The organism is Lapidilactobacillus dextrinicus DSM 20335 (assembly GCF_001436095.1).
GTDB lineage: Bacteria > Bacillota > Bacilli > Lactobacillales > Lactobacillaceae > Lapidilactobacillus > Lapidilactobacillus dextrinicus.
Window position 1 is genome coordinate 1 of the sequence record NZ_AYYK01000011.1, and the last position, 57671, is coordinate 57671.

At 38.2% G+C, this 57671-nt stretch carries 55 protein-coding genes (1 of these 55 running past the window's edge); 28 read left to right on the forward strand and 27 right to left on the reverse strand.

Translation table 11 applies throughout. The features are described from left to right. A partial coding sequence (locus tag FC84_RS06065; protein ID WP_157051857.1) for a DDE-type integrase/transposase/recombinase occupies nt 1-456 on the forward strand: 456 nt, incomplete at its 5' end. A gap of 99 nt (nt 457-555) precedes the next feature. Here FC84_RS06065 and FC84_RS06070 read toward each other — a convergent pair. From FC84_RS06070 to yjbM, 17 genes are all read right to left on the reverse strand, one after another. Beyond that, nucleotides 556-2055, reverse strand: a complete 1500-nt coding sequence (locus FC84_RS06070) for a sialate O-acetylesterase (protein ID WP_057756855.1) — start codon at nt 2053-2055, stop codon at nt 556-558. Beyond that, entirely contained in the window at nt 2048-2377 is a 330-nt protein-coding gene (locus tag FC84_RS06075) for a PTS lactose/cellobiose transporter subunit IIA (protein ID WP_057756857.1), read from the reverse strand. Before FC84_RS06075 ends, FC84_RS06070 begins: the two co-directional genes overlap by 8 nt. A gap of 18 nt (nt 2378-2395) precedes the next feature. Further along, complete coding sequence (locus FC84_RS06080) at nt 2396-3760, reverse strand: PTS sugar transporter subunit IIC (protein ID WP_057756859.1); 1365 nt, start codon at nt 3758-3760, stop codon at nt 2396-2398. Between the two features lie 2 nt (nt 3761-3762). Continuing rightward, on the reverse strand, nt 3763-4071 hold the full coding sequence (locus FC84_RS06085) for a PTS sugar transporter subunit IIB (protein ID WP_057756861.1): 309 nt from the start codon (nt 4069-4071) through the stop codon (nt 3763-3765). A gap of 144 nt (nt 4072-4215) precedes the next feature. Next, a complete protein-coding gene (locus tag FC84_RS06090) occupies nt 4216-4911 on the reverse strand; it encodes a GntR family transcriptional regulator (RefSeq protein WP_225733101.1) in 696 nt (231 codons plus the stop codon). Nucleotides 4912-5102: 191 nt separating this feature from the next. Continuing rightward, on the reverse strand, nt 5103-5996 hold the full coding sequence (locus tag FC84_RS06095; protein WP_057756865.1) for an NAD(P)-dependent oxidoreductase: 894 nt from the start codon (nt 5994-5996) through the stop codon (nt 5103-5105). A gap of 121 nt (nt 5997-6117) precedes the next feature. Beyond that, nucleotides 6118-6882: a response regulator transcription factor gene (locus FC84_RS06100; protein ID WP_057756867.1), complete on the reverse strand. Its 765-nt coding sequence runs from the start codon at nt 6880-6882 to the stop codon at nt 6118-6120. Between the two features lie 54 nt (nt 6883-6936). After that, nucleotides 6937-7638 carry a phosphate signaling complex protein PhoU gene (gene phoU / locus FC84_RS06105; RefSeq protein ID WP_057756869.1) on the reverse strand — a complete coding sequence of 234 codons (702 nt, stop codon included), beginning with the start codon at nt 7636-7638 and terminating at the stop codon, nt 6937-6939. A gap of 6 nt (nt 7639-7644) precedes the next feature. Further along, nucleotides 7645-8406, reverse strand: a complete 762-nt coding sequence (pstB, locus tag FC84_RS06110) for a phosphate ABC transporter ATP-binding protein PstB (protein WP_057756870.1) — start codon at nt 8404-8406, stop codon at nt 7645-7647. A 5-nt stretch (nt 8407-8411) separates the two neighbouring features. Beyond that, entirely contained in the window at nt 8412-9203 is a 792-nt protein-coding gene (locus FC84_RS06115; protein ID WP_225733102.1) for a phosphate ABC transporter ATP-binding protein, read from the reverse strand. 10 nt (nt 9204-9213) lie between these two features. Then, nucleotides 9214-10089, reverse strand: a complete 876-nt coding sequence (gene pstA / locus FC84_RS06120) for a phosphate ABC transporter permease PstA (protein ID WP_057756873.1) — start codon at nt 10087-10089, stop codon at nt 9214-9216. After that, nucleotides 10086-10988, reverse strand: coding sequence for a phosphate ABC transporter permease subunit PstC (pstC, locus tag FC84_RS06125; RefSeq protein ID WP_057756875.1), 903 nt, complete (start codon nt 10986-10988; stop codon nt 10086-10088). The genes pstA and pstC overlap by 4 nt, the downstream gene beginning before the upstream one ends. Nucleotides 10989-10993: 5 nt before the next feature. Then, a complete protein-coding gene (locus tag FC84_RS06130) occupies nt 10994-11878 on the reverse strand; it encodes a phosphate ABC transporter substrate-binding protein (protein WP_057756877.1) in 885 nt (294 codons plus the stop codon). A 183-nt stretch (nt 11879-12061) separates the two neighbouring features. Continuing rightward, complete coding sequence (gene mgtE / locus FC84_RS06135) at nt 12062-13429, reverse strand: magnesium transporter (protein WP_057756879.1); 1368 nt, start codon at nt 13427-13429, stop codon at nt 12062-12064. Between the two features lie 67 nt (nt 13430-13496). Next, on the reverse strand, nt 13497-14402 hold the full coding sequence (locus tag FC84_RS06140) for an RluA family pseudouridine synthase (protein WP_057756881.1): 906 nt from the start codon (nt 14400-14402) through the stop codon (nt 13497-13499). Continuing rightward, nucleotides 14392-15219 carry an NAD kinase gene (locus FC84_RS06145; protein ID WP_057756883.1) on the reverse strand — a complete coding sequence of 276 codons (828 nt, stop codon included), beginning with the start codon at nt 15217-15219 and terminating at the stop codon, nt 14392-14394. Before FC84_RS06145 ends, FC84_RS06140 begins: the two co-directional genes overlap by 11 nt. After that, nucleotides 15219-15935 carry a GTP diphosphokinase gene (yjbM, locus tag FC84_RS06150; RefSeq protein ID WP_057756884.1) on the reverse strand — a complete coding sequence of 239 codons (717 nt, stop codon included), beginning with the start codon at nt 15933-15935 and terminating at the stop codon, nt 15219-15221. Before yjbM ends, FC84_RS06145 begins: the two co-directional genes overlap by 1 nt. 173 nt (nt 15936-16108) lie before the next feature. On the opposite strand from yjbM, the gene FC84_RS06155 reads away from it, so the two are divergent. From FC84_RS06155 to FC84_RS06195, 9 genes are all read left to right on the forward strand, one after another. Next, complete coding sequence (locus FC84_RS06155; RefSeq protein ID WP_057756886.1) at nt 16109-16684, forward strand: CYTH domain-containing protein; 576 nt, start codon at nt 16109-16111, stop codon at nt 16682-16684. A gap of 174 nt (nt 16685-16858) precedes the next feature. Next, the gene (locus tag FC84_RS06160; protein WP_057756888.1) at nt 16859-17506 is read left to right on the forward strand and encodes a DsbA family protein; all 648 of its coding nucleotides are present in this window, start codon (nt 16859-16861) and stop codon (nt 17504-17506) included. Between the two features lie 304 nt (nt 17507-17810). Further along, nucleotides 17811-18785: a DUF1002 domain-containing protein gene (locus FC84_RS06165; protein WP_083479563.1), complete on the forward strand. Its 975-nt coding sequence runs from the start codon at nt 17811-17813 to the stop codon at nt 18783-18785. Nucleotides 18786-18929: 144 nt separating this feature from the next. Further along, nucleotides 18930-19154, forward strand: coding sequence for a hypothetical protein (locus tag FC84_RS06170; RefSeq protein ID WP_057756889.1), 225 nt, complete (start codon nt 18930-18932; stop codon nt 19152-19154). A gap of 26 nt (nt 19155-19180) precedes the next feature. Continuing rightward, nucleotides 19181-19846: a Crp/Fnr family transcriptional regulator gene (locus FC84_RS06175; RefSeq protein ID WP_057756891.1), complete on the forward strand. Its 666-nt coding sequence runs from the start codon at nt 19181-19183 to the stop codon at nt 19844-19846. A 289-nt stretch (nt 19847-20135) separates the two neighbouring features. Beyond that, nucleotides 20136-21863, forward strand: a complete 1728-nt coding sequence (locus FC84_RS06180; protein WP_057756893.1) for an ABC transporter ATP-binding protein — start codon at nt 20136-20138, stop codon at nt 21861-21863. After that, nucleotides 21863-23719 (forward strand): ABC transporter ATP-binding protein, encoded by a 1857-nt coding sequence (locus tag FC84_RS06185; protein WP_057756894.1) that lies wholly within the window; start codon nt 21863-21865, stop codon nt 23717-23719. The genes FC84_RS06180 and FC84_RS06185 overlap by 1 nt, the downstream gene beginning before the upstream one ends. 257 nt (nt 23720-23976) lie before the next feature. Then, complete coding sequence (locus tag FC84_RS06190; RefSeq protein ID WP_057756896.1) at nt 23977-24915, forward strand: 2-dehydropantoate 2-reductase; 939 nt, start codon at nt 23977-23979, stop codon at nt 24913-24915. A gap of 12 nt (nt 24916-24927) precedes the next feature. Next, a complete protein-coding gene (locus tag FC84_RS06195; RefSeq protein WP_057756898.1) occupies nt 24928-26004 on the forward strand; it encodes a PTS sugar transporter subunit IIC in 1077 nt (358 codons plus the stop codon). Between the two features lie 110 nt (nt 26005-26114). Here the strand turns inward: FC84_RS06195 and FC84_RS06200 are convergent, their stop codons facing one another. Continuing rightward, on the reverse strand, nt 26115-26825 hold the full coding sequence (locus tag FC84_RS06200) for a ribonuclease H family protein (protein WP_057756900.1): 711 nt from the start codon (nt 26823-26825) through the stop codon (nt 26115-26117). A gap of 113 nt (nt 26826-26938) precedes the next feature. Between FC84_RS06200 and FC84_RS06205 the strand changes: the two genes are divergently transcribed. The 4 genes from FC84_RS06205 (at nt 26939) to cls (ending at nt 30791) form a co-directional block, all read left to right on the forward strand. After that, the gene (locus FC84_RS06205) at nt 26939-27853 is read left to right on the forward strand and encodes an alpha/beta hydrolase (RefSeq protein ID WP_225733066.1); all 915 of its coding nucleotides are present in this window, start codon (nt 26939-26941) and stop codon (nt 27851-27853) included. 135 nt (nt 27854-27988) lie between these two features. Then, nucleotides 27989-28492, forward strand: a complete 504-nt coding sequence (locus tag FC84_RS06210; RefSeq protein WP_057756902.1) for a GNAT family N-acetyltransferase — start codon at nt 27989-27991, stop codon at nt 28490-28492. A 71-nt stretch (nt 28493-28563) separates the two neighbouring features. Continuing rightward, nucleotides 28564-29262, forward strand: coding sequence for a zinc metallopeptidase (locus tag FC84_RS06215; protein ID WP_057756903.1), 699 nt, complete (start codon nt 28564-28566; stop codon nt 29260-29262). 59 nt (nt 29263-29321) lie between these two features. Next, complete coding sequence (gene cls, locus FC84_RS06220) at nt 29322-30791, forward strand: cardiolipin synthase (RefSeq protein WP_057756905.1); 1470 nt, start codon at nt 29322-29324, stop codon at nt 30789-30791. Nucleotides 30792-30842: 51 nt separating this feature from the next. Here cls and FC84_RS06225 read toward each other — a convergent pair whose 3' ends face one another. Further along, entirely contained in the window at nt 30843-31307 is a 465-nt protein-coding gene (locus FC84_RS06225) for a hypothetical protein (protein ID WP_057756907.1), read from the reverse strand. 427 nt (nt 31308-31734) lie between these two features. On the opposite strand from FC84_RS06225, the gene FC84_RS06230 reads away from it, so the two are divergent. The 3 genes from FC84_RS06230 (at nt 31735) to FC84_RS06240 (ending at nt 34882) form a co-directional block, all read left to right on the forward strand. After that, the gene (locus tag FC84_RS06230) at nt 31735-33576 is read left to right on the forward strand and encodes a heavy metal translocating P-type ATPase (protein WP_057756908.1); all 1842 of its coding nucleotides are present in this window, start codon (nt 31735-31737) and stop codon (nt 33574-33576) included. A gap of 133 nt (nt 33577-33709) precedes the next feature. Next, nucleotides 33710-34210 (forward strand): methylated-DNA--[protein]-cysteine S-methyltransferase, encoded by a 501-nt coding sequence (locus FC84_RS06235; protein ID WP_057756910.1) that lies wholly within the window; start codon nt 33710-33712, stop codon nt 34208-34210. A 21-nt stretch (nt 34211-34231) separates the two neighbouring features. Then, nucleotides 34232-34882, forward strand: coding sequence for a DNA-3-methyladenine glycosylase (locus tag FC84_RS06240; protein ID WP_057756912.1), 651 nt, complete (start codon nt 34232-34234; stop codon nt 34880-34882). Nucleotides 34883-34890: 8 nt separating this feature from the next. Here the strand turns inward: FC84_RS06240 and FC84_RS06245 are convergent, their stop codons facing one another. Next, complete coding sequence (locus FC84_RS06245; RefSeq protein WP_057756914.1) at nt 34891-35757, reverse strand: hypothetical protein; 867 nt, start codon at nt 35755-35757, stop codon at nt 34891-34893. Between the two features lie 215 nt (nt 35758-35972). Between FC84_RS06245 and FC84_RS06250 the strand changes: the two genes are divergently transcribed. From FC84_RS06250 to FC84_RS06280, 7 genes are all read left to right on the forward strand, one after another. After that, complete coding sequence (locus tag FC84_RS06250) at nt 35973-37406, forward strand: C69 family dipeptidase (RefSeq protein ID WP_057756916.1); 1434 nt, start codon at nt 35973-35975, stop codon at nt 37404-37406. A gap of 135 nt (nt 37407-37541) precedes the next feature. Further along, nucleotides 37542-38576: an alcohol dehydrogenase catalytic domain-containing protein gene (locus FC84_RS06255; RefSeq protein WP_057756918.1), complete on the forward strand. Its 1035-nt coding sequence runs from the start codon at nt 37542-37544 to the stop codon at nt 38574-38576. 445 nt (nt 38577-39021) lie between these two features. Then, a complete protein-coding gene (locus FC84_RS06260) occupies nt 39022-40221 on the forward strand; it encodes a quaternary amine ABC transporter ATP-binding protein (RefSeq protein WP_057756920.1) in 1200 nt (399 codons plus the stop codon). Continuing rightward, a complete protein-coding gene (locus tag FC84_RS06265; protein WP_057756922.1) occupies nt 40214-41059 on the forward strand; it encodes an ABC transporter permease in 846 nt (281 codons plus the stop codon). Before FC84_RS06260 ends, FC84_RS06265 begins: the two co-directional genes overlap by 8 nt. A gap of 12 nt (nt 41060-41071) precedes the next feature. Beyond that, nucleotides 41072-41980: a glycine betaine ABC transporter substrate-binding protein gene (locus FC84_RS06270; RefSeq protein ID WP_057756923.1), complete on the forward strand. Its 909-nt coding sequence runs from the start codon at nt 41072-41074 to the stop codon at nt 41978-41980. Nucleotides 41981-42187: 207 nt separating this feature from the next. Further along, a complete protein-coding gene (locus FC84_RS06275) occupies nt 42188-42649 on the forward strand; it encodes a MarR family winged helix-turn-helix transcriptional regulator (protein ID WP_057756925.1) in 462 nt (153 codons plus the stop codon). Further along, nucleotides 42624-44015 (forward strand): DHA2 family efflux MFS transporter permease subunit, encoded by a 1392-nt coding sequence (locus tag FC84_RS06280; protein ID WP_057756927.1) that lies wholly within the window; start codon nt 42624-42626, stop codon nt 44013-44015. The genes FC84_RS06275 and FC84_RS06280 overlap by 26 nt, the downstream gene beginning before the upstream one ends. 169 nt (nt 44016-44184) lie before the next feature. On the opposite strand, the gene yaaA is transcribed toward FC84_RS06280, so the two are convergent. Next, nucleotides 44185-44934 carry a peroxide stress protein YaaA gene (gene yaaA, locus FC84_RS06285; RefSeq protein ID WP_057756929.1) on the reverse strand — a complete coding sequence of 250 codons (750 nt, stop codon included), beginning with the start codon at nt 44932-44934 and terminating at the stop codon, nt 44185-44187. A 208-nt stretch (nt 44935-45142) separates the two neighbouring features. Between yaaA and FC84_RS06290 the strand changes: the two genes are divergently transcribed. Both FC84_RS06290 and FC84_RS06295 read left to right on the forward strand, forming a co-directional pair. After that, the gene (locus FC84_RS06290) at nt 45143-46672 is read left to right on the forward strand and encodes an ABC transporter permease/substrate-binding protein (protein ID WP_151425867.1); all 1530 of its coding nucleotides are present in this window, start codon (nt 45143-45145) and stop codon (nt 46670-46672) included. A gap of 1 nt (nt 46673) precedes the next feature. Then, nucleotides 46674-47639: an ABC transporter ATP-binding protein gene (locus FC84_RS06295; RefSeq protein ID WP_057756933.1), complete on the forward strand. Its 966-nt coding sequence runs from the start codon at nt 46674-46676 to the stop codon at nt 47637-47639. Nucleotides 47640-47723: 84 nt separating this feature from the next. On the opposite strand, the gene FC84_RS06300 is transcribed toward FC84_RS06295, so the two are convergent. The 4 genes from FC84_RS06300 to add form a co-directional block, all read right to left on the reverse strand. Further along, nucleotides 47724-48941: a carboxylate--amine ligase gene (locus FC84_RS06300; protein WP_057756935.1), complete on the reverse strand. Its 1218-nt coding sequence runs from the start codon at nt 48939-48941 to the stop codon at nt 47724-47726. Between the two features lie 113 nt (nt 48942-49054). Beyond that, nucleotides 49055-49561, reverse strand: coding sequence for a universal stress protein (locus tag FC84_RS06305; RefSeq protein WP_057756937.1), 507 nt, complete (start codon nt 49559-49561; stop codon nt 49055-49057). A gap of 72 nt (nt 49562-49633) precedes the next feature. After that, nucleotides 49634-50896 carry a carboxylate--amine ligase gene (locus FC84_RS06310; RefSeq protein ID WP_057756939.1) on the reverse strand — a complete coding sequence of 421 codons (1263 nt, stop codon included), beginning with the start codon at nt 50894-50896 and terminating at the stop codon, nt 49634-49636. 93 nt (nt 50897-50989) lie between these two features. Next, nucleotides 50990-52009 carry an adenosine deaminase gene (gene add, locus FC84_RS06315; RefSeq protein WP_057756941.1) on the reverse strand — a complete coding sequence of 340 codons (1020 nt, stop codon included), beginning with the start codon at nt 52007-52009 and terminating at the stop codon, nt 50990-50992. A gap of 254 nt (nt 52010-52263) precedes the next feature. Here add and FC84_RS06320 point away from each other — a divergent pair, with 254 nt between their 5' ends. Both FC84_RS06320 and FC84_RS06325 read left to right on the forward strand, forming a co-directional pair. Further along, nucleotides 52264-53565 carry a pyrimidine-nucleoside phosphorylase gene (locus tag FC84_RS06320; RefSeq protein ID WP_057756943.1) on the forward strand — a complete coding sequence of 434 codons (1302 nt, stop codon included), beginning with the start codon at nt 52264-52266 and terminating at the stop codon, nt 53563-53565. A gap of 9 nt (nt 53566-53574) precedes the next feature. Continuing rightward, a complete protein-coding gene (locus FC84_RS06325) occupies nt 53575-54912 on the forward strand; it encodes a metallophosphoesterase family protein (protein ID WP_057756945.1) in 1338 nt (445 codons plus the stop codon). 326 nt (nt 54913-55238) lie between these two features. Here FC84_RS06325 and FC84_RS06330 read toward each other — a convergent pair whose 3' ends face one another. Both FC84_RS06330 and FC84_RS06335 read right to left on the reverse strand, forming a co-directional pair. Then, complete coding sequence (locus tag FC84_RS06330) at nt 55239-56246, reverse strand: LacI family DNA-binding transcriptional regulator (RefSeq protein WP_057756947.1); 1008 nt, start codon at nt 56244-56246, stop codon at nt 55239-55241. Between the two features lie 17 nt (nt 56247-56263). Continuing rightward, nucleotides 56264-57671, reverse strand: the 3' portion of a protein-coding gene (locus FC84_RS06335) for a glycoside hydrolase family 3 N-terminal domain-containing protein (RefSeq protein WP_057756949.1). 875 nt of this gene lie beyond the right edge of the window; only the last 1408 of its 2283 coding nucleotides appear in the window; its start codon lies beyond the right edge, outside the window; the stop codon is at nt 56264-56266.

Below are 57671 nucleotides of genomic sequence, written 5' to 3' on the forward strand. Positions count from 1 at the left end.
GATATCACTTATCTTCCCTTTGGGAAGACAATGTTGTATTTATCAACAATAATGGATACTTTTAATTCGGAAATCATTGCCTATCAAATTTCGGATCATCCGGACACAAAGTTAGTTTTGAATACATTAGAGCAATTAGACAATTTATCGGGAAACACAATTTTGCATAGTGATCAAGGCTCAACTTATACATCACGCGAATTTTTTGAAATGGCACGCAAAAAAGGCGTTATCCGCAGTATGTCCCGTAAAGGAACACCAGCGGATAACGCACCAATAGAATCGTTTCACTCCTGCCTAAAGGTTGAAACATTCTACAACCATAAGGAACCGATAGGTTCCAATAACATTGTAATAGAAATGGTCAAAAACTACATTAGTTTTTGGAATAATAAACGTATATTTACAAAATTAGGCAATCAATCTCCTGTAGACTACAGAAAATCAATTACCTAATGTAGAAAGCTGCTTTTATTTATATGTTTCAAAAAATAGTTGCAGTTCCTTATTGAAATAAATATGTCCCTTTTTAACATCCATAAATTGGATCATAATTTAATCTGTAATTCCTAAACCATATTGATCAGCTGATTTTTTCAATTTAACGGCAGCTAACGGTAGACAATTTTCGTCAAAGATTGTCGGTTGTGTGTAATTCTGATATTGATAAGATACCTCATCAAAATCGCTATTTATTATGATATAGTTGTCCACAACTTTTGCAATAACTTTATCTAGGTGACCATTCAATAATATCTCAAATTCAGGTACACCCTTTACAATTAAGTTGGTAACACCGGGTACTCTAATGACCAATCGCTCAGTTGACCACTCTTGAATCTTAGGAATTGGTGTCGTTTTTTTCGGTCCGTTTAATAATTTACCTATTCGAAGACCGATTTGTTTCTTGTCAATCGGATGAATGTTATGCCGGTCACCCGTATCAATAATCGAAATTAAATTAACGTAGGGTAAATTCAGAGCTACTTTAAGTTCCGCTTGACGAATCTTTGCCCATGCAAAATCAGGCTCGTCTTCATATGCTGGTAGTTGAATTAACGATACTGGTAAAGAATCATCGTATAATCTCGAACGCCACGTCGTAATCAACGTCCTAAGTAATTCAGTATATACATCCGGATTATCAGCATCATTTTCCCCTTGATACCAAACCATTTGATTAAAAGTATACGGAATAATTTGGGTTACCATTGTATCGAACAACCCCCCTGGACGTAAAAAACTGGTTGGTTGCATTGGAGGTGGCCAAGGTGTATGTCCAACAGTTTTTTTTGCATCTGATAAACTAACTTTTGGATTTCGAGATAGAAATTCTTCTAATTTCTTATTATGCTGATTGACGCTTGCTCGATAGGCCAAATTTTCTTCATCAAAATCTGCCTTATCTTTGCCAGCAATTGCTTTTTTATATGGTTTTATAAATCTTTCAACAAGTCTGGGGTGTTTCATCAAGACATCGTTGGGTAACCAAGAAGATGCCGACGTTCCTCCTTTGTAGCAATCGACTACACCAATAATAAGACCGGGATTTTGCCTTTGTATTTCTGCAATCGCATAGAATGCAACGGCAGACATTAAACCACAGTTCTCTGGTGTTATTTTTTGCCATTGACCAGGTAACATATTACTAGGAGTCTTATTGCCCATTTCATCAACGTATTCAATTTGTGGCGTTTCAAAATAATAAGCCGTTAATTCAGGAAAATCATTAAGTGTCTCCTGGTAAGTTTGAGAATCTCGCAATCTAAACTCAATATTAGACTGTCCAGAAAATAAGAAGACTTGACCAAATTGAATTGTAATCTTACAAACCACATCACTACTTTCAATTTTAAAGTCTACTTTTTTAGTAAAAACCGGATTGAATCTTAAACAAAAATTGCCAATATTATCCGAATTTGTTTGAACTATTTGATTTGCACCGCTACCAGTTACCTGACTATTAGGCGTCGTCTGTCCAGAAATTCGGAAAGGCTTCCCCAAAGGCAATACCGGACTACCACTAAAAATCTCATCAAGTAATAATTTAGTCATGTTCTTCAAGCTTCTTCAGTTGTTGATTTAAATTAATATATTTTTCTGCAACTGTCAGCATAATATCCGCCGCCATAAAGTGATCCTGCGAGTGAATTAAGAGAAGAGATTTTTCAACATTCTCCCCATTCATCTCTGCACTCATCCAAGCAGTCTGAATATTATGTGCTTGATGCAATTCCTTCTTAGCAGCTTCTAATTGTTGACGAGCTTTTTCAATTTCACCCTCTTCAGCTAAATTCATCGCAATCACAGATTGAGAACGTGAATTTCCAGCATAGGCAATTAAATTCATTGCTTTTTGTAATTGTTTTTCATCCATATTATTATGTTCCTCACTTTATAATTCTGTATCAGCGTTAATTCTATTGTCCATCTTAACGAACGGAATATAGATTGCAGTTGTTACTACTAAAATAATTGCTTGTACAATTGCACCTTTGATATTCCCAGTAAATAATAAACCAGATAAAATAGGTGGTACTGTCCAAGGTACATTATTAGAAATAGGTGCAATGAAACCAATCTTAGTTGCAAAATAAGCAATATAAAATGCCACCGGTGTAGCTGCAACAAATGGCACAATATAAACTGGATTCATAATAATTGGTAACCCAAAAGTAATCGGTTCTGAAATGTTAAAAATTGCTGGCATAATCGCAATTTTACTAATTTTTTTAGCTGCAATACGATTAGAAAATAGCAAGATAGCAAGTACAGGTGCTAACCCAAACGCACCAGATGCAATAGCCGAAAAGTTCATGAACATTGTTGAAAGAACATGGTGTGCTTGGCCAAGCATATTTTGAGTATCATTAATATTCCAAGTTAAGCCAAAAATAGGACCCCAAATAGAAGTAGGATGAATACCAAACCATTGCAAAAGTGGCCAAGTAAACATTGCTACAAAAGCAAAAGCACTTGTTGCTGCAACCGCCATAGCCGGCGCTTGTAATACTGAAAGCAATAGTTCAGGTAAAGTCTTATCAGTAATTGTTGTACTAATACCAGTCAAAATGATAAAGAAGCTCATCGTAATTAGTCCTGGGATTAAAGACTCAAAAGAACGCGCAACAGCTGGTGGAACTGATTCTGGCATTTTGATTGTGATGTTATGTGACATTACTTTGTTGTATAACCAAACAGCAATACCACTAATTAATAAAGCAGAGAAGACACCTTGAGTACCAAAGAATGTTGTGTCAACATGGCTCAAGACATCAATAGCTTTTTTAGCATTCGCTGGCATATAACTGAAATGCCATGGTAAACAGATGAAGAATGCACCTAAAGCGTACAAAACAGAGGTTAAATGTTCTTTAGCTTTAGGGAAAAATTTACGCGAAAATTCATATGAAAAAATAACAACTAGAAGTAATGAAAAAATATTAAGTGAACCATTGGAAACTAAGGCAATTAAATTAGCAACTGAAGATAACCCGTGAGCAAACACAGAAGCTTCCCAAGCCTTTTCTGATCCTGAAATAAGCTGACCAATATGTAAACCTTGTTGCCCGAAAACAAGGCCTCCAACAGGATCCAAAATAACACTTTGAATAAGTAATGCGAACCCTGCGATCATAGTCGTAGATGCCACTAAGACAAAAGAGTCACGTAAAGTTAGAAGCAATTTATTTGCAGCAATCTTACCAGCAGTTTTAGTAAAGTTCTGTTGAAAATTTGACCAAAAGCTTTTTTTTACCATTATTATTCAATTCCTTCCTTTTTCAAGGCTTCAGCGATTTTTTCACCACTCATGCTGCCAAACTCCGTAATTGATAATTTTACAACCTTTTTATCAGGAAATTTACTTTTAACATCGTCATATGCCCATGATATTTGTGGTGCAAGTAAAATCAAATTCGCATCATCAGTGACATCATCCATCATGCCAAAATCATAGGCGTCTACCTGTATATCCCTTCCCTGACTTTCATAAAACTCCTGGAGATGTTTCCCCGCTAAACTACTAGACATACCGCCACTACAGAAGAATGCAATTTTAATCTTTGACAATTTTAAGACCTCCAAATAATGTTTGCGTTTACATTTACGATTAAACCACTCATTATTATATTTGTAAACCCTTTTTTAAAATTGTCATAACAAATTTTAAGAAAGCCACAAAAAAAGGCGGTTATTTCCCGCCTCATTTATAATTTATCCCAATAAGATTCTTACACCATAGTTATATTTTTCAGTATTAATCCAATTTTGATCAAAAACTCCGATAACACCATTTTTTAGATACATTTTTTCTTCTATCAACAACAACGGATCATGCGGATTTATGTGAAGATATTCAGCACTCTGTTCATTTAAATGGCCTAATAAAAAATGTCGAATTGTCGAAGTAATACTAACATCCAATTCGTTTTGCATGAAATCGGTAATTGATCCATTTAATGCATCCATTCGCATACCTTGAATAAACTTAATTGGGAAAAAAAGTTTTTGATAGATTACTGGTTCCTTAAGTTTAGTTAAAACACGTTCAACCACATAAACTAAATCAAACTTATTTATTTCGAGCGTCCGCACAACCCTATCTGGTGGATTTACCACACTGAAATTAATAACGGTAGCTTCCAACTCATCAAAATTAAATAGCTCTGCCTGATTTTGATCAATCAATTGTCCCTTATCATTGGAGTATTTAACATATGTTCCCGCACCTTGGACTCGATAAATAAGATTCTCTGTCACAAGAATGTCCAAAGCTTTTCGAATTGTAATTCGACTAACATTATAAGCAGTAGTTAATCGAGATTCCTGTGGTAATTGACCGTCTGGTGCAAAATCACCAGCCAATATTTGTTGACGTAACTGGTTTGCAATGATCATATATTTAGGCATTTCTTTCAAGTAATATCCTCATTTCTGAAGAAAATCTCATAGTTTTTAGTGAATACTCAATAATATAGACTAGTGCTAAGTCTGATACAAGTCAATTACAGCACAAAACTAACGTACATCATCAACAAATAGATTGTAAAAGGTGATTTCTTATTGATCACGATCGTTATAACGACAGCAATTAATTACCGCTATTTATTTTCTTCGTCTTTTGTTTCCGGCCACCACAATTTAACTAAGGCTTGCGTGCCATCGTCGCCTAATTTCTTAACTTCGACTAATTGTTGGTATAATTCTTCAGCACGTTGGGTTGCTGGTAAGTCTAGATCCATTGCTTTTGCTTCATCTAACGCAATCCGCAAGTCTTTTAAGAAATGCTTGGCAAAAAATCCTGGTGTGTAGTCACCAGCCAAAATTCTGGGGCCATAATTACTTAAAGACCAGTTAGTAGCCGAACCGCCTCCGACTGTTTTTAAAACTTTTTCTACATCTAGATTAGCTTTTTTAGCATAGACCAACATTTCCGTTAATCCCGTCATGGTACCTGCAATCATAATTTGATTAGCCATTTTAGTGGATTGACCGCTACCAGCGCCGCCAAAAATATTAACATCCTTACCCATAGCATGGAAAATAGGCAACATTTTAGCAAAAACGCCTTGCGAACCGCCAACCATAATTGTTAGCTCACCTTTTTGGGCGCCAATATCGCCACCAGAAACTGGAGCATCTAAACTATTAATACCTTTACGCACCGCCGTTGCAAAAATCTTCTTGGCTAAGGACGGCTTGCTCGTAGTCATGTCGATTAATGTTTGACCACTTTTAACAACAGAAAAAATACCATGTTTACCAAAGTAAACTTCTTCAACATCTTGTGGAAAACCAACCATGGTAATGATAACATCACTCACACGCGTTACAGCCGCTGGCGTATAGGCCCATGTTGCACCAGCGTCGATTGCCGCCTGTGCATGAGCTTGTGTTCGATTATAAACAGTGACCTGATAATTAGCTTTAAGCAGATTTTTAATCATACTTGTTCCCATCACGCCTGTACCGATAAAACCAATTTTCTCTACCATGAAGACATCTCCTAAAAATTCTAAGTTTGAATGACTAATTAATATTTGAATTAAGCACTTTCATTATAACAAAAAAGCCACCTAATAACTGGTGACAGAGATACTTCAGCTAATTATGAAATCAATCGTTTGTTGTTCGTGGTTGATTTTTATAAGCAATTTTCAAATTTTTATCTTCAAATAAATAACCAAACCCACGCACCGTTGTAATGATTTGCGGATTTTTAGAATCAAGTTCAATTTTATCGCGCAAGTGACTAATATGAATATCGACAATCCGCGAAGAATCTAATTCATCATACCCCCAAATCTCAGTCATAATTTGCTCACGCGCCAAAACTTGGCCATTATGCTTAATCAAATACATTAATAATTTAAATTCTTTCGGTGTTAGCCCTAAATCCAATTGATCTCGCAAAACTTGAAAATGTTGCAGATCAATCGTTAAATCGCCTAATTGAATTCTAGCGGAAGTTTCTTGCTCATGCGTCTTAACAGTTTGGTTAATCTCCGCTGTTTGCTCATAAAACCAAAGTCGTTGTTGTAATCTTAATAACAATTCTTGAGCGGGCTCCTGCCAAACAACGTAATCATCAACATGCAAAGCAAAACATTGCTGTAATTCAGCAATAGAAAACTTTGAACTAATCACAATAATTGGGGTGCGAAGCTGTTGACGGGTATCGCTAAGTAGTTCGCTGACTTCAAACCAAGAACCACAACTAAGATCAATAATAATCCCGGTTAATTCTTGCGTGTTCACTGCCTGATGAGCACTATCAATAGTGGTGACATTTAAAAGTGAATAATTAAGTGCAGATAGTGTTTCATTTAAACTAATGAAAATTTTTAATTGTTTTGTTAAAACTAAAATTTGTTTTTGCATGTTTCACCACGTATCCCATGAACGAATCTTAGTTGTCATTGACTAAAACGATAATTAGGCCCGATTGATCGTCTCTTGGTGTCCTTTTACTCGCTTTTGATCATCACTCAATTCAATAATATCGCCAGTCTCGCTATAAACTGTCCATTCCGAAATATTAACCACGTGATCGCCAATTCGCTCTAAAAATCTGGCAACCATTAAATAGCTGGCACTAGCTGCAGCAAGATCTGTATTCTGTTCTAAACCAGAAGTTAATTGTTGGCGTATTTGGGAAAACTGTTGGTCAATTTCTTCGTCTGTTTGAGCAATATGTTGCGCGGCAATTTCGTCGCCACGGAAATAAGCATCTAATACTTCTTCAAGCATTTTACGAACATTACTTGTCATATTGGCGATTAACACTTCAATTTCCGGAATACGCGGATTACCCTTAATATAAATCGTCTCTTGCGCGATCCCAACAGCATGATCACCAATTCGTTCCAAATCAGAACTGGCTTTAAGAATAGAGATCACCTGACGAAAATTTGTCGCCAACGGTTGTTGTAAAGCCATTAAGTACAAAGCTTGTTTTTCTAAATCAATCTCTGCTTTATTGATTTGTGGATCTTGTGCAACGATCTTTTGCGCAAGTGGCTTATCATGATCAATAAACGATTTTGTTGATTGATAAATTTGCTCGCTAACAGTAATTCCCATGTCCATAAAATTCGTTTGCAGTTTTTTTAATTCATCATTAAATTGTTTCATTATTAACTCCTATCCGAATTTTCCCGCTAAATAGTCTTGAGTTTGTGGTTGCTGTGGTTGTAAGAAAAAGGTCTTGGTTGGAGCCGTTTCAATTAAATCGCCATTTAGCATAAAGGCAATTTGATCAGAAATGCGACTAGCTTGTTGTAAGTTATGTGTCACAATAATAATTGTGTAATCTTTTTTTAATGCAATTAACGTTTGTTCAATACTAGCACTAGATGTTGGATCTAGGGCACTAGTTGGCTCATCTAACAAGATAACTTCAGGTTGCATCGCCAAGACACTAGCTAAGCACACGCGTTGCTGTTGACCACCTGATAGGGCTTGGGCTGGCTCTTGTAGTCGATCCTTAACTTCGTCCCAAATTGCCGCCGCTTTTAAACTTGACTCAACTCGCATTGCTAACAATTTAGCGTCAGTTTGTCCCGCCATTTTAAGACCAAACACAACATTTTCAAAAATCGTAAACGGAAAAGGTACCGGTTGTTGATAAACCATTCCCACCCGCGCTCGTAGTTGATAAATATTAGTTCGAGGTTGATAAATATTTTGATCGCCTAACCAAACTTTACCATGAACTTCAACTTCTGGCAGTAAATCGTTACTGCGATTTAAACAACGTAAAAAAGTCGATTTACCACAGCCAGATGGTCCCATAATCGCTGTAATTTGGTGCTTAGGAAAAGTCAAAGAAAGATTATGCAGCACTTCCCTGTTATTATATTTAACATTTATACCCTCTACACGCAATAATTGTTCGGATTTCATCGTTATCACCCAAAATTCCCTGCCAAATAATCTGCTGTTAGTTTTTGATGTGGTTTTAAAAATAGATGCTTCGTACGATCATATTCAACTAAATAGCCCTGATAAAAGAAGGCCGTGTAATCACTAATTCGTGCCGCCTGCTCAAGATTATGCGTCACAATGATAATTGTAATATCTTTTTTTAAAGCTAATAAATTGGCTTCAATTTTGGCCGTGGCAATTGGATCCAAAGCACTTGCCGGTTCATCAAGCAATAGAATGTCCGGTTGTAACATTAATGTTCGCGCCAAACACAGCCTTTGTTGCTGCCCACCAGAGAGATGGTTAGCGTGACGTTGTAAATCTCCTGAGATCTCTGACCATAAATCCACCATTTCTAGTACTTCACGCATCCGCTGTTCAAGTTCAGATTTACTAATTGCTTGATGTTCGCGAATACCAAAAGCCAAGTTGAAATAAATTGAGCGGGCAAACGGATTGGGTTGTTGAAAAAGCATGCCTATTTTTTGACGTAACTGATAAACATTGATTTGCTGATCATTAAGGTTAGTCCCCTCATAATCAATTGTCCCACTCACTTGCGCGCGCCCATCATTCATTCGATTTAAACAACGTAATAACGTCGATTTGCCCGAACCAGACGGTCCAATTAAAGCTGTAATTTTATTTTTTGGAAAAACACAATTGCAATCAAAAATCGCTCGCTCCGTTGCGTAGTCTACGTTAACGTCCGTACAACGCAACGCAATATCCTGATTAGGAAAATTTAAATAGCCAGCTAGGTCCGCCTGTTTCATTGCTGCCATTTTACCGACCTCCGTTTTTTTGCTGTAAATAATTCGATAAACGGCGCGCCAAGAAGTTAAATAATAAGACAACCACCACAAGTATGACAATTGCGCCGCGAGATATTTTATCTGCATCTATGCCAATGTTTTCTGTATTAACTTTCCAAATATGAACCGCCAACGTTTCAGCAGGCCGCAAAGGGTTTAAAAAACTGTTCGCACTAAATATATTCCAATTATGATAATCAAGTTGTGGCGCACTTTGACCTGCAGTATATATCAAGGCTGCCGCTTCACCAAAGACCCGTCCAGCACTGAGAACAATTCCTGAAATAATACCTGGAATAGCTTCAGGAATTATGACTTTTAACAGAACATGCCATTGCGAAACGCCTAAAGAAATACCAGCTTCTAAACGACTAGTGGGAACATTTTTTAAAGCCAAAATCATGCTTTGCGTCAAAATCGGTAAGTTAAAGAAAGTTAAAGCAATCGCGCCTGACAAAACTGAAAAACCTAAACCAACTTTAAGCACTAAAAACAAGAAGCCAAATAAACCTACAATAATCGACGGCAATGAGCTTAAAACTTCAATCGCCATTTGCGCCAAGCGCGTGAAAATATTTTGTTTAGCGTAAATCGTTAATGCTACCGCTGAACCTAGAGCAATGGGAAATGATAATAATAAAGTTAAAACAAGTAAGTACAAGGAGTTAAAAAGTTGATCCCGAATGCCTAAACCCACTTCACTAGACGTTGTTAGAAAGGTCCAAGTAACTTGATGACGACCTTGCCAAATTAAATAACCTAGAAAAATTAGAATTAAGGCAACCACTAACCCCACTAGTAATTGTATTAAGTGGCGGGTAACACGATCGATCAAATAACGATTCATGATTTGACCCTCCGCTTAGCAAATCTTTTCGCAATTAAATTAAATGCCAGAGACATTAACAGCAAAATTAAAGCTAAAGACCATAATGCATCATTGGCTAGCGTACCTGCCACAGTATTACCAATATCAGTCGTTAATTTACTAGTTAAAGTAGCGGTTGGCGTTAACAAATTTATCGGCATCTGAATGGTATTACCGATCACCATTTGGACGGCCAATGCTTCACCAAAAGCGCGAGCAATCCCATAAATGACGGCAATAATTAAATTAGGGGCAGCAATTTTCAAAATAACATGCGTAATCACCTGCCAAGTTGTACCGCCCAATGTATAGGCAAAATTCCAATAGGAGCGATCAACCCCACGCAGACTTTCAATAGCCAATGAGGTGATCGTTGGTAAAATCATTAGCGCTAAAATAAGCATCCCAGCTAAAATACCAAAACCAGTACCACCAAATGAGCGGCGAATAAGCGGCACTAACATCGTCAAACCAACAAATCCGTAAACAACCGACGGAATACCTAGTAGCAATTCAACGATAGGTTGGATCAGTTTAGTGCCAATCTTGGTATCAATGACCACCACGTAAATAGCAATTATAATTGCTATTGGTGCAGCAATGACTGCAGCTAAAATAGTTGTCAAAAATGATGTGCTAATCAATGCCAGTGCACCAACTTTAGGTGTGGTACTAGTCGGTTCCCATTGACTGGTTGTTAAAAATTTCCATACTTTAACACCATCAACAGTAAATGTCCGTATCCCTTTGCTAAAAACAAAATACATCATGGTTAAGAGTAACAGCAACAAAACACCTGTCGCTGCGTAACAAAGAATCTTACCCCAATGATCCTGCCTAATTTCCTTTGAGGGTGATTTTAGTTCAACTAAATTCATACTGATCACTTCTCACTCACTTGATTATGTGCATCCTTAACAACTTCCATATCGTGAATACTGATATAGCCTAACTTTTTAACAATTGTATCCTGGAATCGACTGGATTGAATATATTTGATAAATTTCTGCGTTGTTGATGTGATCTTCTTTTGAGTATACATATGTTCATAGGACCAAATTTGCCAGCGGTTAGTCGCAACGTTTTTTGCAGTTGGCTGAACCCCATCTACTGCCAACGGTTGAATACCAGACTTAAAATAAGAGAATGCTAAATAACTAATAGCGCCAGGTGTTGATTTTACAATTTGCTGAACCGTACCATTAGAGTCCTGTTCTTGTGATTTGACCGCTTGAGCACCTTTTAAAACTGACGCTTCAAAAGTTGCCCGCGTCCCACTACCAGCTGCACGATTAACGACAACAATTTTTTCATCCTTACCTCCGAGTTCTCGCCAATTGGTTATCTTGCCAGTAAAAATTTGTTTAAGTTGCGCCAACGACACATTCTTAACCTTAGTATCAGGATTAACCACCGGTGCCATTCCGACAACAGCAACTTGATGATCGACTATTTTTTTAGCATCGATACCTTGACTAGCCTCTGCAAAAATATCTGAATTACCAATCGTGACAGCACCTTGGGCAACTTGGCTCAAACCAGTACCAGAACCGCCACCTTGAACATTAATTGAAGTCTTAGGATGATCGGTTTGAAATTTTTTAGCTGCTTCTTCTACTAACGGTTGTAAAGCCGTTGAGCCAACCGCGATTACTTTTGTTGACTTAGTTGTGTTTTCTGTTGATGAAGTTGTCTTTTGTTGACCACAGCCAGCTAATAACGTTAACCCTAATAAAAACAGTGATCCAATTACCAATTGCTTTTTCATTTCTTACACCTCATATCCATCATATTAACTATCTTAAGAACAAAATCAGTGTAACTAATTGATATAAAATTCTTGTAGATTTCATGTAAATTTTCAGTAAAGATGTTCAAATTCATTGAAAAAGCGCAAAAAAATCGGACGATTGAAAATCAATCGTCCGATCTTACTACTATTTAATTAGATTTACCCAATAAACGCCCGAATAAATAATTGCGCAATACTGAAATAAATCAAGACACTTGTTAAATCACTTAAGGTTGTAATAAAGGGGCCACTTGCAACCGCTGGATCAAATCCTAATTTATCCATTAACATAGGGATTAAACTACCCGCTAAATTAGCAACAGTAATGGCAGCGGCCATCGCTAAACCAATGGTTAACCCAAGCATTAAATTCTGTTTCCAAATTCCCACAATAACCATCACCGTTAAGCCAGTAATCACACCTGTTACCACGCCAGTTAGAATTTCACCAAAAACTAATTTAAACAAACGTGGTTTTTTATCATTACCTAAAGCTAAACGTCTAACGGCAACGGCCAAACTTTGTGTGCCGGCATTACCTGCAGTACCTGTAATTAAAGAAATAAAGACTGCCAAAATGCTAGCTTCACTTAACAATGATTCATAATGGTTGATTAATGTTGCAGTGGACATTCCCAAAAATAACAACGTAATTAACCAAGGTAATCGTTTGGAAGCTGATTTAAAGGGATTCTCTGAAACGTCATCGACATCGACACCGGCCAAACCTGAGTAATCAGAAGAAGCTTCATCGTCAATAACTTCAATGGCATCGTCAACCGTGATAATACCGACCAATTTTTGATCGTCATCAACAACTGGTAAGGCAATGAAATTATAATCACGAATCTTTTGGGCAACATCGGCCTGTTCATCGTGAACACTAGTCGTAATAACATTTACCGTCATCACATCAGCTAACTTCGTATGATTATCATTAACAATTAAATCACGCAACGTAATAACACCAACGAGTAACTGATCTGCATCAACTAAATAAACATAATAAATAGTTTCCGCTTCAGCAGCCTCGCGCTTCAATTCAGCTAAAGCCTGACCCACACTTAAATCTGCACTCAAGCTAACGAAATCTGTCGTCATAATACCGCCGGCAGTTTCAGTGTCATAATGCAATAACTTGCGTAACTCAATGGCATCTGGCTTGGACATTAAGGATAAATAGCGGTTAACGTCTTCTTTAGGCAAATGTTCCAAAATATCAGCCGCGTTATCGTCAAACATATCATTTAACAAATCTGCAGCATATTGAGGTGCCATTTCTCGTAATAAATCCGACATTTGTGGCAAATCATCTTCGATTGTATCAAAGAAATCGCCCATTTCATGAGGATTTAGCACCCGGTATAATTTCTGTCGTTGCGCTTCATCCAAGGATAAATAAAATTGTGCCTGATCGTAAAAATGCATATCTAAGAAACGCTTTCGAAAAACCTTCGTCTCCCCATTTTCCAATGTCCGCAACAATTGTGCGCGCGAAATTTCAGCACGATTATTATTTTTTTCCATGGAATTCACCTCTTTAACAAAAATTACCCATATCACTTGCTGACTTATTCTAAGAAAAGCTTAATAGCTAAGCTAGTTCTTGTTGAATCGCCACAAAATCAGCTGGAAGTGGCGCCGTTAATTTAATTGTTTGGCGTGTCAACGGTTGAATCAACTCAACTTGCGCACAATGGAGCGCTTGTCTTTGAGCGACTTCACTAATTGGACCATTGTATAGCGCATCGCCAAATAACGGATGCCCTAAAGCCGTTAAATGAACCCGGATTTGGTGTGTTCTACCCGTTAATAATCGTAAACGAACCAAAGCTCCGGTTTGATATTGTTGAACAACTTGGTATCTTGTTTGTGACGATTTACCATCAGGCGCAACCATGCGAGCCATGCCATGTTTTTCCCGCCGGCGAATAGGAAGATCAATCAACCCTGACGTTGGTTGGAATTGTCCTGATGCTAAAGCCAAATAATATTTCTTTAACTGGTGCTGTGCATTCTCTTCATCAAGTAAAGCGTGCGCAAAGGAATTTTTAGCAAAAATAACCAAGCCTGAGGTATCCATATCCAATCGCGTCACAATATGAATGGCTAAACTCTCAGCCTGATGTAATTCCAGATAACCTTTAACCCGATTTGCTAATGTATCTACCGGATGACTGTGTGATGGAATAGAAGGTAAATGTGGCGGTTTATTGACGACTAATAATGATTCATCTTCATAAACTACTTCAATGGGAAGATAACTCGTGCTAATCGTGTCAGCCGCTTTCTCTGGAGCTAGAATGACACGGATAATATCACCATCACGTAACGGATAATCTGTATACCGTTGCCGGTGTCCCACAAATACTTGTCCACCAGCAAACTTTAAGCGCGCAATCTGGGTCTTAGATAACCCTTTATACTTCAAAAAGGTTTGCAAAATCATTTGTGGTACTTCGGGAAAATCTGATGCCAAATACTGCCACTTAATGATCATGTTGTGATTCATCCTGTTGTCGTAAATTACCAATAAAGGAATCTTCAACTCGTGACCAGAAATGCATATGACGATATTTAGCAAAGCGAATGCGTTCTCGGGCAATTTGGTAACGAATTTCTGTAATTGCGCGGTTATGACTACTTAACTGGTCAATTGTTAGTGTATAATCAGCTGCATTCTGGGTTTTAACTGTGATCCACTCGTCAGGTGCCAAAACAATTGGTGAAGATAACGTCCGGAAAACACGGTTGTTAATTGAAGCAATCTCCGTCATTTGAATAGCTTCAAGACGCGGATGTAAAACAGCACCGCCCAGTGATTTACTGTAACCTGTGGAGCCAGTTGGTGTGGCGACACAAATACCATCGCCTCGAAAGCTCTCAAAAAAAGCGTCACGAATATAAATATCCGTTTTAATCGTTAAGGCATTTCGCCGCAATGTCGATTCATTCAGTGATAAAAAGTGACTGCTATCTGGTTGATTAGCATAGTTAACGTGAACATCTAAAAGTGGATAGCTGACACTTTGACCACTATCCTCATTGATACATTCAACTAATTGATCAACTTCATAATCACGCCAGTCCGTATAAAAACCTAAATGACCTGTATGGACACCAACAAAACGTACTTGATCTAAAATATGCGAATAGCGATGAAAGCTATTAAGTAGCGTGCCATCGCCGCCAACACTAATCACAAGTTCGGGTGACGTTTGCACTAGCTCATGCCCTGATGCCAGTAATTTCTCCGTTAATTCAGCCGTAACGCGGCGAGATTTTGCACCCGGATTACCAATGATTGCGATTTTCATTATTTATCTCCGTCTGTTTTATTATCATCTAAAGACTTAGTTGTTTGATTTTCTGATGATTCTTTAGTCGAATGATCATTTGGCAGTTGTTTGTTTTCAACTTGACTTGCGGCATAAATTCGTTGCGCTTCTTGAACTTCTTCTCTAATCTCAGACATTTCCTGATCCAGCATAAAACTAGCTTCAGCAGTTCGTTTTAAGCGAGCACTAATATCTTCAGGAAATTCGCCTTGATATTTGTAATTCAACGAATGTTCAATCGTTGCCCAGAAGTTCATCGACAATGTTCGAACTTGAATTTCTGCCAAAATCTTCTTTTCATGATCGAGTAATTGAATCGGATACTCCACGACAATATGATAAGAACGATATCCACTCGGTTTACTATTAGAAACATAATCGCGTTCTTCAAGGACCCGCATATCTTCTCTTTGGCGAATTAAGTTAGCCACTTCATAAATATCATCGACAAATTGCACCATGATGCGGACACCAGCAATATCTTGCATATCCGTTTCTAATAATTCTTCACGAATATAACGGCGTTGCATTTTTTCGATAATACTATTGACTGGTTTAACGCGTCCGGTCACAAATTCAATAGGCGAATGTTCACCCATTGTCTGATATTGTTTGCGAACGGCTCTAAATTTAAGTTTTAATTCATCAACTGCCTGATTATAAGGCATTAAAAATTCGGACCAATTTTTTTCCATTTCAATTCCTCATTCTTGACATTCACTACTCATTTTAACACATCAATGATTTAAAAAGAAAAATCACCAACGCCAAACACAGTTGGCTTGTCTATTAGGACGAAAACTAGTCAGATAAAACAGATTCCTTTAAAATTAAAACAAACATGCTAGAATACGGTTGGAGGTTGATTATGGCAACGTTAGAAATCGAATTAAAAAATTTGCTCACGGCAGATCAATTTAGACAAATTAAACAGCAATTTGAGTTTGCAAAGGCATTTACGCAAACCAATTATTATTTTGACACACCAGATCAGCAATTATATCAGCAACATTGTGGTTTGCGGATTCGAATTTTTAACGATTATGCGGAACAGACCCTTAAAGTTTCCACAGCACAAGCTACTGCCAATCAACATGAGCTACTGGAAATCACTGATCGCCTCCCTCAAGACCTAGCAACTAATCAACAACTTTTAAAAACTGGTGAAGTGGCAGCTGCTTTGGCCCAAAGACAGATTTCGCTAGCGCAACTTAAAGTTTTTGCCGCAGCAACAACGACGCGCCAGATAGCAACACTTAATGTTGGCAAACTAACGTTGGATCAGACTAATTATCCTAACGGTCATCAAGATTATGAATTAGAATTAGAAACCAACACGCCTAGAGAGGCTCAAGAATTTTTCGTTGAGCTTTTACAGCAACACCAAATATTCCGAGCACCTGTAATCAATAAGGTTGCTCGCGCTGCCCAAAATCAGCTTTAAGCGTTGATTCAAGCTCGAGTAGGAGATTTTGTTAATAGCTAATTTTTACAGACAGATAAATTGAAATGTCCTGCTATTCACGCTAGAATAGCTTTTGTCGATATTTAATTGCATTTATTCATTGGGGTTATTACTTATTTAATTGGTTTTTCATTTTATATTGGAGGAAACATTTTGTTAGAAGTTTTTATGTTCGTTAATCCGATTGGTGGCGTCTGTCTTGAGACAGAACGCAATATCCTTCAAAGTCTTAACAGTCACCAACAAAAAGCACGGATTAATGTCGTGCCATTGGCTAATTTGCAAATTGTCACTGACTATCTTAAACGGTCAAACTTAGATTTACACGATTTACAATTACGTAATCACATTGCTAACATTACTTACCAATCATTATTAGACTACAAAGCGGCATCATTCCAGGGTAAACGTAGAGCACGTGAGTTCTTGCTTAACTTACAACGACATATCAACAAGGATCATGAGAAATATTCTGATGAACTCGTGAGTATTGCCGCAGCTGAAGCAAAACTCGACCTTAAAACATTTACTGAAGATCGGCAAAGTAAGTTAGTTAAAGATCTCTGTGAAGCTGATCGACAATTAGCCAGTGAATTAAATGTCCGCCGTACACCGTCAACAGTGCTTGTTGATTATCGCCATAATGTTGATGGTGATGGCGTTCTGATTGAAGGTCGGGTTGGACGTGACTTATTCGATCAAATCGTTGAAGATCGCCTAGGTTGTTATCAACAAACCATTAATCAAAAACCTTTCCAACAACTTTTAACAAAAAACCACGATCATTTACGATTACTATAATTAAATCCAATCAAAAACAAGTCTCGCTCAAATTAATTTGAGCGAGACTTGTTTTATTTTATATGATTCTTGCCACTTCCTCAAAGTTATTATTGAAACACAATGGGCTTTTACTTGGAGGACAAATGAATTTTTTATTGTGCAAAGGACGGAGAATCACTCGATCTAAAGACCGATTTTTGTTAAGCAGACCTTAAGGAGCAACCTTAGTCTCTACACTATCTTTTAAGCTTTGCTATAATAGCTTTAAGCAATAATACTCAATTGAGTATCATTCATAAATTCAAAATGATGAGGTAAAATCATGCAGTTCAAAAAATTACTCTTAACTTTCACCACAGCCTTAATTGGCGCTGTCAGCTTTGCTGTTAATCAAACACAGACGACTCAAGCTGCAAGTGACGAGTGGTCTGAACCAGTTGTTACATTAGGTACTTCACTAACAGCTAGTCAAAAACAAGGCACCTTAGATACTTTGACAGCTAGCCTTAACGGTGCTGATTACAGTACCATTACCGTAGACGGATCAACACTAGTTAAATATTTAAATCCTTCAGGTGCTACTTTTACAACTAATTCTGGGGTTTGGTCCAGTGCGATGGTTCAAAAAACTAGTGCTGGTTCTGGTATCAACGTCAAGATTCTTAGCTATAACGGTCAAAATAATATCACCACCATTACAGCAAACCAATACAAGAATGCGGCTGTAACAGCGGGCGTTTCCGATGCCAATATTTATGTCACTTCAGCAACACCTATTGACGGTTCTGGTGCCTTAGCTGGTGTCTATGCAGCCTTTGCACAAAACGGCGATTCTTTAAGCCAAAGCCAAGTAACTGCAGCGCAAAACGAAATGTCAACGTTGAGTGATATCACACAGGCCAATAAAGATAAAGACGGTTATTCTGATGCGCAACTTAACAATGCCGTTGCCGAAGCTAAAAAAGAAATGGCTGCTAAAGGCGATAATGTGACTAACAATCAAATTACCACGATTGTTAACAACCAAATTGAAAACAATAATTTAACTAACATTATCACCAATAATCAAAAGACAGCCATTATTAATATGCTGATTAAGATTCGTGATTCAGGCGCATTAAACTCCTCAAGTTTCAAAGACCAAGCGGCTAAAGTTGCCGATAATATTCAAAATAATGCCAAAGATATTTTCAATAAAGTAAATACTGAAGAAAATCGTAATTTCATTCAAAAAATCGGTATCGCTATTGGTAATTTCTTCAAGAGCCTCTTTGAAACTGTTCAAAGTTGGTTCTAATGATCGAGTTTTAAAACTTTCAAAAATTAAGACCATTTCTTTTAAATCAGAATTGTAACTACAATTCTGGTTTTTTAGTGTTTAAACTAATTATTTCTCATTAACCACTTTTTGGACTAGAATTATAGGCAGAGGTGTTTATCCATGGAAAAATTAACCATTATCCTTGAACCAATGACAGAATTAAGTGAGTTTGCTAACTTACAGGACATCATTGAAAATCACGCTGGTGTTGGTGAAGTCGCCGTTATTTTTAAAGAGCAAAAATTAGTGATTCAATTTAACTTACTACAAACTTCTGAAGATGAGCTAAAACAACTGATTAGCAATCATGGTTACCAAATTAAATCAACTAACACTGAGCGTTAAACTAAAACCAATAAGGAGCTCATGAAATGACTGAACATATTTGTGCAGAGATTGTGCCCATCTTTGAACAACTTAATCACGACGAATTAGTCAAAGTTTCTAATTTAGTCGTCCATCATCACTTCCAAAAGGGTGAAGTGATCTTAAGCCCCAACACACCCAGTCAATTGGTTATTATTGCCGAAGGTGCTGCTAAAACTTACCAGCTGTCTGCTAGTGGTAGAGAGCAATTGCTAAGTGTCCTTGATAATGGCGACTTTGAAGGCGAGAAGAATTTATTTGGGGTGGTAAATCAAGAACTATATGTCGAAACACTCAAGAAATCAGCAGTTTGTACGATTGCGACTCAAGAATTCCAACAATTACTCGCTGAATATCCCAGTATTGCCTTAAAATTATTAAAAAGTAACGCCGAAAAAATTGCCGCTTTAGAAAAGCAAAACCAATTATTAAATCATGATTCCGTTGAGCAACGTCTGGCAACTTACTTACTTGATCTCGCTAAAATTAAGAACAGTAACCAATTCGTTTTACCAATGAAACTAAAAGAATTGGCCAGTTTTTTAGGGACTACACCAGAAACTATTTCTCGTAAGCTGCGTCTTTTTAACGAACGCCAATTATTAACTCAAAAACAACATACAATTAATCTGATTGACATTGAGGAATTGGAAGCACTTAAGAGCGCATAATCATTCATTATCCCTATGATGAGTCACCTTACAAAGCGGTTTAATTGACGAGTTTTAACTAATTTTTAACAAGTCTATGACAGGACATTTTGATTTAAAAAGAGTAAGCTAGTAATAAGCGTGTTTTTTGATGATCGTTTTCCCGTGTATATTTTTTCAATTTTAATCGATTTATTCTAAAAATTATGAAGGATCTGGGACGTTTTTGTCCCAGGTCCTTCTTACACACGGAGCAAACTTTCCATAAGCACCATTGGCGTTCCTATTTTTGGGTATTGGAGGTTTTATATTGTTTAAGACATTATTGCGCTCTGTTCGTCAATACCGTAAATTGTCACTACTATCGCCCTTATTCGTTGCAGCGGAAGTAGGTATTGAAATATTTATTCCCTATTTAATGGGAAATATTATCGACAATGGTTTGATGAAAAGCGACCAAAACTATGTCATTCACTATGGACTAATTTTATTAGTCATGTCGATTGTTTCGTTGATTTGTGGTGCCAGTGCCAGCTGGACGGCCGCTCATGCCGGTGCCGGTTTTGCTACCAATTTACGTCACGATTTGTTCTATCACATTCAGGGATTTTCTTTTACGAATATCGATCGTTTCTCCGGTTCTAGTCTAGTAACACGACTAACGACTGATATTACCAACGTTCAAAATGCTTATCAAATGTTAATTCGTCAAGCTGTACGGGCACCCTTAATGTTGATTTTTTCAATCGTTATGGCGTTCAACGTTAATAGTCAATTAGCTTTGATCTTTGCTGTTCTAGTTCCAATTCTAGCGGTGATTTTAGTTACTATTCTTCACTTCGGTCGACCATTATTCCGGGTTGTTTTCCGGCGTTATGATACTTTAAACCGAGTTGTCCGCGAAAACGTCCGCGGAATTCGCGTTGTTAAAACTTATGTCCGGGAAAATAAAGAAGAACAGAAATTCAAAGCTGCTTCTAAAGGCATCGAAACCGTCTTTACAAAGGCTCAACGAATTATGTCGATGAACGGTCCAGCAATGCAGTTAGTTGTTAATACTTCATTGCTACTCCTTTCTTGGTTTGGTGCCAAGATGATTGTTGGTGGCACCTTCCAAACTGGTCAATTAGTTAGTATGTATTCTTACTCAAATCAAATTTTATTTAGTATGAGTTTCTTAGCAATGATTTTCACTCAACTATCACTTTCTCAAGCTAGTGGTGATCGGATTGTGGAAGTCTTACGCGATCAACCAACTATCACTGACCAAGACAATGCTATTTCAACAGTTGCAGATGGCAGTATCGAATTTAAGAATGTTAACTTTAGTTATGCTGACGCTAAGCGGCCCGTACTAAAAGATATCAATCTTAAAATTAAATCCGGTCAAGTTATTGGCATTATTGGTGAGACTGGTTCTGGTAAGAGTACCTTAGTTCAGATGATTCCACGACTTTACGACACAACTCGTGGTCAAGTTATTGTCGGGGGACATAATGTTCGTCACTATGACCTTAAGACCTTGCGTGACAATGTTGCAATGGTTTTACAAACGAGTATTCTTTTCTCCGGAACAATCGCAGAAAACTTACGTTGGGGTAATCAAGACGCCACTGACGAACAAATCATTCGCGCTGCTAAAATTGCTCAAGCTGATGGTTTCATCAATGAATTTGATGACGGTTATAATACACAAATTGAACAAGGCGGTAACAATGTTTCTGGTGGTCAACAACAACGCTTAACCATTGCCCGAGCTTTGTTGAAGAATCCGAAGATTTTAATTCTTGATGATTCTACTTCAGCAGTTGATACCACAACTGAGCAAGAAATCCGTCAAGGTTTACGTGAAGATTTACCAGATACCACGAAGATTATCATTTCTCAACGAATTGTCTCCATTCAAGATGCTGATCAAATCATCGTCATGGATCACGGTCAAATTCAAGATATTGGCACCCACGATGAATTAGTTCAACGCAATCAAATGTACCGTGAAATTTATGAGTTCCAACAAAAGGTAGGTGACGAGAACTAATGGACGCTAAAATGCAAAACTCACCTAAAGTTAAACGCAGTACAACTTTAATCCGGTTGTTGAAATTTGTTGTCGGCACTTACCCGGCCCCTTTTATTATTGGAGTTATCAGTATCATCATTAGTGCCGCCGCTGCTGTTCGTGGATCACTTTTCTTACAGAATTTAATTGATGATTACATTACCCCGATGCTAAAACAAAGCACGCCAGACTTTGCACCATTATTCCGAGCAATCTTAATTATGGCTGGCATCTACTTGATTGGCGTCATTGGCACATTGCTCTACACTCAGATTATGGCAGTGTTGGGCCAACGCCTCCAAAAGAAAATTCGGGACGATATGTTTGTCCATATGCAAAGCTTACCGATCATCTACTTTGATCAAAATGATTATGGCGATATCATGAGTCGCTATACAAACGACGTTGATACTTTAATGCAAATGATTTCGCAAAGTATCCCTCAATTTCTTAACTCTGTATTCATGTTGACTTTTGTTATTATTGGGATGATTGCACTGAGTCCTTTATTGACTTTAGTTACCTTAGTTATTTTCTTGTTAAGTGTCGGTGTTGTTCGTGCTTTAACTACGCGCAGTAGTCATTATTTCAAAGAACAACAGAAACAATTAGGTAAGGTTAATGGCTTTGTTGAAGAAATGCTAAACGGTTTAAAAGTTATCAAAGTCTTTTCTCATGAAGAAGAAGCTAAAGAAGCTTTTGACGTTTATAACCAGGAGTATCAAGAAGACTCAGCTAAGGCGAACGCTTATGCTACGATGTTATTCCCTGTCATGGGTAATATTGGTAATGTATTATATGTTTTAATTGCGATTTTTGGCGGTATCATTGCGATTAATGGTTGGTCAACATTAACCATTGGTGCCATCGCCGCTTTCCTACAATTAAGTCGTTCTTTTAGTCAACCAATTTCACAAATCTCCATGCAATTAAATGCAATTGTCTTAGCACTGGCTGGTGCTGAACGGATTTTCCAATTGGAAGACAGTCCCGTTGAAGTCGATAACGGTCATGTCACTTTAGAGACCGCGACAGATGGTAGCAAAAACAATTGGAATTGGCGCGTACCTCAAGCTGACGGCTCTAGTCAGTTGGTACCGGTCCGTGGTCGGATTGTCTTTGACCACGTTAACTTCGGTTATTTACCGGGCCAAACAATTTTGCACGATATCAATGTCACAGTTGAACCTGGCGAAAAAGTTGCCTTAGTTGGAGCCACTGGCGCTGGTAAAACGACAATTAGCAGTATGTTAAATCGTTTCTACGAGATTAATTCAGGAACGATCACTTATGATGGCATTAATATTCAAGATATCAAAAAAGATGACTTACGTCGTTCCATGGCGATTGTCTTGCAAGCAACGAATTTATTCTCAACAACTGTTCGGGAAAATATTCGTTACGGCCGTTTATCTGCAACAGATGAAGAAGTTGAGCAAGCGGCTAAACTGGCTCATGCTGATGAATTTATTGATGAGTTAAGTAAAGGTTACGATACTAAAATTGATGGTGATGGTTCTGACTTATCTCAAGGTCAACGTCAATTGTTGGCTATTGCCCGCGCTGATGTTGCCGATACACCATTAATGATTTTGGATGAGGCAACTTCTAGCATTGATACTCGAACTGAACGTCTCGTTCAAGCGGGTATGGATAACTTGATGAAAGGCCGGACGACTTTCGTTATTGCCCACCGTTTATCAACTATTGCTAACTCTGATTTAATTCTAGTGATTGATCATGGTCGGATTATCGAACAAGGTAATCATGAACAATTAATCGCTAAACAAGGCGAATATTACCAACTTTACACTGGTAAAAAATCATTGAGTTAATTTAATTTAGAAAAGCTTCACAAGTCTCACAGTCTGAGATTTGTGAAGCTTTTTATGTGCACAAAATATACATTAAAAACATTTTATTGATTAATAAGTGATTCACAAATATCTCGAATACTAATTGATTAATTCGATAAATCCCATAATATCGCCTATTAACTGTGCTCACTACTTATTTTAACCATAGCTATTTTAATCAAATTTAGTTATAATTATTTTAAAAGTTATTCATTTTTAATCAAAGGAGAATTCAAATGAAGATTACAATTTTAGGTGCAGGCGGCATGGGTGGCCGTTTCGGTATGATGTTACATCAAGCTGGTAACGATATTACTTTAGTTGATGGCTGGCAAGCAAACATTGACGCTATTCGTCAAGATGGTTTACAAGCTGACTTTAATGGACAACCAGTAACAGTAAAATTGCCAATTTATTCCCCTGAAGAAATCGACCAGATTGGTGATCACGCTGATTTAATCATCGCTTTTACAAAATCAAATCAATTAGCAACAATGTTTGAAGCTGTTAAGCCCATCATTTCAGAGAACACTTATGTTCTTTGCTTACTTAATGGTATTGGTCACGAAGAAATTTTGAAAAACTTCGTCAACATCGATCATTTAATTTTAGGTATTACGATGTGGACTGCCGGTATGACTGGTCCTGGTCATTTGTCATTATTAGGTGACGGTAATATTGAATTGCAAAACTTTACGCCAGCTGGTAAAGACTTCACACTTCAAGTGATTGATACCTTCGAAAAAGCTGGTTTAAATCCTGCTTACAGCGAAAACGTTAAATACTCAATTTGGCGTAAAGCTTGTGTCAACGGTACCTTAAACGGTCTTTGCTCTTTATTAGAATGTAATATCGGTGAACTTGGTAAGACTGATGTTGCTGAACCAATGTTACGGACAATTATTCATGAATTTGCCCTAGTTGCGGCTCACGAAGGCGTTAACCTTGATGAAGCAGAAGTTTATCAACACATTGCTGCCACTTTTACAGCAGAAATTGCCGCTCATTATCCTTCAATGTACCAAGATCTCGTTAAGAATCATCGCTTAACTGAAATTGATTTTATTAACGGTGCTGTTTGGCAAAAAGGCCAAAACTATAACATTGCCACACCTTACTGTGCTTTAATTACGCAAGAAATTCATGCTAAGGAACAAATTCTCGGCGCAAAATAAAGGAGATTAACCATGAGTCAAGCATCAACCCCATCATTAACCCCCAAAATTTTTATTAACAAAGTTCTTGCCGGCACCGCTACGGGTATCATTGTCGGTTTAATTCCTAACGCAGTTTTAGCAGCAATTTTACAACTTTTCGGTAACAACCCAGTCGCTTTAAGTCTGACTCACGTTGTTGTCGTATTCCAATGTACCACGCCACTTTTAATTGGTGCTTTGATCGCTTTACAATTCGGATTAGCACCGTTAGATATGGCAATTGTTGCCGGTGCCGCTTATGTCGGTTCTGGTGTCACTAAGTTTAGTGCTGAAGCAATTAATCCTGCCACTAAAACTGCCGGTACTTATCTATCAGCTGGTACTGGTGATTTAATCAACACGATGTTGACAGCAGCATTAGCTGTTGCTTTAACCTTATGGATTGGTAACAAGTTTGGCTCAGTTAAAATTGTCCTTTCACCAATCCTTATTGGTGCTGGTAGTGGTTGGATCGGCTTTTTGATTCTGCCTTATGTTGCTAAAATTACCACTTGGATTGGCAATTTAATTAATTCATTTACCAATTTACAACCAATTCTGATGTGTATCTTAATTACTTGCATGTTTGCAACCATTATCATCACACCAATTTCAACAGTGGCCATTGGTATGGCCATTCAATTAAACGGTCTTTCTTCAGGTGCGGCTGCTATGGGTGTTGCTGTGACAACCGTTGTTTTAGTCGTTCATTCATGGAAGACAAATAAATCTGGTATAACAATTGCAGTGGCCTTAGGTGCAATGAAATTAATGATTCCCAATTTATTCCGGCACCCAATTATCCTATTGCCAATCTTAACAACCAGCATTATTTCAGCTATTCCGGTTGCAATTTTCAATGTTTTAGGCACACCGGCTTCAGCTGGTTTCGGTTTGGTAGGGTTAGTGGGACCACTAGCATCAATTAATGCTGGCTTAAATATCGTCATCGCCTTAATTGTCTGGTTCGTTATTCCGATTGCTGCTGCCTTACTCTCTCGTTTTGTTTTCGAAAAGATGCTACACATCTACGATGAAAAGAAAGTATTTGCTTATCTAGGCGAGTAAAGTCTAACTGTTCAATATTTTGTTATTTAAAATGTAAAGGGTCTAAATCTATTTTTGGATTTAGACCTTTTATTGTTAATCGCTATAATTCTTTTAGCTAGAAATTCAAACTACATTTTATCCATGGTTTGATTTAATAATTCGTCAACATAAATATTACCTTCATTGTTTGCATGACCCTTAGCCCATTGCATGGTTAACTGCGTGAAATGCGGTAATAAGGCACTGATTTGCCGCCAAAGTTCTAAATTCAATACCGGCTCGCCATTGGACTTTTTCCAGCCTCGGCGTTGCCAACCGGCCAACCAGTTTTTCATAATAGGATCCAACACGTAATGAGAATCTAATGTCATTAAAATCGGATCATTTTGTAACCCTAATTCTTGCAGCCTTTCTAAAGCTGATCTCAATGCTGTTAGTTCCATTTTATTATTCGTAGCACCGTACTCACCGGCGGTACCGTCATAACGTTGACCTGTTGGGGTCACAATTAAATAAGCCCATGCGGATAAATCGTCGCCCTTAACGTGACCACCACGTACATTACCAGTATTACGATTGCCCCCATCTGTATAAACTCGAATTTGCTGAGCCTGATTGACCACTTCGTTAGTTGCTAAAAGAGCCGATTGACTAACCGGCGGTTTTGAATTCGAACCACTCTTAAAGCCTGCTAACCAATCTTGGGCTTCTTGTTCTGTTAAGAAGCTTTTATAACGGGCACCAGTATAACCATCAACTAATGCTTTAGTGGTCGGCCAATCTCTAAAAATGCCAGTTTTACGACCTTTGGCCACAACATAATACTTCCCTTTAACCATAAAAACTCCTTTGTAAGTTGTAAATATAATACTTTCTTAATATAATACCTTAATGGATAACGATGTTCATTGTATCGTTAAAACCACCTATCTGATAATTTAGGATGATATTATTGAAACATACTACCCATACCAAAAACAAGTTAGCCAGCGGTATGTTGGGTGCTGTTAGTGGCTTTGCAACTGTAAGTACGCTCCTCCACTTTCGCCATCAAGCTAAAACTAAAATTGAACATCAAGAGCTTGCAAAGGCCCAACAACCGAATCATGGCATTAAGTCCTTAACGCCAACCGCTCAACAAATTCCCACTGTTTATGTTCACGGCTTTCGTGGCGGTGACTATACGACCAATAAAATGGTGCTAAGCGCCCAAAAAGCAATTAAGACACGAACCTATCTTAAAGTGCTCGTAGACTGGCGTGGTGAATTAACTTATGAAGGTTGTTGGTCAAACGATCCCAATCCTCTTGTCCAACTCGTTTTTAAAGATAAATGGATGCCAACTCGCCAAATTGTCAATTGGCTCGATATTGTGCTACCCAAACTAAAAGAAAAATACCACTTCAATGAATATAATGCTGTTGGCCATTCTTTAGGTGCGACGGCTTTAGTTCGCGTTGAAATGCGAAACTATCATAAGGCTAACTTCCCTAAACTAAATAAACTAGTTCTGGTTGCTGGTCCTTTTGACGGCGTTGTTGCTTTTGGTGATTGGCCTAATGTTAACCGCCTCTTACCATCAGGTCGACCAGTATTAATGAATCCGCACTACTTGCGGTTATTATTAAATCGTGATCACTTTCCTAGTAATGTTAGTGTCTTAAATATTTATGGCAACATTGATGACAATAGCAATACAGATAAATATATTAGCGTTATTTCAGCTAAATCCATTCGTTATATTCTAGCGCCGATTGTTAAAGCCTTCCATGAAGTTGAGGTGCACGGTCAAGACGCTGAACATTCTAAAATGCATGATGACGATAATGTATTGAGTATTATTAATCGTTTCTTATTTGAACATTAATTAAAAATCCCCGATCAACTGCTAGACTTTGTTCAAGTTTTAGCCCTGATTGTGGATTTTTTATTTCATTAAGCATGGCAAGCAGTGAGAATCCGCTACATATGCTAAACTTGAAACAGAACTTGGAGGCTAACTATGGAAAAATTTGAAAAATATCATCCAATTATGACGCCACATTTTACCTTCGACTGGTTAACCACGGCTAGATTAAATCACAGCACCGATTTAATGCGGCAAGTCACTGAACAACCCGAATTAACCACAGCTCATGCTGCCGAACAAATTAGTCAACTGATGCTAAAAGTCATGCGTAACCAAGAATTAACTTGGGGAATTTTTAAACGTCCTGATAAAAATTTAGTTGGCTTAGCAAGTCTGACTAATTTACAAATTTCAATCAAAACTGCAGACTTACATTTATATTTAACCGCCGATACCACTTCAGCTGAACTAGAAGAAGTTTTAACTCGTTTAGTGACATTTGTATTTGCTGAACTTGAATTTAACGAAGCTGTTCTAGTTTCTAATCAAATGACACAACCCAGCCAGACGCTTTTAAATCAGCTAGGATTCTCGCTACGTGAGCAAGACCACAATTGGGTCATTGATCGGGCTGTTTCTTTAAAAACCAGTCTTTAGTCGGTCGTTAAATGGGCGCGCTTTTTATAATATGGTGACAGTTATTAATTTTAGAAAGTGAGGTTTCATTTATGTACGGTTTCTTTTTTGATCCAACTTTTATCTTAGTAATTGCTGGGTTAGTGATTTCAATGATTGCCTCAGCACACGTTAACTCAACTTTTAGGCGCTACGATGAGGTTCGCAGTACCAGCGGTATCACCGGGGCTCAAGCTGCCCAAGCCATTTTAGATGGCGCTGGGATTACTGACGTGAGCATTCAACAAGTCGCTGGTAATTTAACGGACAATTATAATTCTGGCAACTTAACTCTAAGTCTGTCTGAATCAACTTATAATTCTACTTCGGTGGCAGCAATCGGGGTAGCTGCTCACGAAGTTGGTCACGCCATTCAACATCACACTGGCTACCTACCTTTAAAAATTCGAACCGGAATTTTCCCATTAGTTAATATTGGCTCGAATTTATCCTTCCCGATTATCTTAATCGGGGTGTTATTAAGCTGGAATCAAACTTTAATTAATATTGGGATTTGGGCTTTTGCTTTAGTTTTGATTTTCCAACTGGTGACTTTACCGGTTGAATTCAATGCCTCAGCGCGAGCTTTAAATATTCTCAGAAATGACGGCTTGTTGACAAGTGATGAAGTACCAATGGTTAAAAGTGTGCTAACTGCCGCTGCTTTAACTTACGTTGCTGCAGTTTTATCAACTTTTCTACAGCTGTTACGCCTGGTTTTACTCTTTGGTGGGGGCAACGATCGTGATTGATTGTTCACCAAAAAAGGCATAAAATAAACAATTATCAAAAAATTATGGGGTTTTAATTAATGAGTCTACGAATCGTGTTGCTAATTATTATGGGGCTATTGGTTATTAACACGACTGGTGCAATTATCACTGTTTTTCACCGGCCGCGAAGCATTCCTTCAACGCTGGCATGGCTATTAGTTCTAGTGATGTTGCCTGGGGTAGGCTTTTTACTTTACGCTTTTTTAGGGCGTGGTATTGCCGAAGAAAACCTATTTGCCTTAAGTCATCAGGATCACATTGGCTTGGCTCACTTAAAAAAATTAATTCTGCAAGATATGAAAAAACTAAGTCAATCAAAGCGGGACAGTAATACAACTGATGATGCTCGTGGCTTGATCGATTACTTTGACCGTTCCGAAGATTCTCCAGTAACTCAGCATAATAAGGTTCGAATTTTCACTGATGGCAAAGACAAGTTCAAAAATCTCTTTATGGACATTAAAATTGCCCAACGATTTATTCACGTTGAGTATTATTCGTTCATCAATGACGAAATTGGTAATGAATTTTTAAACCTGCTAGTTCGTAAAGCACAACAAGGCGTTGAAGTTCGGTTAATTTATGATCCATGGGGTTCAGCTGGTGCAAACAAAAAATGGTTTGCGCCTTTAACTGATGCCGGTGGCGAAGTTGTGCCCTTTATTACTTCACGAGATCTAATTCGTAAAACCCGTCTAAATTATCACTTACACCGTAAAGTTGTCATTATTGATGGTAAAGTCGGTTGGACTGGTGGCTTTAATGTCGGTGACCAATACCTCGGCCGTAGTAAAAAGTTTGGCTACTGGCGCGATACTCATATTCGAATCGTGGGTACCAGTGTGCTCGCACTACAAGAACGTTTCTTAATGGATTGGAATGCTTCAATTGAACGTTACGATCAACGAATTACTTTCAAAAATGAGTATTTCCCTAATCCTAGTAAAATTGCCGTTGGCCATACGCCTATTCAAATTGTTTCCGATGGTCCTGATACCGAAGAAGATACGCTTAAAGGCGGCATGATGAAGATGTTGATGACAGCTAAGAAGTCTGTTTGGATTCAGACACCTTACTTAGTGCCTGATGAACCGATGCTAAGTTCACTCATTATTGCTGCCCGCTCTGGTATTGACGTCCGGATTATGATTCCACAGATGCCTGATCATCCCTTTATTTATCGCGCCACCCAATACTATGCTAACTTATTAACTGAAGCAGGTATTAAGATTTATGTTTACGAAAATGGCTTCTTACACGCCAAAACAACAATTTGTGATAACGAATTTTGCTTTGTTGGTTCGATGAATCAAGATTATCGGAGTTACGCTTTGAATTTTGAGTGCAATGCTTATATCTATGATTCCAAAGTCAGTCAGGAACTAACTGACATCTTCGAAAACGACATGAAGAAATCAACATTATTGACAACCGAAATTATCCGCAGTCAGTCTCATTGGTTGCACTTTAAACAATATTTCTCCCGCTTATTATCACCAATACTTTAATAAAAAATAACCTTGATCGTAAAACACGATCAAGGTTATTTTTTAACTTCATTAAACTAACTTTTCAACATCAATTTCGACAGATTCTGGTAATAATTTTTTCAAAGTCTGAACCAAGATTTCTAATTTTTGATTGAAATTCATTTGAATTTGCTGACGGCCATTAATAACAAAGACAGCAACAACTCGATTTTTACCGTTTGGCAATGTTACGGGTAACATTTTAATACCTGTAATGTTGGCATAATCGATCACTCGTGAAAATAAACCATTGGTCACTAAGCGTTTCTCACCGATACCACCAACACCGTCCATGATGTTTAATGTGAAGAACGCAGCTAACATAATGATAAATGACCAGTCATTAATTGGAGCAGTCAACACCCACGATCCGATCAGGACACTAAATATAATTGGTGTAAATTTATAACGCGCACGAATAACGATTTGGGATTGCCAATAAACACCAAATCCTAAGCTAACAAATAAGCCGGCGATCAAAAGATACATTAGCATGTTTGACACCTCCATTACCTTAAAGTTACTAATAGAAACTTTTATTTATTGAAATAAACAATTTAACGCTTCTCCTATTGATCCATATGGTAATTTTACTCTACTTCTATTTAAATAACAGCACCTGCGCTCATTTTAAATGAAATTACAACCTAAGACTGATAAAATAATTCTTGTAGAAATATTTTTATAAGAATATTTCTTGTTTATATTTTGTTAATCATGCTAAATCAAAGGTTAGCTAACTTTCTAAAAAGAAGTCACTAATCAGCAATCCTTATTTAGAATAATTCTAATTTACGAATAACATGCGTTGTGTTACAATGGATTTGTTCAAAAGTTAAAATCATTTAAATACTATTCAGTCACTGGATGACTGTTTAAATAATTCTAACAATAATAGTATTTTAGGTATGGAGGAGTCGTCATGAATCATCAAAAGAAATTTCTTTCCGTGTTATTAATTGGGGCAATTGCCTTAGTTGTTGAATTTGGTTTTCATCAACCAAACATTGCCAGAATTATTGTCACGGTAGTCGGTGCAATTTTGGCCTTATCCATGTTTATTGAAATGGTCAAAACACTTCGTTCCGGAAAATATGGTGTCGATTTATTAGCAATTATGTCAATTACTGCCACATTAGCCGTCGGTGAATATTGGGCCAGTTTAATGATTTTAGTCATGTTAACTGGTGGTGACTCACTTGAAGATTACGCCGCTAATAAGGCCGGTTCAGATTTAAAGAACCTATTAGACAACTCACCACATATTGCTCATATTAAAGTGGGCAACAAACTTGTAGATACTAAGATTGATCAAGTTGAAATCGATCAAATCGCTGTTATCAAGCCTGGCGAAGCTGTTCCTGTTGACGGTATTGTCATCGAAGGTAAGGGTAACTTTGATGAATCAACGATGACTGGTGAATCAACTTTAATTCCTAAAAAGCCTGGTAGTGAATTACTATCTGGGACAATTAACGGTGATACTGCGATTACCATGCGCGTTACCAAAACAGCCGCAGATTCTCAATACCAAACGATTGTTAAATTAGTTCAACAGTCTAAAGATAAGCCAGCTCATTTCGTTCGAATGGCCGATCGTTACGCCGTACCTTTTACGATTATTTCATTAGTGATTGCCGGTTTAGCCTGGATTATTTCTAAAGATCCTCATCGCTTTGCCGAAGTATTAGTAGTAGCCTCACCTTGTCCTTTAATTTTAGCTGCACCTGTTGCTTTAGTTTCTGGTATGAGTCGTTCAAGTCGGAATAGCATTATTATTAAGTCCGGTACTTCAATTGAAAAAATGGCCACTGCCAAAACTGCTTATTTTGACAAAACCGGTACGATCACAGCCGGCCGTTTAAACGTTATCGCTGTTGAACCAGTCGCTGGCGTTTCTAAAGCGCAATTAATTGACTTAGTTGGCAGTGTCGAAATTCAATCTGCTCACATCTTTGCCCGGGCTATTGTTCGCTATGCCAACGACCAACCTGACTTCCAAAATAAAACCGTCACTGATTTTTCTGAAACAACGGGTTCTGGTATTGTCGGTCGCATTGACGGTCAGCTGGTTGCCGCCGGTAAACATGACTTCATTGAAGCTGATGCACCTAAAGTCAAATTAGCAGAAGGTCAATCAATCGTTTATGTTGCCGTTGATGGCAAATACGCTGGTCACTTAATCTTTGCCGATCAATTACGTCCTGAAGCACCACAAACGATTAAAGATTTAAAGAGCAGCGGTGTTCAAACCGTTGCCATGTTAACCGGTGATAAGAAAGCAGCTGCTGAAAAGATTGCGGCTCAAGTTGGCATTGAAAATGTCCACGCCGAATGTCTTCCTCAAACTAAAATTGATTTAATTGTTAAAACACCAGCTAAACAACGACCATTAATCATGGTTGGCGATGGCGTTAACGATGCCCCAGCACTTGCTGCTGCCGATGTCGGAATTGCCATGGGTGCTCATGGTGCCAGTGCTGCCAGTGAATCTGCAGATGCGGTTATTCTAAAAGATGATATTTCTAAAGTTGCAACTGCGGTTAAAATCTCACAAGATACTATGGCGGTTGCTAAACATTCTGTTTTAATTGGGATCTTCATTTGTATCGGTTTAATGTTGATTGCTAGTACCGGTATTATCCCTGCCTTGTTTGGGGCAATGTTACAAGAAGTTGTTGATACAACTTCTATTCTCTGGGCGTTACGTGCACGTAAATCACACGAAAAACTCAAATCAAAACAAAACGAAATTGCTGCTTAATAAAAAGCCAACCGAATTAATATTCGGTTGGCTTTTTATATTGCTATTCATTATTTAGACAAGCTGCGTAACAATTGACCACTGTGGTACACTTAACTGTACGCTATTTTGATTATAGGAGTGTTTTTTCATCATGAACTTTGCATTTGATATCGTTAAGATCCACAAGCATCATTTCCTCATTATTGTAGCTGAAGATGGCTTGCAATTCATTAGTTTAACCAACGACGGTTGGGATGAATACGATCAATTATTCCCTAAATATTTAGATAAATATACTTACACACGTCGTCCAGCCGTTATTAAACCTTATAAAAAATCCCTACAAGACTTCTTTGATGGCAACAATCACTTAAGCGATCTTTCTATTAGCCAAGATTTAGGTGGTACTGAATTACAACAAGCGACTTGGGCTGCCTTACGTCAATTACCCCAAGGCAAAACAACAACTTACTCTGAACTTGCCGCTGAAATTGGCCAACCTAAATCATTTCGTGCCGTTGCCTCTGCCGTTGCTAAAAACCCAGTTGGCGTCGTTATTCCTTGTCATCGCGTTTTACGTAAAGATGGTGGTTTGGGCGATTTCCGTGGCGGTCTTAAATTCAAACGTGAATTATTACATCTTGATAAGTAACCTGTTTTAGGAGTGTAAGATATGGCGCCACTACAAAATTATCATGTGCTCGCCGATGAGTTCTTTACAAATCGTCCAACAGCAGATATTGCTCAGGATTTATTAGGTAAACTATTAATCTATGATAGTCCCGCCGGTCAAGTTGGTGGTTATATCGTTGAAACCGAAGCTTACTTAGGTACTGAAGATCCCGGCGCACATGCCTATCAGGGTAAACACGGACGTGCCAATGATCCTTTATATAGTGAAGCTGGTAGCATTTATATTTATGCGATTCGTGGCTTTTATGCTTTTGATGTTGTGACGCAAGCAAACAACGAACCGCAAGGGGTTTTAATCCGTGGTCTTGAACCGGCGATTGGTGAATCTATCATGCGCCATAATCGTACTCGGCCGGGCTTCGAATTAAGCAATGGTCCAGGCAAATTAATGCAAGCCTTAAATATTCACGATACAAAAATGAACTATCAGCATTTTGCCGATAGTTCAATTAAAATCATCCAGGATTATGCTAAAATACCTCGTCAAGTAGCGCAAAGTCAGCGGATTGGTGTTCGAACAGCTGCAGAATGGACCGATCATTATCGCTACTTTGTCTCAGGCAATCCTTACGTTTCAAAGACTCGCAAACGTGACATTGATTTTGCCACTTATGGTTGGAAAACTAACTAACGTCAAGGCTAATATTTGCCCTTTTCCTTGTGTTTGCCAAATGATGGTAACACAATACATATTAAGACGCCCAATAGTCCTAGCACTGCCACAATTGCGCCTACGCGAACAAAGACCATTAAGATACTTGAGATTAAAGTTAAAATAATACTGGAATAGCTGTTAGCATTTTGAGCGATGGTCACAATTAAGTCACTAAAGCGTAATAGAATTCCTGGGAAAGCTACAAACAACCCTGCCCAAAAAATTCCCCAAAATAAGTAGCGCCAACCTTGAATATGTCCTTGGGAACGATAAACAATAATCGCAGCCAGCAACAGTGATAAAAGGCCACTCACAATTATCACGATATGCGCTACTGATTCCAAAGTCACCATCAAACTAACCATATGATTAGCATACGGCTGGGCTTGGTCAGCAATATACGTCTGGAATTTTGCCTGAACTGTTTCTGAAATAGCTGAAGTTGAAACACCTGAAGCCGCTGCAATTGAACTCGTTTGTGCTCGCACTTTTTGATCGATTTCTGACAAAATTGGCGTTGCATCAATCGGGTTTTCTTTTTTGGCATAAATACTGGCCATCGTGGTGTTCAATACTTGCTCAACGGTTGTTTCTGAAACCATGTCTTTTAAAGTACTGCTAGGAATTCCTGATTGCTCTGCTTGCGCATTAATTGTCTTATTAAACTGGTCAGTAAAATCCTGATAGCTCTTACTATCTTGTAGTTGATGCTGCACAAAAACATCGTCTAAAATCGTATGCTGAACTAGCCACGTTCCCACTAAAAAAGTTAGCGTCAACGCCAGCAAGAACGTTAGAAAGCGACTACGTTTTGGCATTTTATAGGCGTAAAGTTCGGTCCGTGTCTTCATTGGGTAAACCTCTCATCTCGAATTAATTTTAGTATAGCATAGTTAAATCATCCAATTATAGAAATAACGGTTGCAAGATAGCGGCTTAACGGACTTTTAAAGATCTCATCTTTGTCATGTTATTTTAATTAATTTGCCATTATCCTTTTTACAATGTCGTGTTTCTGTGCTATGTTAGTATGGATAATTATAATTATTTAATTGGAGGCTACAAAATGTCTGAACAAAACATCGAGCGCGCTTGTACAACTATTTTAGTTGGTAAGAACGCTAGTATTGATGGTTCAACTATGATCGCACGTAATGACGATACATTTCACGCCGTTGCGCCCCATCGTTTCTATATGCACCCTGCTGTTAAAGGTGAAAAGGGTCGTATCTTAAAATCATACCTTAACGGTTTCCAAATGGAATTACCAGAGAATGGTTACCGTTACCCCGCAGCACCAAATGTTGATTATAAAAACTTAGGTTATTATGACGAAAGTGGTATTAACGAAAAGAACGTTGCCATGAGTTGTACTGAAAGTACTTATGGTAACGAACGTGCTTTAGCATTTGATCCATTGGTTAAAGATGGCTTAGATGAAGACTGCATGCAAACTGCTGTTTTACCATACATCGATTCTGCTAAAGATGGCGTTAAGTATTTAGGCTCATTAATCAAGAAATTCGGTTCACCAGCAGGTAACTCTGTCTTATTCGGTGATAAAGATGATGTTTGGTACATGGAAATCGTAACTGGTCATCACTGGGTTGCTCAACGTATCCCTGACGATGCTTATGCAATCGCTGCTAACCAAGTTTCCATCCAACAAGTTGACTTTGATGACACTGACAACTTTATGTGGTCAGAAGGTATTCAAGAATTCGTTGAAGAACATCATTTAAACGTGGACCAATCTGGCTGGAACTTCCGCCATATCTTTGGTACTTCAAACGAAAAAGACCGTCACTATAACACACCTCGTGTATGGTATGGCCAACATATCTTGAACCCAGAAATTGAACAAGATCCTGAAAGCAGTGAATTACCATTCATCTGCCGGACAAGTCATAAGATTTCTCCAGACGATATCGAACAAATCCTTGGCTCACATTATAACGAAACACCATTCGATCCAATGGGTAAAGGTTCCGATGCTGACAAGTATCGTTACCGTCCAATTGGCTTGAACCGGACACAGAACTCTCACGTTTTACAAATCCGTAACAACGTCCCTGAAGAAATTTCAGCTGTAATGTGGATTACTTTAGGTTACCCTACTTTCACACCATATATTCCTTTCTATGCAAATGCTAATGACACTGATCCTTCATTCAACAACACCTCAATGGAATTCAACTTTGAAGATGCACATTGGATGTATCGTGCCCTTTCTGTCTTAGTTGAATCTAACTACTCACACTTCATTCAAGACGATCTTGATTACTTAATCGAATGCCGTCGCGAATTGCGTGCTCAAGTTGCTGCTATTGATGAAGAAGCTAAGAATTATAGTGGTGAAGAATTAACTAACTTCTTAACTGAAAAGAACCACGAAACAGTTGCTGCTATGCGCGAAAAGACTAAGAAATTCATGGGTAAACTTTACACTAAGGGTGTTACTTTATCTAAATTGACTTTCAACATGGATCGTAACTTATAAGATTTAGTGTTAATTAGTCATTAAGCTAAATAAAACCAGTAGAAAAACTAATTCGTTTTTCTGCTGGTTTTTTTGTGCCATAATAGTGACGTTAAAGTCTTGATGTAAGATTTTTAAAAGAAAGAAGTTATGATAATGACCGAAAAAAATTTAGCCTTTGTTGCCCTAGGTGGCCAAGAATTAACCGCGAAAGACAGCTTTGCTATCGCTCAATCTGACATACCTAATCCCAAAGCTAATGATTTAATTGTCAAAGTTGAAGGTTTTTCGTTAAATCCAATCGACGAAAAACGACGTTCTTCTTTAGTAGGTCAGTCATTAATTCTCGGCTATGATGCTGTTGGTGAAATTGTTGCGCTTGGTGATCAGGTGCAAAATTTAACTATTGGTGACCGCGTTATTTACGCCGGAACAACTAAACGCGCCGGTAGTTACCAGCGTTATCAAGCTGTGGCAGCTAACTTAATCGCTAAAGTTGATCAAGAGGCGCCACTTCATGAACTAGCTGCGCTACCCTTAGTTGGTTTAACCGCTTGGGAATTGCTTTTTGAACGACTAGGTTTTACGCCAGCACATAATGCCAATCAAGGTAAAACGCTACTCGTCATTAATGGTGCGGGTGGTGTGGGATCGATGCTGACACAACTGGCTAATTGGGCGGGTTTAACCGTCTTAGCCACGGCCAGTCCTAAAAACAATCCTTGGTTAGCCGACCACGGCGTTAATTTTGCCATTGATTACCATACTGACATCGTTAAAGCCGTCCATCAAAGTGGCTTTAACCAATTAGATGCCATTGCGGCCTTGTATAATCCTGTACCTTATATGACAACGATGGCCGAATTAATTGCACCTTTCGGCCACATCGGCACAATTGTTAAGCCGACTGCACCCTTAGACTTAAGTCCACTTTTAGCAAAATCTGTAAGCTTTAGCTTTGAACGCATGTTTACCAAAACTGATTACAATCTCCACGCTGACAGTACTAGTGTTATTCTGAGTAAACTATTAGCGCTGTATTTTTCGGGACAATTATCCGCTAGCGTTTCAACGTCGTTATCACCAATTAACTTAACTAACTTAAAAACTGGTTTAACCACACTAAATAGCGGTCATCAAGTTGGTAAGATTGTGTTAAGTGGTGCTTTTGAGTCTTCATTAAATTCCTAAGTTACGCTCATTTGTCTTCTAGACTATCTAAAACCATTAAAAATTATGGCCCAACATTCCTAAATCATCACGATAAAAGCCACTACTACTTCAAAAAAATAGTGGCTTTTTTAATAGGGTCGAATTAATTCCTTCAATTTATAAACGAGCTAGATCGCCACCGATAATGTATATTTTATTTAATTTCCGTAAGCGGTTAATCAACATAACGGTCTATAATTAAACAGCTTTATTTTTCAAAATTTCATCTATTATTTTTACGTATAAAATAACCCTAGTTCTTTGTAAATACTAGTCAGATCAACCCCTATCGTTTTACAGCATCCATAATATGTGTTAGGCTGGTATAGACGTTCAAAACAGAAACTCGTCAAACTAGATGAGTTTCTTTTTTTGTATATTTAGTCTTTAAAATGGGCTAAGAGAAACTAAGGAGGTTGATTTTTTGACGACCAAGGTTGAGGTTAAAAATTTAACGAAGATTTTTGGCAAGCGCGTTAGCAAAGCTAAGAAACTCTTAACAGACGGCGTTAGTAAAGCTGATATTTTAAAAGAGACTGGCGCTACCATTGGTGTCGATCGCGCTAATTTTACAGTTAATGACGGCGAAATTTTTGTCATTATGGGTTTATCAGGTAGTGGTAAATCCACCACGATTCGGATGATGAATCGGTTAATCGAACCAACTAATGGCCAAGTAATTCTTGACGGTCAAGATATTATGACCATGTCAAAAGATGAATTACGAGAAATGCGCCGGCATAAGATGAGCATGGTTTTTCAGAACTTCGCATTATTACCTAACCGAACAGTTCTAGAAAACGCTGAATATGGCTTAGAAATTCAAGGCGTCGATAAAGCTACTCGTGAACAAAAAGCTAATGAAGCCTTAGAAATGGTGGGCTTAGCTGGTTATAACGACCAATATCCAACCCAATTATCTGGTGGGATGCAACAACGGGTGGGTTTAGCCCGGGCATTAGCTAACGACCCAGAAATCCTTTTAATGGATGAAGCTTTCTCAGCTTTAGATCCGTTAAATCGTAAAGATATGCAGGACGAATTATTAGACCTGCAAGAGAACATGCACAAAACCATTATCTTTATTTCGCATGATTTAAATGAAGCCTTACGGATTGGCGATCATATTATGATTATGCGCGACGGCGAAATTGTACAAATTGGCACACCGGAAGATATTTTGACCCACCCGGCTAATGATTACGTTGAACGCTTCATTGAAGATGTTGATCGTAGTAAAGTCCTTACGGCCAGTAAAGTGATGATTCGTCCCGTTACAGTTAATATTGAAAAAGACGGTCCACGTCTAGCTTTACGGCGAATGCGAGAGAACTCGATTTCAAGTTTATATGTAATTGATGGTCGTCATCATCTTGTTGGTATTATTGACTCCACCGATGTCATTGAGTTAATCCGCGCTGACAAACGGTCATTAGGTAGTATTATCAATCCTGATGTGCCAACTGTTGCCCTCGATACGCCACTGAAAAATATGATGGATGAAGCTTCACATACTCCGGTGCCAATTGCAGTCTTAGATGACCAGCAACGTTTACAAGGTATCATCATTCGTGGTGCTGTTTTGGATGCTTTAAATGGAAATGGAGGCGAAGCTAATGCTTAATTTACCTAAATTACCTTTAGCTAAATGGATCAACGCCTTTGTTAATTGGTTAACCCAATTTGAAGGTTTCTTTCAAGGTGTAACAAACTTTTTAAATGCGATTATTAACTCATTTCAATGGGTTTTTGACTTATTACCACAATGGCTCTTCGTTGTACTCATTATGGCAATTACCTTTTATTTAAACCGTAAGAAACAAAAGTGGTCGCTTTTAATCTTAGAGCTCATCGGCTTTTGGTATATTGCCAATCAAGGTTATTGGCGTGACATGACCCAAACTCTAACTTTGGTACTAACATCTAGCCTAATTGCGATTATTGTCGGTATTCCATTAGGGATTTGGATGGCTAAAAGTAATCGTGTGCGGACAATTGTCAATCCAATTTTGGACTTTATGCAAACCATGCCGGCCTTTGTTTACTTGATTCCCGCTGTTGCCTTCTTTGGAATTGGGATGGCTCCTGGTGTTGTGGCTTCTGTTATTTTTGCCATGCCACCAACGGTACGTATGACCAATTTAGGTATTCGCCAAGTACCTCATGATTTAATTGAGGCGACTGATTCCTTTGGTTCAACAAGTTGGCAAACCTTGACACAAGTCCAATTGCCTTTGGCTAAATCAACTATTATGGCCGGTGTTAACCAAAGCATGATGTTATCCTTATCGATGGTTGTCATTGCTTCAATGATTGGTGCAATGGGTCTAGGGACCAAAGTTTACTTCGCCGTGGGACGAAATGACGCCGGTAGTGGCTTTACAGCCGGTTTTGCAATTGTTATTTTAGCAATCATTTTAGACCGTGTGACCCAATCCTTTAACAAGCAAAAGAACAAGTAGGAGGTTTTATACGTGCGTAAAAAAATACGATTATTTATACCCGTCGTCTTAACGTTGCTCGTCCTACTGAGTGGTTGCAGTACTAAAGTGCCTAAATATCAAGCTAAAAAAGCGCTGGGGCCACAAATTAACTATACGATTACCGGAATTGATGCCGGTGCTGGAATTATGGCGTCGACTCAAAAAGCACTCTCTGCTTATGGACTCGCTAAAGACAACTGGCAATTACAAACTAGTTCAACGGCTGCTATGACAAGCACGTTGGATAAAGCGATTCGGCATAAACAACCAATCGTGATTACCGGCTGGCAACCACATTGGATGTTTACCAAATACCCGATTAAGTTCTTGAAGGATCCTAAACATGTCTATGGTAAAAGCGAAAGCATTCATACCATTGTCCGTAAAGGCTTAAAACAAGATCAGCCAACTGCTTATGAAATGCTGGATCGCTTCTATTGGACACCAGCAGAAATGTCTCAAGTCATGATTCAAGTGAATAACGGTAAAGATCCGCAAAAAGCTGCTCAGCAATGGCTCAAAGCTAATCCCAAAAAAGTTCAACAATGGACTAAAGGCCTTAAAAAAGTCTCTGGAAAGCCAACCCTAAAATTAACTTATGTAGCTTGGGATTCTGAAATTGCTTCAACTAATGTTGTCGCCGAAGTTTTACGTGGTTTAGGCTACAAAGTCACCATTCAGGCGATGGAAATGCAGCCAATGTGGGCTTCAATTGCCACTAATGTTGCTGATGCCCAAGTGGCCGCTTGGTTACCCACAACTTCAGCCAAGTTCTATTCTGATTATAAAGGTCAGTTTGTTGATTTAGGTGCCAACTTAAAGGGTGCCCGTGTTGGTTTAGCTGTGCCGAAATACATGACTAATATTAATTCGATCGAGGATTTATTGAAAAACAAATAATAAGCATCCCCCTTCTTACAATCCATTAACATTAACTAGAAGCTGATTAAATCAGCTTGTTTAAACGTTATTTCCTTCATAGGAGATAACGTTTTTAATATGGTTTCGGTTCTTTTCAAAAATATGATTTGACTTTTCTGAAAACAAAGCATAAACTAAGTATTCGTTACATATGTGCAGTTGCACATAAATGGAGGTTGATATTTATTGATTTCTAACAACAAGGATCGAGTTCAAGGTATTAGTGTTCTCAGTCGTATCATCCAAAACGATCTAAAACGGAACGTCAAACCGTATGGGCTTAATGAAAATAATTATTTTTTCATTTTTTTCGTTAATGATCACCCTGGTGCTACCCAGGACGAACTGACACGGACGATGTTTTTAGATCATAGTACGATTACGCGGGCAGTATCTAAGCTAATCGCGCTAGGCTACTTAGAACGGCGGCCTGATGAAAAGGATAAACGGGTCGGGCATCTTTATTTAACCAAGCAAGGCGAAGCCCTACATCGCCCCCTTTATGAAGCAACGAAGCATGCCGAAGAAATGGCATTCGGTAATTTAACGAGTGAAGAGCGCAAAATAATTCAATCGTTATTATTAAAATCTGCCTTATCACACGAACGGGAGAAAGAAAAAAATGGATCAAAATACAAAAATGTCTAAACGCGATTTACTTTCAATTATCGCAGCTGCACTGATGGCTTTCATTGGTATTCTCATTGAAACCTCAATGAACGTTACCTTCCCTACTTTAACTAAGGAATTCGGGGTAGCCTTAAGTACAGTCCAATGGGTCACAACTGGTTACTTACTTGTTGTTTCCTTAGTTATCATTTGTTCTTCATACATTAAAGGTCGTTTTAAAGAACGTTATATTTTCATGGCTGGTGCTATTTTCTCCATTATTGGTGATATTTTCTGTGCGTTAGCTAATAACTTTACCATTCTTTTAGCTGGTCGAATGATTCAAGCAATTGGGACTGGTATCTTATTGCCATTACTATTCAATATCATTCTTGAACGGGCACCATTAGCTAAACGTGGTGTATTCATGGGCTTAGGTGGTTTGATTGTTTCCTTAGCGCCAGCCTTAGGACCAACTTTTGGTGGTGTGGTTGTCTTCTTTTTAACCTGGCGTGATATTTTCTGGATTTTATTGCCTCTGATGTTCATCGGCTTATTATTGGGGCTTTCAATCGAACAAGTTACACCTTTACGTAAGGAACGCTTTGACTGGCTACGTTTAATCTTATTAGGCGTTGTCTTTATTAGTTTGACATTAGGTTTCAATACCGTCAGCACCTTAGGCTGGATTAACGGTCAATTCGGCATTGCCTTAATCGTCATGGTGATTGCGTTAGCTAGTTTCATTGCTGTTTCTAAACGTAGTACTCGTACTTTGGTTAGTCTCAAAATTTTCAAAAACCGCGTCTTCGTCACGGCGCTGTTAGCTTATATCTTTATTCAATTTACTAATATTGGGATTAACTTCGTCTTACCTAACTATGCTCAAATTGCCGATCACTCTACTTCACTCATTGCTGGTTTGATTATGTTACCTGGTAGCTTAATTGCTGGTTTATCAACACCGCTTTGGGGTCGTATGTATGATTCATACGGTGCTAAGCGACCAATTACAATGGGTAATACCTTATTCTTCTTAGCCATTGTCTTGTTTGCTATCTTTAGTTTCAATTTATCACCAGTTTTAATCTTGATTTACTACGCAATCTTTGCTATTGGTATGAATATGGCCTTTGCCAACACGATGACTTACGCCTTAACTATCGTTGGCCCAGAACAAGAAACAGATGCCAATGCCATTTTCAATACGTTGAATCAATTTGCTGGTTCAATTGGTACGGCCGTTGCTTCTAGTTTCTTAGCTTCTGGTTCTGGTTCAAACGCTGCTAGCGTTATGCAATCTGGTACACAACACATGTTCATCTTTGTCGGTATTTTGATTTTAATCAACTTTGGTTTATATCACTATACTTTCAAACATGGTGACAAACAGTTAGCTAAATAATTGATGACAACAAAATCGTCGTTATTGAATTTAACCAGACGATAAATAGTTAAATAGGCGCAATCATGACCGACTTTGATCAAGTCAGTTGTGATTGCGCCTATTTTTAAATTGTTCGTATCTTAAAAATGCCGATTCGTTGATTTGCCAATATAAATTTTTCAAAAAATTAATCAGCGGTGTTCAAAAAAACTAATTTATTTTCTGCCGATAATTCGGGTTGATACTGATAATTAAAATCATTAAAGGCTTGTAATGCCTCAATACTCTGAACGTTATTCTCCGCCATGAAACGGACCATTTGTCCGCGGGCCATTTTAGCTAAAGTGGCTCGTGTTTTTATTTTGCCATTAATTAAATGTCCAAAAACAATATCGATCATTTGCTTTGGTGATGTGGTGTATTTGGCAATGCATTTGCTATATTCTTGTGAGGCTAAGTTAATAATCGGCTCGTCTGTTGGCGCCACGGCATCGTAAAGTCGCTGCTGCCAAAAAGCATAGAGATTTTGACTATCAGCCACGGATAATTTGGCCTGCATCTCTAATCGATAAGGCACCACGCCGTCAAAAGGACGCAGAACGCCATAGAACCCTGATAAAATTCGCAAGTGTTGTTGAGCATAATTAAAAGCAGGCCCAGTGAATAAATCTGGTGCCATATATTGATATTGAATACCAGAATAAGCAAACAATGCTGGTGTTAATTGTTTGGTTAAGTCGATTTGTTGGAGTTGCTGATAATTCTTCTGGGCTAGTTGCTCACTGCAATGCCAAAGCGTTTTTAATTCAGGGTAAGAAAGCTGGCGTAATGTTTTTAAAATGGTCTGTGTCTGCTCGAAATATTGTGGTCGGGTGATCTCAACAATGTCGTCGGGATTAACGACCATCTTTTTTGCTGGTGAAATAATGATTTTCATATTAAGGCCTCTTAGCTAATTAATACCAATAGTTTACCAAAATAAAATATCATCGTCTGCTTCAATAATTCTGGTCTAGCACCTAACAATTTCAAAGATAATCAAAATCTAATTACTGTTAATTTAGCGGACAGATGCTTACAATAGTTAAAGCACCTATATTTAGTATTAAAATATCACGACTTTAATGAGGTCGGAGGTTAAACTTGTGACAGAGATCGGACAAACATTAATTGAGCGGCGCACGGACTTAATTCAAGCTCTGCTCCAACATATTCAAATTTCCTTACTAGCTTTAGTGATTGCGATGTTTATTGCGATTCCTTTAGCCATTGCGGTAACGAACCATCATAAATTAGCAGAATTCTTTTTACAAGTCGCCGGTGTTTTACAAACAATTCCGTCACTGGCACTACTGGGCTTACTAATCCCGATTGTCGGCATTGGTAACGTTCCGGCAACCATTGCTTTAGTGATTTATGCGATTTTACCAATTTTTCAGAATACTTACTTAGGGATTACCAATATTGACCCGTCCTTAAAAGAGGCGGCTGAAGCTTTTGGGATGTCGCGCTGGCAAAAATTATTTCGCATTGAACTGCCTTTAGCCATGCCGGAAATTATTGCTGGTGTCCGCAACGCCTTAGTTTTAATTATTGGTACTGCCACACTTGCTGCCTTAATTGGTGCTGGCGGTTTAGGTACCTTTATTTTGCTAGGCATTAATCGTAATAATAGTGCCTTAACGTTAATTGGTGCCGTTGCTGCTGCCTTATTGGCGATTGCCTTTAGTTGGTTAATCGGCGTCTTACAACGGGTTAAGTTGCGTTATTCTTTAACGGCACTAGCTTTAATTGTTGTGGGTAGTTTAGGTTACAGCGGTTATACCGCCTACCAAAACGCTCAACCAACAATTACGATTGCTGGTAAATTAGGCTCGGAACCAGATATCCTAATTAATATGTATCGTGACTTAATTAAACAAGATAATCCCCAAGCAAAAGTCGTACTGAAGTCTAATTTTGGTCAAACTAGTTTTCTCTTAAATGCTCTGAAAAGTGAGCAAATTGATATTTATCCGGAATTTACTGGGACCGTGCTTGAAGGCCTTGTTAAGTTACCAGCTGGCCAAACTGTACCCCATTCCGCAAATAAAACCTATCAATTAGCTCAGAACTTATTGCAGCAACAAGAACAACTGACTTACTTAAAACCAATGGCTTATAACAATACTTACGCCGTTATTGTGACGAAAAAATTTGCCCAACAGTACCAGCTTAAAACAATTTCCGATTTAGCGCGCGTGGAAAATAAGATTACAGCCGGTTTTGATTTAGAATTTATGGACCGCCAAGATGGTTATAAAGGGCTGCAGAAGAAATATGGGCTTACTTTTAAAACAAAATCAATGGATCCGTCATTGCGCTACGAAGCCATTCAGCGCGGAAGTGTTAATTTAATCGACGGTTATTCGACTGATTCTGAAATTCGCCGCTATCATTTAGTAGCTCTGAAAGATGATCGGCAACTCTTCCCTTATTATCAAGGGGCGCCGTTAATGCGTGCTGAAACAGCGCAGAAGTATCCGCAAATCGTGAAAAGTTTAAACAAGCTTCACGGCAAAATTACTGACGCACAAATGCGGCAAATGAATTATGATGTTAATGTCAAAAAGAAATCAGCCGCTACTGTTGCTCGTCAATATCTCATGAAACATCACTTACTAAGGGGGAAATAACATGACCACACCAATGATTAAATTTGATCATGTCAACAAAATCTATGGTGACACCAAGGCCGTTGATGATCTTTCCCTGACGATTAATGAACATGAACTATTCGTTCTCGTTGGTACTTCTGGTAGTGGTAAAACCACCACTTTAAAAATGATCAATCAATTAATTAAACCAACCAACGGGACAATCTACTTTAACAAGCGCGCCGTCACCGATTATAAAGTACGTGACTTACGCTGGGATATTGGTTATGTTCTGCAGCAAATTGCCCTTTTCCCTAACATGACGGTTGGTCAAAATATCGCCTTAATTCCTGAATTGAAGCATTGGGACCGCGCTAAAATCAAAACAACCGTTGACGAATTATTAACCCAGGTTGAACTGCCACCGGAAAAATATCGTGATCGGATGCCAGCGGAACTGTCTGGCGGTGAGCAACAACGGGTGGGTATTTTACGCGCCTTGGCCACACAGCCCAGCGTTATTTTAATGGACGAACCCTTTAGCGCCTTAGATCCACTTTCGCGAACGCAATTACAAGATTTATTATTGCGGATGCATCAGCGCCTTCAAATGACCATTGTTTTCGTCACCCATGATATGAACGAAGCCTTAAAGTTAGGCGATCGCATCGGCGTTATGCGTCAAGGTCAGCTCTTACAAGTGGCATCACCTCAAGAAATTTCTGAACATCCAGTTAACGAGTTTGTCCGTTCATTCTTTGCAACAAGCACTAGTCAATCAGATTTATTAAACCAACCGATTAGTCAATTAACCAAATACTGGCAGCCAATCGACCAATCAACACCAACATCGACAGTCATTGATATTAATGCATCACTAACTGATGTTTTACCCGAACTTGTTAATCAAGAGTGCGTCGTCATTAAACGTGCTGATCAACCAATTGCCTTATTAACCCGGCAAAATATCTTACAATATTTAAGTGAGCAGTCACCAAATAATTAGCGGATTTACGCATTTGATCGCAAACAAAAAACTCTCGTTCAATAAATTTGAACGAGAGTTTTTATAATTCACTAAATTCTATAATTACCACTTGTTATCTCTATATTTACGAACATAATTAGTCTGGCGTGCAGCTAAGAATAATTTGCGTTTAAAACTTTTATCAGCTTTATAAAATAACGGATTGCCCCATTGCTTATTTCTAATTAATTGACGACATTCCTGATTTATCTCTGTATTATCTACAAATTGACGCAATACCATCTTCGGCACAATAGTAAATAAGAACGTCTTTTCATTATAAACAACGGATTTATCTAAATGATTAATACAATCATCCACTAAGTATTGCGCCATATTATGTCCAGTTTGTGTAATATAATAACTGGAACGACCTTGACGAATATTAATTTCGAACAGCTTGAATTTATGATCACGCTTGTCATATTTAATATCAAAATTAGCAAAACCTGTATAATGAATTTGTTCTAACAATAGCTGCATCTTCTGCATCAGCGGCAGATTATAACGACTAATGACAGCAGTATAATTACCGATTGCTGTAGGTGTATGCTCTTGTAAAACAACCTGTCCCAAAGCAACTAGTTGCACCTTACCCTGTGTATTAGCATACAGAACACCATCATACATATAAGTATCATCACCGGGTATATACTCTTGGATAATAGCCTCATCATCGTAATGAGCATGATGTAGCAAAGTTAAAACTTGATTAGCCTCTTTTTCAGAGTTAACCCGATATATCTTTTGTTTTCCTTCAAAGTGCATATCATAGTATTTAACAACATTGCTTGGCTTAATAACAACTGGATACATCATTTTCTCATGAAACGGTTGTTCATTATACGCACAGTTATAAAAATATGTCTTCGGATAATCAATTTCTAAATCATTACATAATTGATAAAAGTTCTTCTTATACTGCAATTTATTGAGCAACTTCAGACTAGGATAGTTAAAAACATAATACTGACTCAAAAAATCTGCATTTTCAACAATATAGCGAACATACATATCGCTAGTTCCAATTAACAATAACTTTTTATTGGGTTTTGCATATTTCTTAGCGACCATTTCCAGTATTTTAGGAAATTCTGCAGGTTGATGTAGTTTATCAAAATACTCTATATGACCAGGAATTGTACTATATTCAGTAAATGACAAAGGAGCTGATCCAACTAGAATTGGATGAATTCCATATTTTTCATGAAAAGAAATAGCCATATTATACGTATTTAAATCAGTACCAACAATAATTGGAATAAAATTGAGACCTTGCATAACTTCCTCCTAGTAAAACAATAACAACATCCATTATAATTGAGTAAGAACACATAATCAATTTATACAACAGGAGTTACAAAAATATTACCAGGATAAATTAGAATTTTGTATTATTTTTCAAAGTCCTTCAACATGCGAGCAATTTGGGCATCTGAACGAACGATAATGACCGAACATGGTGCGTAGCGGGCAATATAAGCCGCCTGAGTTCCGATCGTCTTGCGTTTACCAGGTTTAGTTTCAGATCCAATCACTAATAAATCTGGCCGAAAATCAGGAATGACTGTTTCAACGATCTCATGGCTCGGGCTGCCTTCTGCTAGAATCGGTGTGACATCCGTTACCCCAAATTCCCGGGCTTTGTCACAATAAATATTTAAGTCTCTGGTAATCTCTGCGCGTCGTGTTTCAATCGTTTCTGGTGACAACGATTGGAAAATATTTAAATCACCAGTTTCCAAAACCATCGTCACTGCCAAAGGGATATCGTAAACCTTGGCAACGGTACAAGCATAATCAAAGGCCCGTCGTGAAGAAACAAAATCATCATCATCAACGGCAATCATAATCCGTGAATAGTGCATTGTTGAAACTTGATAGTTGGCTAAATCTTCCATTCTACTCACCTCACAATTAGTATAACTCAAAATTAATTCAAAACCGATTTTTTTAAATTCAGTTACTACAACCTATTTCTTAAAATCGCGACCTTTGTTCGCTTCAAAATATTTAGCATAACGCTTAACGTAGTTATGGTTAACATAGGTTAATAGCGCCCAACGCTTAATATTCATATCAGCATGGTAAAACAGCGTTGTTCCCCAACGATCTTCACGAATCATCGCTAATGCAGTTTGCTTAGCTTCATTATCAACCGCATATTGTTCAAAGGCCTTCTTAGGAACGCCCAACCACAATTTACGGGTTGCTTTATTTTGGTTGCCATAAATTGTCGCTGCATCAGCCAATTCACCAGTAACATAATCATCAACTAGGAATTTAGCCAAGTTATAACCGTTTAAAGTCACGTAAAAGCTACTGCGACCTTGACGCAAGTTAATTTCAAAGAACTTGAATTGACCATCACGCGCATCAAACTTCATATCAAAGTTAGCAAAACCAGTATAGTTAATTTCTTCAAGGAAGTTTTGCACTGTGTCATATAAATTCTGATCAAATTCAGGCAAGATTGTCACATAATTACCGATTGAAGCTGGTGTCGGATCTTCTAATAAAGGATGACCCAAACACATCATCTTCACGTGATGATTTTGATCAACATAAGCATTTAATACCCGCATGTTAGAATCATCGCCAGGAATAAAGTCCTGCAAAATCAAATCGTGGGTATAGCCGTTATCGTAAATCTTACCAACAATGTCTTTAAACTCTTCATCGGAATGAATCGTAAAAGCTTTTTTACGTCCTTCAAAGTGAATGTCTAACCAATCAACACTTTCAGAAGGCTTTAAAGCAACGGGATAAGCAAATGGTTGGCTTAAGTTTTGTTGTTTGTAATCATCTGGTGTAATAATTTTTGTTTCTGGATGAGGTAGATGATGTTCTTCAGCAATCTTGTAGAAACGTTCCTTGTTATTCAACTGTTTTAAGAAGTCATAGTCAACACATGGGCACACAAAGGTTTTACTTAGTTCTTCTTTATGTTTAGCAATTAATTCTGTGTAACCATCGCTACAAGAAACCAAGATCACGGGTTCTTGATGATTTTCGTAGCGTTTAGCGATTTGGCGCATGGTCTCGATAAAGACCGGGTCTTCATTAAAGCCGGTGTGTAATTCAACTTCAACAATCTTGCTGAAGCGAGTTGGTGCATATTGAACACTGGCAATTGCTTGAATTTTTTCACCAGTTAGCTCGTGAAATGAGCGAGCCATACCGTATACATTAATATCGCTACCCAATAAAATTGGGGTAAATTTCGTCGTTGTCATTTAAAGTGTCAATCCCTTGTCAATTAATACATTTAACTATATAAGTTAAGCCACATAAATTCAAGCAGCACTGGCCGAAAACCGCGCTAATCACTAGTTTTCAGCATAACCTTTTTGCAAATCTTGGATCACTTGTTGTCGGATTGTTGCCGAACAAAAAGCCGCGTTAATCGCATTTAAATTAACTTCTAAAAATTGTGATTTCGTGATGCCAAAATGACGTTGCCACAAATCATATTCTTTCGTTAAATTTGTATTGGAAACTGTTCGATTATCGGTATTGATCGTGATTTTAACCTGATTAGCTAATAGTTCTGCTACTGGATAGCTGGCTAAGTTTTTAACAGCCTTAGTTTGTAGATTACTGGTGAGGCACATTTCTAAAACACCATCGGCTTCACTAACTTGCTTTTGAAAATCGACGTGACCACCTAAAGCAACACCATGACCAAAACGGCGAATTCCCAAAGCTAACGCCGCCATAACATTGTGGGCACAGTGACTTTCACCGGCATGCAGTGTCATCGGAATGCCTAATTGCTGGGCCGTTTTAATCGCTGGTTCAATCACTTCTGTGGGGAAATCAGCCTCATCACCGGCAAAATCGCCTCCAACTAATCCCTGGCCTAAAAATGGTTGCGCAGCTTTAAACATCATTTGACTACGTTGATTAGAATACTGACGCATCGCACAAACCAGCAAACCAGATTCCACTCCAAAATCAGCTTGGGCTTGATGTAATCCTTTAATCACCGCGGCGATTGCTTCGCTAACACTTAAGCCTTTTTCCGTTGAAAAATCAGGTGCAAAGCGAACTTCAATGTAACGTACGTTTTCAGCAGCACATTGTTCAATGACATCATAGGCGGCCAGTTCTAAAGCTTCTGCGGTTTGTAGAAGTGGCAAAATCACATCAAACCGTTTTAAATAATCTAGTAAATCTTCAATATCATCAGGCACACTCACCAACTCACGTAAAGCTTGATCAGAAGCTGGTAATTCTACGGCGGCCATTTGGGCTAACTTGCGAATAGCTTTTAGGGATAATGAACCATCTAAGTGACAATGTAATTCAACTTTAGGTAAAGCTTTTAATTCTTGAACAGTTAACATGATCCACCTCATTTGAATTTAATATCTTCAAGATAGCTTTTTTCTGCGCTAAATTCAATATAAACCAAACTTATCAGGACCTAGTTCGCGTTTAAGCGCTATATTTGTTAAAATATGTATAGAATTATGCAATCGTCGTGGAAGCTATCAATCAGGCCCAGCACATTATTTAGTGGGTTGTAATCTAGTATCAGGCAGCCACTACGCCCGTACTTTTTCAAACTTCCACAAAACAACTTTAGGAGGAATTTACGATGCGGATGATCGATTTAATTGCCAAGAAACGTGACCACGAAGTTTTAACGACTGAAGAAATTAATTTCATTATTAATGAATATACAGCTGATCGGATTCCTGATTATCAAGTCAGTGCCTTATTGATGGCAATCTACTTGAATGGAATGACTGATGCTGAAACATCAGCCTTAGCCAAAGCGATGTTAGATTCTGGTGAAGTCCTCAATCTAGATTTAATTCCGGGTATTAAAGTCGATAAACACTCTACTGGTGGTGTGGGCGATAAGATTAGTATTCCGCTAGCGCCTTTAGTGGCCAGCGCTGGCGTTAAAAACCCGATGATTTCTGGGCGTGGTTTAGGTCATACTGGTGGCACCTTAGATAAGCTAGAAGCTATCCCTGGCTATGATGTTGACGAAACTGTGGACCAATTTATTAAACAAGTTAGTGAACACGGTACAGCGATTATTAGTGCGACTAAAGACGTTGCCCCCGCCGATCGCAAGATCTACGCTTTGCGTGATGTCACGTCTACAGTCGAATCGATTCCCTTAATTGCCAGTTCTATTATGAGTAAGAAGCTAGCTTCTGGCACTAACGCCTTAGTTTTAGACGTTAAGACTGGTAACGGTGCTTTTATGAAGACTGAAGAACGTGCCCGTAAACTGGCTGAAACCTTAGTGGCAATTGGTCGGCAAAATAATGTCCCCTGTGTGGCCTATTTAACTGACATGAACCAGCCGCTAGGCTATGCCATTGGTAATGCTAATGAAATTAAAGAATCGATCGCTGTTTTGCGCGGTGAAGGTCCAGAAGATGTCACTGAACTTACTTTGATTTTAGGCGCAGAAATGTTAGTTCTTGCCGGTATTAGCAAGACTACAGCCCAAGCGCGTGCTATTTTAGAAGATCACATTAAGGACGGCAGTGCATTAGCTGCTTTCAAGCAATTAATCACGGATCAAGGTGGCGATGCAAGTATCGTAGACCATCCCGAAAAGTTACCACAGGCAGATGGTCAAGTTGACGTCATCGCTCAAGCTTCTGGTTACATTACAGCTATTGAAACCAATGAACTAGGCTTAGCTTCTGTTAAAATCGGCGGTGGCCGCGCTAAAAAAGACGATATCGTTGATCCAGCTGTTGGCATCATGATGCACAAAAAACTAGGTGATGCTGTCAAAGCAGGTGAACCTTTAGCAACCCTTTACGTCAATACCGAAGCACCAGAAGAAGTTCAAGCTCAAGTGTTAAATAGTTTTACCATTGGTGAAACTAAACCAGAATTACCCCCATTAATTCATGAAGTTATTCGTTAGGAAACAACAATGATCAATAAACTTTCCAATTTTCTTAATAAGCAACGTTTGAATCAGCTTGAACACTACCGTCATCCCGGGTTCTTCAAGGTCACTTTAACCAATGAAAATGGCAAAAAAGTTCCTTACACCTTAGCCGTAACGCGGCAACATCAACAGCTTTTATTGCCCCGACAAAAAGCCGACGGTCTAACTGGTCCCCTTTATTTCCGCAGTTACTCTTCTTATTTCAAACGTTATAATTCTCTCACGGAACTGCCTTTAGGCGCACGCCAATTCGTTAAAGCATATTTGCAAACATTTGCGGAGCAGATTAATCCTAAATTAACCCCAGCTTCATTAACCTTAGGTGTGGTTACTGATACGCATGACAAGGCTGACGCTAACTACACTTACTATGGCAGTAATGGTCAGCAACACATTGAAGAATTAAACCTACTGGATCAAACAGGCATTCTCGATTTTAAAGGGCACTTAGGCGATGCCATTGACGGATCCGATCCCGGTAATATTAGTCAAGCTCACTTAGGTAAAATTGTGGCAACGCTCAATCAAGATAAAACACCTTTTTTCATGGCTAAAGGCAATCATGATGAGAATGATAAATATGACGAGAAGTTTTTCCATAACTATCCCAGCTTCCAAGCCAATACTTATGGTAATCTCGTCTATAAGAAATTATTGGCGCAACCTCAGATTAAGCAGTTAAGCTACGAAACAGGCTTGAGTTACTTTGACAAGGGCCAAATCCGCGTGATCGTCCTGAACACCAGTGATGTGCCTTACTTAATTACAGCCAATGGTTTGAAGAAATACGATGTTAAGTTAACCCTAGCAATTCGTCAACAACAGATCGCGGAGCTAATTACTGTCCTGCAACAAAGTGCAGGTAAACAAATCGTTGTTTTGGGCCATGCTAACCTGTTGAAGGCCGATGGCAGTGAAGGCTTACAATTTAACGGTCATGCTGTTCACGAGCTGCTAGTGGCCTTTAATCGGCATTTAAAGGGACGTTTGTGTCCCAAGTCAACTAATCCTGATTTTTCAGTTGATTTACCGTTTGATTTTAGTCAACAGCAGTCTGGTCAAGTCTGGTCTTATATTTGTGGACATTTGCACACAGAAAACAATTACTGCGTCGATGGTATTCAGTATGTCTTATTGAATTGTAGTGCATTAATGGGGCCCAAACACCAATTAACGACGAAATATAATCGTGCTTGGAATCGACAACAAGGCACGATTACCGAATTTGCCGGTTACGTGATTGATATTAACGCGCAATCCCGACAATTACAGGTTTTTGGTTACGGCGCAGCTTCACCTGAACGCGTCTTTCAGTTTTAAAAACTAACTAAAAACAGCTATTATGTCTAAACAATACCTATCAAACCGGCACTGTTTATCAAAAATAACTGTTTTTTGAAATATTCAAATTAACGTAATTTAGTTTCCTATTACTTGGTATTCTAAACATAAAATCTAAAATACTGTTTCCTATTCTAATACCGATCATTAGCTTGATAAGATCATATTTATCAGTTCATGATTGAGAATCAACCATATGAATTCCTCAACCAAAGCGCCTCCTATTTTTACCAATATTTTATATTAATAAAAATATGTTCTGTGGTAGAATGATCACTATCCCTTATTGTTAACGTAGCATAATTTTATTTAATAATAGTTGGCGTTACCTCAATCGAAGTCTTACCAAATCCCATAATCTGATTTTCAAATATGTAAGTTGCACCGATATTCTCAGCGGTACCATTAATCCGTGAGAGTAATCGTTCAGCACATACCTGTCCCATTATAGTTGCCGGTTGTTGAATTACTAAGCGTTGATCGTTAAGCTGATTTAGTTGATCCAAATAGTCAAAATGACCAAAAGCAATATCTGTATCTATCCGTAGCCCCGATTTACTAAAAAACTCCATTGTTCCTAAAGACATATTGTAGTTACATACAAATAAAGCATCCACACCGTCTGATATCAACTCGTTTGCACCACAATAACCAGATAGTCGAGAATAGTCACCTTGGTAAACAACAAACTCGACTTCTGGATACTCCCTTTGGGAATCATAAACACCTAAAAGACGTTCTCGAGCACTGTAATCTCTTTGTGGAGCAACAATAACCCCAATTTTCTTATTTCCTTGTGTGACCATCCGCGATAGAACGGTTTTCACACTTATCCGATCGTTTCCAATCATACTATCGACATTAACCAACTTATTGGGAGTTTGTAAAGAAACTACTGGGATACCAGCGTCAGCTAGTCCATCCATTCCTGGCCAGTCTTCCCCAACCTCAAAAAGAATTAACCCGTCCACAGAGCGCTCCCGTAAATAGCTTAGCTTGGCTGAAACTCTGTCCTTATTATCGTTAAATCCACTGATGATAACTCCATAGCCATGTTTCTCTAATATATCTTCAATGCTTGATACAATGTCCATACTAAATCGACTAGATAAGTTATTCATTAGTAACCCAATCGCAAAACTATGATTATTTTTTAGTCCTTTAGCAATAATATTCTGCCGATAGCCTAAACTTTCAATAGCTAATTGAATATGGTCCATATTCTCTTTCTTTAAACGTTGACCGTTTAGGTATCGCGAAACGCTGCCCACTGATACCCCAGCTTTTTTCGCAACTTCTCGAATTGATACCACTATTATATGCCTCCGCATTACAAACTAACTATAGATATTAGATCACCCACAATGATCTTTACTGTATTCGGTAGTTCTTGTTTTTGTTCAAGGTTTGTCAGCTTCAAATTATCCATTGAGATATTTAAACTAATAGTTTGTCTTTCTTTTGAATGTAAACTAACTCTTTGAAATGCCTTAAGTAAACAATGATGTGACAAAACTTGTCCCCCACGGGCTTGAGCAAAAACTAAGAGTGGTAAAATCCCATCTCTGAGACCAATATTTTCTACGGTCACCGTAACCCTAAGCCTATTTTTTTCTCTGTCTACATGTAAAGAACGATATTTAAAGGAAGTATAGCCAATTCCACTTCCAAATGTCAACAAAGGTGCACCTGCTTCATCATAGTAATCATCTTGTTTAGAAGCAGCTCTCTGATAATAATACACGGGGAGTTGAGCACTGTTTCGAGGATAACTTATACTTAGCCGACCACTTGGCTCCGATTGTCCTAAAATTAATTTAGTTAATGCACGCGCACCCATTTGTCCCGGAAACCATCCAATAAAAACAGCATTGGTTTTTTTTAGAACAGCCCTAATATCATAGGGACGACCTTGAATCATTATTGTAATAATAGGCTTTTTTAATTGAACTAGTTTCTCTAGAAGTATTAATTGAGCACCTCCAAGTGTTAGTTCGGAAACATCTACATTTTCTCCAGAATCCATATTAATTCCCTTGGAGGAAACAGCACCATTTTTGAGAAATTCCATATCAAAACTTCTCGCTGATGATCCCCCAAGAACAAGAATAATTACGTCAGCATTTTGAGCGACATTTATAGCTTCTTTTAAGTTTTTACTTTGATTATTTTTATCACGAACATCGCATCCTAAAGCATAGGTTACCCGACTTTGTGGAAGAGCTGCTTTAATTTCCCTAAATATTGTGTGCATCTTCATATCTTTAGTTTGTGGTGCTGTATAATCCCCTAAAAGATTATATAGTTTGTCGGCACTCGGTCCAATCACAGCAATATTTTTAGTCAACTTATCCAGAGGAAGTATACCATCATTTTTAATAAGTGTTACACTTTCTTCTGCCAACCGTTCATTGCATTTCTGTGATTCTTGTATTATTTGATCAATTTGATCAGTTGGATCGCTTAGATAAGGATGTTCAAACAATCCCAATCGAAACTTAATCGCCAATACATGTCCTACAGCCTCATCTAGTAGTCTTTCATCAATTACGCCCGCTTTAATTCCTGCGGCAACATGAGAATACGTTTCATCCCAAAGGCCAATATCTACACCTGCTTGTAACGCGGCATTTGCAGAATTCACTTTATTATCAAAAACATCGTCCAGTCGATCTAACGCAAGACCATCAGCCATAACCAAACCCTGATAGTTATTTTCTTCTCGAAGTATCTGACGA

Bases quoted from the DNA above. Each gene is read 5' to 3' on its own strand.
- FC84_RS06070 (WP_057756855.1), bottom strand. From the start codon at position 2,055: ATGACTAAATTATTACTTGATGAGATTTTTAGTGGTAGTCCGGTATTG.
- FC84_RS06075 (WP_057756857.1), bottom strand. From the start codon at position 2,377: ATGGATGAAAAACAATTACAAAAAGCAATGAATTTAATTGCCTATGCT.
- FC84_RS06080 (WP_057756859.1), bottom strand. From the start codon at position 3,760: ATGGTAAAAAAAAGCTTTTGGTCAAATTTTCAACAGAACTTTACTAAA.
- FC84_RS06090 (WP_225733101.1), bottom strand. From the start codon at position 4,911: ATGCCTAAATATATGATCATTGCAAACCAGTTACGTCAACAAATATTG.
- FC84_RS06095 (WP_057756865.1), bottom strand. From the start codon at position 5,996: ATGGTAGAGAAAATTGGTTTTATCGGTACAGGCGTGATGGGAACAAGT.
- FC84_RS06100 (WP_057756867.1), bottom strand. From the start codon at position 6,882: ATGCAAAAACAAATTTTAGTTTTAACAAAACAATTAAAAATTTTCATT.
- pstB (WP_057756870.1), bottom strand. From the start codon at position 8,406: ATGAAATCCGAACAATTATTGCGTGTAGAGGGTATAAATGTTAAATAT.
- FC84_RS06115 (WP_225733102.1), bottom strand. From the start codon at position 9,203: ATGAAACAGGCGGACCTAGCTGGCTATTTAAATTTTCCTAATCAGGAT.
- pstA (WP_057756873.1), bottom strand. From the start codon at position 10,089: ATGAATCGTTATTTGATCGATCGTGTTACCCGCCACTTAATACAATTA.
- pstC (WP_057756875.1), bottom strand. From the start codon at position 10,988: ATGAATTTAGTTGAACTAAAATCACCCTCAAAGGAAATTAGGCAGGAT.
- FC84_RS06130 (WP_057756877.1), bottom strand. From the start codon at position 11,878: ATGAAAAAGCAATTGGTAATTGGATCACTGTTTTTATTAGGGTTAACG.
- mgtE (WP_057756879.1), bottom strand. From the start codon at position 13,429: ATGGAAAAAAATAATAATCGTGCTGAAATTTCGCGCGCACAATTGTTG.
- FC84_RS06140 (WP_057756881.1), bottom strand. From the start codon at position 14,402: ATGATCATTAAGTGGCAGTATTTGGCATCAGATTTTCCCGAAGTACCA.
- FC84_RS06145 (WP_057756883.1), bottom strand. From the start codon at position 15,219: ATGAAAATCGCAATCATTGGTAATCCGGGTGCAAAATCTCGCCGCGTT.
- yjbM (WP_057756884.1), bottom strand. From the start codon at position 15,935: ATGGAAAAAAATTGGTCCGAATTTTTAATGCCTTATAATCAGGCAGTT.
- FC84_RS06155 (WP_057756886.1), top strand. From the start codon at position 16,109: ATGGCAACGTTAGAAATCGAATTAAAAAATTTGCTCACGGCAGATCAA.
- FC84_RS06165 (WP_083479563.1), top strand. From the start codon at position 17,811: ATGCAGTTCAAAAAATTACTCTTAACTTTCACCACAGCCTTAATTGGC.
- FC84_RS06170 (WP_057756889.1), top strand. From the start codon at position 18,930: ATGGAAAAATTAACCATTATCCTTGAACCAATGACAGAATTAAGTGAG.
- FC84_RS06175 (WP_057756891.1), top strand. From the start codon at position 19,181: ATGACTGAACATATTTGTGCAGAGATTGTGCCCATCTTTGAACAACTT.
- FC84_RS06185 (WP_057756894.1), top strand. From the start codon at position 21,863: ATGGACGCTAAAATGCAAAACTCACCTAAAGTTAAACGCAGTACAACT.
- FC84_RS06190 (WP_057756896.1), top strand. From the start codon at position 23,977: ATGAAGATTACAATTTTAGGTGCAGGCGGCATGGGTGGCCGTTTCGGT.
- FC84_RS06195 (WP_057756898.1), top strand. From the start codon at position 24,928: ATGAGTCAAGCATCAACCCCATCATTAACCCCCAAAATTTTTATTAAC.
- FC84_RS06200 (WP_057756900.1), bottom strand. From the start codon at position 26,825: ATGGTTAAAGGGAAGTATTATGTTGTGGCCAAAGGTCGTAAAACTGGC.
- FC84_RS06210 (WP_057756902.1), top strand. From the start codon at position 27,989: ATGGAAAAATTTGAAAAATATCATCCAATTATGACGCCACATTTTACC.
- FC84_RS06215 (WP_057756903.1), top strand. From the start codon at position 28,564: ATGTACGGTTTCTTTTTTGATCCAACTTTTATCTTAGTAATTGCTGGG.
- cls (WP_057756905.1), top strand. From the start codon at position 29,322: ATGAGTCTACGAATCGTGTTGCTAATTATTATGGGGCTATTGGTTATT.
- FC84_RS06225 (WP_057756907.1), bottom strand. From the start codon at position 31,307: ATGCTAATGTATCTTTTGATCGCCGGCTTATTTGTTAGCTTAGGATTT.
- FC84_RS06230 (WP_057756908.1), top strand. From the start codon at position 31,735: ATGAATCATCAAAAGAAATTTCTTTCCGTGTTATTAATTGGGGCAATT.
- FC84_RS06235 (WP_057756910.1), top strand. From the start codon at position 33,710: ATGAACTTTGCATTTGATATCGTTAAGATCCACAAGCATCATTTCCTC.
- FC84_RS06240 (WP_057756912.1), top strand. From the start codon at position 34,232: ATGGCGCCACTACAAAATTATCATGTGCTCGCCGATGAGTTCTTTACA.
- FC84_RS06245 (WP_057756914.1), bottom strand. From the start codon at position 35,757: ATGAAGACACGGACCGAACTTTACGCCTATAAAATGCCAAAACGTAGT.
- FC84_RS06250 (WP_057756916.1), top strand. From the start codon at position 35,973: ATGTCTGAACAAAACATCGAGCGCGCTTGTACAACTATTTTAGTTGGT.
- FC84_RS06255 (WP_057756918.1), top strand. From the start codon at position 37,542: ATGACCGAAAAAAATTTAGCCTTTGTTGCCCTAGGTGGCCAAGAATTA.
- FC84_RS06265 (WP_057756922.1), top strand. From the start codon at position 40,214: ATGCTTAATTTACCTAAATTACCTTTAGCTAAATGGATCAACGCCTTT.
- FC84_RS06280 (WP_057756927.1), top strand. From the start codon at position 42,624: ATGGATCAAAATACAAAAATGTCTAAACGCGATTTACTTTCAATTATC.
- yaaA (WP_057756929.1), bottom strand. From the start codon at position 44,934: ATGAAAATCATTATTTCACCAGCAAAAAAGATGGTCGTTAATCCCGAC.
- FC84_RS06295 (WP_057756933.1), top strand. From the start codon at position 46,674: ATGACCACACCAATGATTAAATTTGATCATGTCAACAAAATCTATGGT.
- FC84_RS06300 (WP_057756935.1), bottom strand. From the start codon at position 48,941: ATGCAAGGTCTCAATTTTATTCCAATTATTGTTGGTACTGATTTAAAT.
- FC84_RS06305 (WP_057756937.1), bottom strand. From the start codon at position 49,561: ATGGAAGATTTAGCCAACTATCAAGTTTCAACAATGCACTATTCACGG.
- FC84_RS06310 (WP_057756939.1), bottom strand. From the start codon at position 50,896: ATGACAACGACGAAATTTACCCCAATTTTATTGGGTAGCGATATTAAT.
- add (WP_057756941.1), bottom strand. From the start codon at position 52,009: ATGTTAACTGTTCAAGAATTAAAAGCTTTACCTAAAGTTGAATTACAT.
- FC84_RS06320 (WP_057756943.1), top strand. From the start codon at position 52,264: ATGCGGATGATCGATTTAATTGCCAAGAAACGTGACCACGAAGTTTTA.
- FC84_RS06325 (WP_057756945.1), top strand. From the start codon at position 53,575: ATGATCAATAAACTTTCCAATTTTCTTAATAAGCAACGTTTGAATCAG.